The organism is Breznakibacter xylanolyticus (genome assembly GCF_003254275.1).
In the GTDB taxonomy this organism is placed as follows: domain Bacteria; phylum Bacteroidota; class Bacteroidia; order Bacteroidales; family Marinilabiliaceae; genus Breznakibacter; species Breznakibacter xylanolyticus.
In genome coordinates this window covers 1-57,671 of record NZ_QKZK01000019.1, presented here as the reverse complement: position 1 = coordinate 57,671, position 57,671 = coordinate 1, and the positions used below count along the sequence as shown (strand labels likewise).

Sequence of the window (57,671 nt, the reverse complement as noted above, 5' to 3'; positions counted from 1 at the left end):
CGCGAGCAGTTTCTTTAATTCATAATGGTATGATGAGATGATGACGGAGAATGACCCCATTTTTCGTCATCATCTGTTTTTTGTTTTATTTTGATGCTTGTTATGTCGGTGTGGTCCGTCTCGCTGTGATAAAGGGATTTGGTTGTACCGTCATTATTTATGTTGAAGTGCTGAATGTTTAGTAAGTCTTACATCTTGATACTTACATCTTGATTCTTATCATTATGAAATGTAATTGTAATAAGTTGATCTTTGGGGTGATTATTGGCCTTGTGCTGCCGGTCATTACGTCGTATTTAATATACAAGCAGCAGTATCACGGTCAGTATCCCTTTAAGGAATTCCTGCAAGGATTGATTGTATTGAAAAGCTTGGGCAAGCTCATTAGCATTAGTATGTTGCCGAGTTTAATCGTGTTCATTCTGTTGGTGACTTATGAGAAGTTGCAAATTGCACGCGGCATTGTGGCTTCCACGCTTTTTTGGGTGCTGGTGGTGCTGGTGGTGAAGTTTGCGTTTTGAATTTGATACGAATCTGGTTTTAACACCGAGTAGGTTTTAACGCTGAGGCAAATGGCGCTGAGTTGATTTGTGGCACCTTGTGTTAAAATGGAAAAATAGATAACTCAACAGAATTATAAAGTAGGCACTACGGCACAGTGTTTACCTAATCAGTAACAAAGCAAATGAAATACTATCTGATAGCGGGCGAACCTTCGGGCGATTTGCACGGCTCCAATTTAATGAAGGCTTTGAAAGCCGAAGACACCGCGGCTGAATTTCGTTTTTGGGGTGGCGATTTGATGCAGCAGCAGGGGGGAACCCTGGTGAAACATTATCGCGACCTCGCCTTTATGGGGGTGTTTGAAGTATTGGCCAATTTGCGCACCATTCAGCGCAATTTCAAGTTGTGTGAGCATGATTTGTTGGCTTGGCAGCCCGATGTGGTTATTTTGGTCGATTATCCCGGTTTTAACCTTCGCATGGCCGAGTTTGCGCACAACCATGGCATGAAGGTGTTTTATTACATCACCCCAAAAATCTGGGCCTGGAACCGCAGTCGGGTCAAAAAAGTAAAGGCTTTTGTCGATAAGTTATTCACCATTTTGCCTTTCGAGACTGACTTTTATAAGGGGTATGGCATGACGGTCGATTACACCGGCAATCCGGTGTTGGATGCCATCGACAACCGTCATCACAAAGAGGAATCGTTTGAGGCTTTCACCGCCCGTACCGGCCTCGACGGGCGTCCCATTGTGGGGTTGTTGGCCGGAAGCCGTCGGCAGGAGTTAAAGTTGTTGCTCACCACCATGCTCAAGATGGTGCCGCTGTTTCCGCAGTATCAGTTTGTGATTGCCGGTGCCCCGTCGTTTACGCAGACTGATTATGAGCCCTACATTGCCGGGTTAGATGTGAAGGTGCTTTTTGGTGAGACCTATCAAATTGTGCAGCATGCCCGGGCGTCGATGGTGGCCTCGGGCACGGCCACGCTCGAGACGGCCTTGTTGGGATGCCCTCAGGTGGTTTGTTATCGCATGGGGGGCGGGTTTTTGGTGGATTGGCTCAGGCCGTTGGTGCTGAAAATTCCTTACGTATCGTTGGTGAATTTGGTGTTGAACCGTGCCGCGGTGGTCGAACTGATTCAAAAGCAGTTGAACGAATCGACCCTGGCGCTGGAGCTGCATCGTTTGCTCAACGATGACGCTTATCATCAGCAGCAGGTTGAGAGTTGTGGCGAGTTGCAGCGTTTGATGGGCGGCCCGGGGTCGAGCGACCGCACGGCCCGGTTGATGGTGAAATATTTGAACTCATGGACGGAATCGGAAGGCCGAAAGTGAGTTGATTATGAATCCCCAAAGTCCGAATAAAACTGACCAAACGAAATTTTGAACAATCATGTTAGCACTCTTTAAAAAGGAAATATCGATGTTTTTCAGTTCACTCACCGGATATCTGGTGGTGAGCGTGTTTTTGTTGATGACGGGACTTTTTTTATGGGTTTTGCCGGGCGATTTAAATGTGTTGTTTGGCGGCTATGCCACGCTCGACTCTCTGTTTTATCTGGCGCCGTGGATTTATCTGTTTCTGGTGCCGGCCGTCACCATGCGTTTATTTGCCGAGGAGCGGAAAGGCGGCACTCTGGAGTTGCTGCTCACACGTCCCGTGAGCGAACTACAGATTGTGATGGCCAAATATTTGGCCGGGGTGGCATTGGTGAGCATCAGCTTGTTGCCCACCTTGCTGTATTTTTGGTCGGTTTATCAATTGGGGAACCCGGTGGGCAGCATCGATATGGGTGCCACCTGGGGGTCGTACATCGGGCTGTTTTTTTTGGCGGCGGTGTATGTGAGCATCGGGGTGTTTGCCTCGGCGTTGACCGATAACCAAATTGTGGCCTTTGTGGTGTCGGTGGTGCTATGTTTCGTGTTTTATTACGGTTTCGAAGCCCTGTCGGAGATGCCGGTGCTCAAATCCATTGGCGAATCGTTGACTTTTTGGGGCATCAACGACCATTATAAATCGGTGAGCCGCGGGGTGGTCGATTCGCGCGATGTGATTTATTTTTTGAGTGTCATCGTGCTTTTCGTGTGGGGCACCCGCGTGGTCATCGGTAGTCGCAAATGGAAGTGACTTACTGAAGAGATAAAAAGATGATGAGACTAAAGAGAGATAGATGAGACTGAAGATACAAAAGCAGAGAGATCTAAACATCTTTTCTCATCTCATCATCTGTCTCCTTGTCTTACGTCTTCTTCTCTTAACTTAATGACATTGATACTTCCATCTGCAAACAAGATTGATTGTTTATGAAAAAAATTAAAAAAGATATTCTTGGTTTGGTGTTGATTTTAGGCGCTGTGGTGTTGGTCAATCATTTGGCTTCAACGTGGTTTTACCGCATCGACCTCACAGCCGAGAAACGCTACACCTTGTCGGACAATACCCGGCAATTTCTGCAAAGCATGGACGCCTCAATGACGGTCGATGTGTTTCTCGAAGGCGATTTGAACCCGGGGTTTCGCAAGCTGGCCGCTTCGGTGCGCGAGATGCTCGACGAGATGAAAGTGTTTGCCGGCCTTCGGGTGCGATACGCCTTCATCAACCCCAACGAGGGGAGCAACGACGAAAAAAAGAAACTCTTTGAGCGTCTTCAGGCCTTTGGATGCCAGCCCGTGCCCGTGTACGAGGCGGCTGAAGATGGGCGCAACACCACCGTCACCATGTTCCCTTATGCCATCATTCATCACAACAAAGATGCTGTGGCGGTGGATCTGCTGAGCAACATTCCCGGTTTGTCGGGGGCCGAAAACCTCAACAAGTCGCAGGAGGAACTCGAGTATAAACTCACCGATGCCATGCGCAAACTGCTTCAGAGCGAAAAGCCCCGCATCGCCTTTCTCGAGGGGCACGGCGAGCTCGATGAGCTGGATGTGATGGACGTGACCCGCCAGTTGTCTGAGTTTTATCAGGTCGACCGTGGCCGAATTGGCGACGACCCGGCCATTCTCGACCCCTATAAAGTCATTATTGTGGCAAAGCCTCAGCAGCCTTTCCCCGAAAAAGACAAGTATGCGCTCGATCAATACCTGATGCGCGGCGGGCGGGTGTTGTGGATGGTCGATGCTGTCAATGTCACCCTCGACAGCCTCACGCGCATCACCCAAACGGTGGGCATTTACAGCGACGTGAACCTGAACGACATGTTGTTTAAATACGGCATCCGCATCAATCACGACCTCATTGAGGACATCCAGTCGGCCATGATTCCCATCAACGCCTCGGTACCCGGCACGCAGCCCAAGTTTGTGCCCGTGCCCTGGCTCTTCAATCCGTTGTTGCAGCCCGTGAATGCGCATCCCGTGAGCCGAAACATCAATGCCGTCAAAGGCGAGTTTGTGAGCACCATCGACACCGTGGGCGAGGATTTGAAGGTGAAACGGCACCTGCTGTTGCACACCTCGCGGTTTACCAAGGTGACCCCCGTGCCCGTGTTTGTGTCGCTGGCCATGGTCAACGAGCAGCCCGTGCGCGAGCAGTTTCAGCGGTCGTTGGTGCCGGTGGCTTATGCGCAGGAGGGTGTGTTCCCCTCGTTGTATGCCCATCGACCCGTGCCCGCCGGCCTGCGCCAATCCAACATCACGCGGCTCGACCAAAGTGTGCCCACGCGCATGGTGGTGGTGGCCGATGGCGATGTGGCCAAAAATGCCGTGCGCTACCGTTACACCAATCCGCAAATTGTGCCACTGGGGTTTGATGAACTCTCGGGGCAGACCTTCGGTAACAAGCAATTTGTGGTGAATGCCGTCAATTACCTGGCCGACGATGATGGCTGGATGGCCTTGCGGTCGCGTAGTTATGCCCTGCGGTTGCTCGATAAGGAGCGGCTGGGGCGTGAGGCCACCTTTTGGAAGATGTTAAACGTGGCCTTACCCGTGGTGCTGGTGGTGTTGGCAGGGGTGGGCTTTGTGTGGCTGCGCAGACGAAAGTATGGGAGATGATGTGGAGGAGGAGAAGGTGATGGTGGTTGTGGAGACGCCCAATTTGGGCGTCTTTACCCGGCGTCTTAACCCGTTGTTTTTTGTTTGATCCTTGCGACTCAGTCGCGAGGTCCAAATTAAGTTCAATTCACGCTTGCGACGCTGTCGCGAGATCCAAACCAATTCGGTTAACACCATCTACTCAGTAGTTATCAACACCCCTGTTCATAACCTCTGATAACTCTTTGTAAAATAATGGTCACGAGGGGTGAAATTTTTCTAATTTTGGCTTCCAAATTAAAATGTACGAGAAATGAAATTTGTTGTATCCAGTTCCGAGCTGTTGTCGCACCTGCAAGCCATAAGCCGGGTCATCAGCAATAAAAGCAATATTCCTATCCTTGATCACTTTTTGTTCGACCTCCAGGATAGCAAACTTACGCTCACGGCTTCCGATCAGGAAGTGACCATGGTAACTTCGCTCGACCTGTCGTCGGCCGACGGCAACGGGGTGATTGCCATGCCATCAAAAATTTTGTTAGAAGCGCTCAAAAAGTTCTCGGAGCAACCCTTGAACTTCGACATCGACATGACCACTTTTGCCGTCAACATTGTGACCGAAAAAGGAAAGTTCAGCGTGGTGGGGCAGGATGGCGCCGATTTCCCTCAGCCCCCTGCTTTGGAAGGCAATGATGTGCAGTCGCTGCAAGTGCCCGTGGAATTGCTCAATACCGGGATTGTCAAAACCATTTTTGCCACGGCCAACGACGATTTGCGCCCGGTGATGAATGGCATTTTAATGGAAATTAATGATGCCGGATTGACGTTTGTGGCTTCCGATTCTCATAAATTGGTGCGTTACCGTCGCAAGGATGTCAGTGCCGGTTTTGAGGGGGCCTTTATTTTGCCTCAAAAACCTGCCGGACTCCTCAAAAACGTTCTCGCTCGCGAAGAGGGGGATGTGTTTATTCAGTTCGATAAGAAGAATGCATATTTTACGCTGCCCAATTATAAGCTCATTTGCCGCCTGGTTGAGGGCAATTATCCCAGCTACAATGCGGTCATCCCTCAGGATAGTCCTTATCAGGTGACGGTCGATCGGGTTGAGTTTTACAATACCCTGGGGCGTGTGTCGCTTTTCTCGAGCCAGTCGACCAACCTGGTGAAATTGATGTTGGCGCCCGACGAGATGACTGTGTCGGCTCAGGATCTCGATTTCTCCATTTCGGCTTACGAAAAAGTGGGTTGTCAATACGAAGGCAAAGAAATGGAAATTGGTTTCCGCTCAAACTTCCTGGCCGAAATCATCGACAACCTCTCAACCACCGATGTGGTGTTTCAGTTGTCCGATCCCTCGCGTGCCGGTTTGTTCGTGCCCCTCGAAAGCCGCGAAAACGAAGAGGTTTTGATGTTGCTCATGCCCATGATGATTAACGTGTAACTTGTCATTGTTTCTATATTTTGCAAAAAGTCCGGTGGTTGCCATCGGGCTTTTTTTTGTGCCGATGTCATCATTTCATCAATTCTGTCTCGTGAAGGAATATCGTCGCACGAAATTTTGTAACTTGGGTTCCTCTTTGGTTAATAGTATGAGAAAAAATCTACACTTTCGATTGATTATTAGTTGGATGCTCTTGATGTTGTCGAGTGGCGGGGGGATGGGGGCTCAATCATTGCCTCATGCCGATATGCCCCTGACCATCGATCAGGGGTTATCAAGCAATAAAATTACCACGTTGTTTCAGGACAGTCGGGGCTATTTATGGATTGGAACGGAAGATGGCCTGAACCGTTATGACGGTTACCAGATGGAGGTGTTTCGGCACAATCCCATCGATTCGTTGTCCATTACCGATAATTTCATTACGGCCATTCAGGAAGCCGACAATGGCGATTTGTGGGTGGGAACGCGCAATGGCGGGCTGAATCTTTGGCATCGTCGCGATCATTGCTTTTCGCTTTGGCGTCCTCTCTTGTTTACGCCCGATGTGAGTGCGGCTGATTTGACCGAAATCAGCGGACTGCTGCGTCTGGGCGGCACTGAATTGTGGGTCAAAACTCCCTCGCATCTTCTTCGTGTCGAAACCGTGAGTCAAAAGGTGGCTGCTTTCGGGCATTATAATAATGTGTTTAATAATTCGCGGGCTGTGCGATATCCGTTGTTGGCGGGGAGAGATTCTGCCTCCATTTGGGTGGGCACCAAGGATGGTCTCAATCGCTTTGAGATTGCCGGGCGTACTTTTAAGCGTTTTGCCAACGTGGTGGGCAACCGTCAGGATGGGGGGAGCACGGTGAACGATTTGATGTGGATCGATAATGATCGGATGATGGTGGGAACCTCTTCCGGGGCGATGTTGTTTCATTGCCATACCGGTGTCTCGCAACGGGTGCCGGCCTTTTTACCCGATCGTCATTCTGAACGGGTAAACGCGTTTTTGCAAACCTCCGATAAGCAAATCTGGCTGGCCACCGGAAAGGGCGTGGCATTGCTCGATAGCGATTTGAAAAGTTACCGCCCGGCCATCCGGCTTTATTACAATGGCGATGAGGTGAATGACGAAGTCACCTCGTTGTTAGAAGACCGCTACGGCATCATTTGGGTTGGCACCCGAAAAAACGGCGTGTTTAAGTTCGATCGTAAGCCGCGAAAGTTCAGCTCCCTCACGCCGCGCGACCCGATTATTACCCACCTGGAGTCCTACAATTTCACCTCTATTATGGTGGATGAGAAGGACAAAATGTGGTTAGGCACCGATGGTAAAGGTTTGTATGTGATTGATAAAATCACTGAAAAGGTGACCCATTATGCCTTAGATCCCGAACGCTTTAAGTCAGGCCGCGACGTGGTTTTTGCTATTTTTCGCGATAGCAGGGGGTATGTGTGGATTGGGGTGTCGGGGGGAATTTACCGTTACGATCCTTATTTGGACGACATTGAGGAGTTTGATTATGCCGGTGATATGAAGTATGCCCGGTTGTTGCGCGACAATCAGGTGCGAGCCATTGTGGAAGATGAAATAGGGAACATCTGGTTTGGAACCCGTTTTGGGCTCTATCGTTACTCGGGAACAACGCTCGAGAGCTTTTTTACCGAGCCGGGACAGGCGGCTTCGTTGATCGACGATGAGATTAACGCGTTGATGATTGACCGCGAAGGGTGGCTGTGGATTGGCACCCGAAAGGGCGTGTCGGTGTATAAAACGTCTAAGGATCAGTTTTGGGCACTTCGCAATTCTGATGTCGGCGAGAAGATTCTCAGCAACGACTACGTGTTGTCGCTGGCCGAAGGCGAGGGCGGTGAGATATGGATTGGGACACGCAGCGGACTGACTTGTTATCGGAAAGCGACCGGTGAGACTTCTATTTATTCGGTGGCCAACGGGTTGCTGAATGATGTGATTAATAGTGTGGTTGAGGATCGGAAAAAACGGGTGTGGGTGGGAACCAATCAGGGTATTTCCATGATCACGCCCCAGGGCCATGTCTCCAATTTTTTTGTAACCGACGGGCTTTCCGGCCCTTCGTTCAATGCCGGGTCGGTGTTTAAGGATCAGTCGGGGCGCCTCTATTTCGGGGGAAGCGAGGGGTTGACTTATTTTGCGCCTGAGTCCATTCGTGTCAATCAGTTTGTGCCGGTGGTGTCCGTGTCATCGGTAAAGCTCATCCATCAAGGCGTGGTGAAACGGCAATGGCCGGGCGAAGCGGGTATCATCGACCTCAAGTACCAAAAAGGCGCGACTTTGCGCATCGATTACAGTACCCTCGATTTTTCTATCCCCCATAAAAACCATTATAAGGTTTATTTGGAGGGATACGATGAAACCTGGCAGCCTGTGACTGAGCAGAATTATGTGGCTTATTCGAATTTGCCGGCCGGCGACTACAAACTCAAAATTTTGGGATCGAACAGTGATGCCGTGTGGAACGAGCAGCCCACCGAGTTGTACATCATCGTGAATCCCCCTTTGTGGCAAACCGGGTACGCCATCGCGTTTTACGTTGTGTTGCTGGCGTTTTTGCTTTACAGCATCATTCAGTTCAACGTGCGTTATTATCGCAAGGCTTATCACGACATGCGGGTGAAGAACGTTGACAGCCAGAAGATAGAGGCGCAAAAGGAGGTGTTGTCGAGAATTAATCGAAGCCTGACCGATAGTATCAATTACGCCAAACGCATTCAGGAAGCCATGTTGCCATCGGATGATATTATCAAGCAATTGGTGCCCGAATCGTTTGTGTATTTCCGCCCCAAGGATATTGTGAGTGGCGACTTTTACTATTTTTTCCGTCGCGGGAATCTCTTGTTTGTGGGGGCGGTCGATTGTACCGGTCATGGTGTTCCGGGTGCCTTTATGTCGATCATCGGTTACGATTTGCTCAAAAATGTCATTGAGGTGCAGGGCTTGGATGATCCGGGCGAAATACTCATGTCGGTCAATACCATGTTGCGCGATACATTTAAAAAGGAGACCTACTTATACGACCCCCGTCATGGCGAGGTGAATGATGGCATGGACATGGGGTTGTGCGTGATCGATTACGACCAAAAAGTGGTGCGTTTTGCCGGAGCCAACCACTCGTTATATGTGGTGAGCGATAACGAAATTGCCACCTACGACGGGGCTCGTTCGGCCATCGGCAGCGAGTGCCGGGGCGATTGTTTCATCCCCAAAGAAATTGAACTGGCCGAGAACGACATCTTATATATGTTCTCCGATGGCTATGCCGATCAGTTTGGCGGGCCTGAAGGCAAGAAATTTAAGTATCGTCGTTTCCGACACTTGTTGCTCAACATTCACAAGCTGCCCTTTGAGGATCAAAAGGCCATTTTGCACCAAAAAATGGAGGAATGGATGATGGGCGCGACCTACGAGCAGGTGGATGACATTTTACTGATGGGATTAAAACCCATGGCCGGTCGCGAAGATTGATGGCAGAGTTTGTGTCTGTATCAGATGAATAATGTGGTTTTCTTAGACCTCCCCTTTGGGGAGGCCGGGAGGGGCTTTACCGTTTTCTCGCAAAAAAATCCTTGATCAATTGTGTCGCTTCTGTTTGTAGTGGCCCCTGGCACACTTCGGTGCGGGGATGCAGCAGCGACGGGCTGTGGCGCATACATCCGCGTTTCTCGTCGGTGGCCGCATACACAATGCGCGAAATTTGCGACCAGGCCAAAGCGCCGGCACACATGGGGCAGGGTTCCAGGGTGACGTAAAGCGTGCAGTCGTTCAGGTATTTTCCGCCCAGGGTTTGGGTGGCGGCGGTAATGGCCAGCATCTCGGCATGAGCTGTCACATCGTTGAGCGTTTCGGTGAGATTGTGCGCCTTGGCAATCACTTGTTTGCCGGCCACAATGACGGCTCCAACGGGAATTTCATCCTTTTGATAGGCATATTGCGCCTCTTTAAAGGCCATTTGCATGAAATATTGGTCTGAAAAATCAATTTTCCCTATCATGGTCGCTTGGTTTAATCATTCACAGGCATGCCGCAATTCATCTTTTCTTACTAATTTCGGCCACACAAAATTAACGCATTCCGGGAATATCAGGCGCCGGCGTTCCTGCTTTTATTCTTCCCATATTATCGGGGCGGGAATGGTTTGTTATTCATTGAAATGTGATAATTTTGACGCACTTTTTTCCGTTAATAAAAAAATCACAAAAAGATATGTATAGGACACACACCTGTGGCGATCTCCGGATCGAAGATGTAAACAAGCAAGTGACACTCAGCGGCTGGGTACAGCGCATCCGCAATTTGGGGGGCATGACCTTTGTCGATTTGCGTGACCGGTACGGGATCACCCAGTTGGTTTTCAACATGGAAACCAATGAGCCCCTGTGCGGACAGGCGCGCGAACTTGGACGTGAATACGTGCTGCAGGTGACTGGCGTGGTGGCCGAGCGGAGCAACAAAAACAGCAAAATCGCCACAGGCGATATTGAATTGTTGGTTGAAAAGCTTGTGGTGCTCAATGTGTCCGATTTGCCTCCTTTTACCATCGAAGACGATACCGATGGGGGGGAGGAGTTACGCATGAAATATCGTTACCTCGACTTGCGTCGCCGCACTGTGCGCGACAACCTGATGTTGCGTCACAAAATGGCCATGGAGGTGCGCAAATATATGGATGAGCAAGGGTTTATTGAAGTGGAAACGCCCGTGCTCATTAAATCCACGCCCGAGGGGGCACGCGATTTTGTGGTGCCTTCGCGCATGAACGATGGCCAGTTTTACGCCCTCCCACAGTCGCCTCAGGTCTACAAGCAGTTGCTGATGGTGGCCGGGTTTGATAAATATTTCCAAATCGTGAAGTGTTTTCGCGACGAGGACTTGCGTGCCGATCGTCAGCCCGAGTTTTCACAAATCGACTGTGAGATGTCGTTTGTGGAGCAGGAGGACATCCTACGCACTTTTGAGGGCATGACCAAGCACCTGTTTCGCACCATTAAAGGTGTGGAGCTGAAGGAGGACTTTTTGCGTCTGCCTTATGCCGATGCCATGAAATATTATGGCAGCGACAAACCCGATTTGCGTTTCGGGATGAAGTTTGTTGAACTCAATGATGTGGTGAAAGGCAAGGGCTTTAAAGTGTTTGACGATGCGGCCTACGTGGGTGGTATCTGTGCCGAAAATTGTGCCGAATACACCCGTAAGGAATTGGATCAGTTGACCGATTTTGTGAAGCGTCCCCAAATTGGTGCCACCGGATTGGTGTACGTGCGTTACAATGCTGACGGAACCTTGAAGTCGTCCATCGACAAGTTTTTTGACGAATTGCAGCTCAAAACCATGGCCGAGTGTTTTGGTGCCAAGCCGGGCGATTTGATTTTGATATTGGCCGGGCCTCAAAAGAAAACCCTGTCGGCGTTGTGCGAATTGCGCCTCGAGATGGGCTCGCGCCTGGGGTTGCGCAACAAAGAGGTGTTTGCCCCGCTTTGGGTGGTCGATTTTCCCCTGTTGGAGTGGGACGACGACTCGCAGCGTTTTTACGCCATGCACCACCCCTTTACATCGCCCAAAAAAGAGGATTTTGAACTCATCAAGACCAATCCCGGTGCCGTGCGTGCCAATGCCTACGACTTGGTCATCAACGGGGTGGAGATTGGCGGGGGATCCATCCGCATTCACAACGATGAGTTGCAGCAAAAGATGTTCGAAATTTTGGGATTCACCCACGAAGAGGCCGAGCACCAGTTTGGCTTCCTGATGAATGCCTTTAAATATGGTGCGCCTCCGCACGGTGGGGTGGCTTTTGGTTTCGATCGTTGGGTGTCGCTCTTCACGGGCAGCGACTCCATCCGCGACGTCATCGCCTTCCCCAAGAACAATGCCGGACGTGACATGATGATTGACACGCCATCGGAAATCAGCGTGGCACAGTTGGCCGAGCTGGGCATTCAGGTGGTGAAGAAATAAGGCGGTTCAATGCCGCTTCCGTACCGAGGGCTAACAGGCGATGATGCCGGTTAGCCTCTCTTTTGTTTTGGGGATCCCCCCTTTTTTTGATGTATTTGATTTTTTTATTGTAGAAATATTTATCGAACATGGCTTTACAGTGTGGAATTGTAGGACTGCCAAACGTGGGCAAGTCAACGTTGTTTAATTGTTTGTCGAACGCCCGGGCGCAATCGGCCAATTTTCCTTTTTGTACCATCGAACCCAACGTGGGGGTGATTACCGTTCCCGATGACCGCCTCATCGAGCTGGAGCGTTTGGTGAAACCTCAGCGCGTGCAGCCCACCACTGTCGAGATTGTCGATATTGCCGGCCTGGTGAAGGGAGCCAGCAAGGGCGAAGGCTTGGGCAATAAGTTCCTGGCCAACATTCGCGAAACGGATGCCATCATTCATGTGTTGCGCTGCTTCGACGACGACAACATCACACACGTGGATGGTTCGGTGAACCCCATTCGCGATAAGGAAGTGATTGACGTGGAGCTTCAAATCAAGGATTTGGAGACAGTGGATGCTCGCATTGCCCGCACCGAAAAACAGGCCAAAACAGGCAAAGATGCCGATGCGAAAAGACTGTACGATTTGTTGCTGCGTTATAAGGCAGCGCTCGAAAGCGGCATGTCGGCGCGTACGGTTGAGGTGGCCGAGTCGGAGGAGAAGATTTCACGCGAGCTGTTTCTGCTCACCAATAAGCCGATGATGTACGTGTGCAATGTTGATGAGAAATCGGTGGCAACCGGCAATAAATATGTCGATATGGTACGCGAGGCCGTGAAGGACGAGAACGCCGAGGTGCTGGTGATTGCCGCCAAAACCGAGTCGGAGATTGCCGAGCTGGAAACCTACGAGGAGCGCCAGATGTTTCTGGAAGATTTGGGACTGAAGGAGTCGGGCGTGGCTCAGCTCATTCGCGCCGCCTACAAGTTGCTCAACCTCGAGACCTATTTCACGGCCGGCGTGAAAGAGGTGCGTGCCTGGACTTATCCCAAGGGAGCCATGGCGCCACAGGCTGCCGGTGTGATTCACACCGACTTTGAAAAGGGCTTTATCCGTGCCGAGGTCATCAGTTACAACGACTTTGTGAAGTATGGCTCCGAACAGGCTTGTAAAGAGGCCGGTCGCATGCGCGTGGAAGGAAAAGAATATGTGGTGAGCGATGGCGACATCATGCACTTCCGCTTTAATGTCTAACCCCATGGGGTAAAATGTCATCGCCCGTTGTGATTTTTGTGTCACAACGGGCGATTTTGTTTTGACAGGCAGTGGCATCGACCTGCCCATAAGGGGAAAAATGGTTGAAAATTGGGTAATTATCGTTAATCGGGGGTTAAAAACTGTTAAGTGTATTTGTGGGCATATTGTCAACTCGTACTTTTGCAAAAAATACAAATGGGACTCAATTTTTTTAAGAAACAAGCGACTATGGAACGGGAAAATGTTCAGGATATCACAGTGAAATTGAAGCGTAAAATCTTCATGTATTTCGTTATTGAAGTGTTTTTGGTGATTTTGTTGTTGGGATTTACTTTTTTCCTGATTTCATTCGTTTTTAATTGAGCCATTGCCTTCATCGTTTGACGTGGTGACGAGCGTCAGTTTTTTTTCGGCAATGATTTTTCCGTCCAGCAGGGTTGTCAGGTGCCACGTGCCTGCCATTTGTTCGTAGGGTTCCCATACCGTATCTCCCAAAAAGAATTCAAAGTCGTTTGAGTCCACAAAGCAGGTTCCTTCAAAGGGGGGCATGCTTTTTCCATTTTCGTCGGTCATGGGCGGATGATCCATGATAAATTCCAGCACTTTTCCTTTGGCACCTTTAATTTTCAGCACGTACCCGAATTCCGTTTCCGGAACAATGGGGATGCGCGTGGTGATGTCCATCAGCTTGGGGATGGCCTTGCTCTGCCGGTTCCATTTGTCGTAAACCCCGTAGCTGTATATTTCGCAGGTGATTTTTCGTTTGCTCATGATTTAAAACGATGTTGTGGCGGTTATGAAAGGTTTTGGGGTGGGGAAGATTGTTTTTGGTGATTTTCAATCAGCGATGACCGTGTGCTCGCACACCTGAATTCACCATCGCGCCGTAGGTGCGCAACATCGGTAGAACGATTTCTGCTGCGAGCCTAGTCCCGCCCCTATGGGGGCGGAAGACACCCCGCGTCCATCCGTTATCATTCTCGTTTAAATGGAGTACCGCAATTGATCCAGTAAAATGGGGAGGTCGTCCGTCGGAATGCCGTTGAGGGCGAGTTGCTTAATGTCTTCCTCAAAAATCTTCAGAAACGCCTCGATGGTGTGCCCGTTGAGGATGCTTTGGCGGTAGCAGGCCAGGGCTTCCTTTTTATCGCCCCTGCACAAGTGCACGTGCCCCAGGTTGATCCAGTCGTGGGCATTTTTTTCGGTGTCGATGAGTTTTTTGCAGTATTTCTCGGCCTGATCGAGTTTGCCCGTCACCAGTGAGCACCAGGCAATGGGACGCCACACCCGGGTGTTGGCCGGGGCGAGGTACTCGACTTTAAAATAGTGTCGAAGCGCCTCTTCGTGATTGCCCAGTTCGAGCAGGCAGTGCCCAATGGCCGCTTGCGTGGGGAGGCTGTCGGGGGTGAGCTGGGCTGCCCTTTGGTAATAGTCGAGGGCTTTGGCCGGTTGTTGCAGATGCTTGTAGCAGAGGGCGATTTTTTTGAGCGTCCAGGCTTTGTCGGGTTGCAGCAGATCGGCTTTGAGGAAATGTTGCAGGGCTTGAGGATACTGTTTGAGCTGCAGGCGGGCATAAGCCATTTTTTGCGTGTAGCCCACGTGGTCGGGGGTGGCGTCGCTCAGCAGGATGAATATTTCGAGGGCTTCAGGGTAATAACCCTTGTTAAAGAGGAACTCACCCATTTGCTCCAGGGGGGCCAGGTCGTGAAACAGGTGTTTGAAAAAGTCGTTTTTGTAGTAATCCATCTTGCCGGCAAACACATCTTCGAACTGATGGCGGTTGGGATAGATGCGGAAAAATCGGTACAAATCCTGAATGTACTGGTTGGAAACGGCCAGGTCGCGTTTGGCGGGGTTGATGAGCAGCTCGTCCTGGTGAATTTCGTCCATCTGCTTGAGTTCGTTGCCAAAGAACTGCCCCATCATGTCGCGCTGGGCGGTGGGCATGAGGGGGATGCCCAGCATGAGCGAGTATTTGTCGCTGTTGCACAAGGCGCCCGCGTGGGCAATGTGATCGAGCAGGCCCGAGTGGCGCAGCGCCGGGCCGCTGTCGTTGAGCGCTTCGGTCACCACCGGATGGGTGGGCACAAAGGGGATGAACCAGTTCGACACGCGGTTGAAAAACGGGAAATGCTTGAGCATTTGAAAGGTGGTGAGAAACACGTCGGCGCCTTCCATTTGCCATTTGGTGATCTCCTCCAGCTTTTCGAGCAAACCGGGCGAGCCGGCAAACACCTCTTCCCACTCGGGATTCTTGTCGTCGCCCGAGTCGGGAGCCAGGTTGTCGAGATCCAGTTTCTCCTTGAGGATGGGGTGCACCTTGATGACTTCGGGCAGGATTTCGTCGCGCAGCTTGGTCGATATTTTTTCGGTTTCGCGGGTGCGAATGAGCTGGATGAACAGGGTTTGAATGTGGCTGCTGAGCACAGTATCGTGACTGATGGCATGCAGCCGGTCGGTGATTTCGGGGAAGAGCCACAGGCGCCGGTCGTACTTTTGCAGCACCGGAATGACGGCGGTAAGGGCTCGCATCTGCACCTGGTGGCGGGGGTGGTGCGTGAGGTCGAGCAGCAGCAGCATCAGGGGCAAATCCCATTTGCGCATCAACAACAGAAACAGGGCGCTCACCACCAGGGCCTGTGAGTGCCAGGGCACCTCCTCGTTGTCGAACAGGCGGCGCAGGGCGTCGGATTGGCTGTCGCCCTCAATCCAGGCCGAAACAAACAGGCTCTCTTCGGTTCGGGTAAATTCCTGCGTGAGCACAATCTCAGGCATGGCCGACGATTTGAGCTTGGCCGTTTCGTATTCGTGCAGCAGTGCCTCCATTTGCTCGTCGATGGTGGGTTGCGGTTGGTTGACACGTTGGCGCATCAGCTCGTAAGCCATGTCGGGCAAGTGAATGAAACCCAGCCGTTCCATCACCGCATCGGTGAGCTGATAGATGCTGATGAGCAGGTGGTTGTAAATCTTTTGTCGTTCGGGGTCGTTGATGCCCTCGGTGGTATATTTCAGAATGCTTTTGTAGGATAGCTCCAGGTTGTAACGGGCATCGATGAGGTCGCCCCGTTGGGTGGCTCGCACCAGCGGCTCTAAAAAGTCGAGGGCGTCTTTAATGCGTTTCCCGGCCAGGTGTTGGTGCAGTGTGGGTTGGGCCTGTCGAATTTGTGTGGTGTTCATGGGCTTTTGTTTCGTGTGATGCAAATATCGTTAAGTTTTTGGACTGCACGGTGACTGTTAACAAGGCAATGGCGCCGTTTTTTTGTTTTTGATGCCCGGGACACCTTCCCCCTTGTCGGTTTTTGGTGGGGCATCCTCCCTAAAAGCGAGGTCGTTGTCAGTTTTTGGCCCGATGTCCTATCTGAAAGATGCCACGTTGTCAGTTTTGGGTAGGACGTTGTCAGTTCTGGGTAGGATGTCCTATCAAAAAGATGCCACGTTGTCAGTTTTGGGTAGGACGTTGTCAGTTTTTGGTAGGATGTTGTCAGTTTTGGGTAGGATGTCCTATCAAAAAGATGCGACGTTGTCAGTTTTGGGTGGGATGTTGTCGGTTTTTGGTAGGACGTTGTCAGTTTTGGGTAGGATGTCCTATCAAAAAGATGCGATGATGACATTTTTAAATCCGATATCCTGTCTAAAAAATGCGGTGTCCTCAGTTTTTAATCCGATGTCCTGTTTAAAAGATGCGATGATGACATTTTTTAATCCGATATCCTGTCTGAAAAATGCGGTGTCCTCAGTTTTTAATCCGACGTCCTGTTTAAAAAATGCGATGGTGACGTTTTTTAATCCGATGTCCTCTCAAAAAAGTGCGGCGTTGTCAGTTTTTAGTTCGATGTCCTGCTAAAAAGATGCGACGTGGCGGGTGGGGGAGAATACTTCGGCAGGTCATTTAACTCTGTGTTACTACTATATAACTCTTTGAGTTATCTGCTTTGTTATTTAAACGCAAGGCGTTACAAAATAACTCAGCGCCTTCGCGCCTTTGCGTTTATTCTGACTCTGTGTCACCAACGAAGAACTGACACTGAGTTACAGTGAGATAAGATGAGAGCCGGTGAGGAGAAGAAACCTCAGCGTAACTCAGCCCCTTCGCGTCTATTCTTATTCATCTCTTTCATCTTCACCGCTTATTTCTTCGACTCAAACTTGAGAATCACATCGGCGCCGGTCGATTTTTCGTCGCCCTGCACCAGTCGCAGCGACAGCCGACGACCTATTTCGTACTCCAGGGTGATGATGTCGGGCGTGGCCGTTTGCTGGTCGGTGCTGCCAAAGTCCTTGCGGTAGGTTACAAACAGGTTGTTGGTAATGTATTTGCCCACCATAAAGGTGGTGTTTTGCCAGTTGTCGCCCGCGTCAATCTCTATCATGTCGAGCTGCAGGGTGTGGCCCAACGTCTTGCTCAGTTGCGAGGCCACCAGGCTGCCCAGGGCGCGGGTCGAGAGGTCGCCCGTGGTGGTGGTTTCGCGGTTGCCATAGGCCAGCTCGTCAAAGGGGCGTCCAAACAGCAGGTAGGCCACCGCATCCGACTCGGGAATGGCACTCCCGTCGATGGTAAAGGCCAGCTGGGGTTCTTGCGCGCTCCCCTCGATGCTGAAGTTGAGCTGTCGCTTCTTTTTTTCGCTGTCGCGAAAAATGTAATGTGCCGTGAGCCCGATGCCGGGGTTCATCTCCTTGCCGCCCGAAAAGGTGAGCTCGCCCTCATCCACCACAAAGCGCTTGCCGTACAGCGTGTAAAAACCCCGATGCACGCCCAAGGTGCCAAACAGTTCAAAGTCGGGCCCGTTCTTCACCACGTCCAGGTTGCCGTACAGCTCCATCTGCATCTCGTCGGAGCGTATCCAGGTGTTGCGCGGAATGTTCACGCGCAAGCTGCCGGTGAGACGTTCCATCAGGGGACTCACCATTATGCTGTCGGTCTCCATCGTGAGTGTGTCGGTCATCACCACCTGTCGCGACGTGTCTTTGAGGGCGGTTACCAGCAGGGGCTCGTCAACGCGCTGGTGTTCCTGTGCCAGCCCCAATATGGCATCTAAATTAAAGCTCGACTGGGGAATTGTGATGTCGCCCCCAAAGGTGGACTGTTGATGGTTGGTTTTTACAAACAAATCGGCATCCATCAACAGGTCAAAATCGCGGTGCCTGAGCGCCTGAAAGTTGTCGGCCCGTAGCCGTAAGTCGGCCACGGCGGGCTGTGGCGACAGCCAGGTGGAGTCGATGTGCAGCGTTCCCTGTGCCAGCAAATAGCCGCGTCCGTTGCGGGTGTAGAGCGAGTCGAGAGTGATGGTTTTGTCGTTCACCTGCATCACCAGTAAGGCATCGTTGAGGCGGATGCCCCATTGTGGGATGGCAAACTCGCCGTTGTGCAGTCGGATGTTTCCGTTCACCACGGGATCGGTGAGGAGGCCGTGGGCGTTCATGTCGATGGTGGCGGCGGCATTGGGGGGCATGGGCCGATAAAAGGGGCTCAGCCGCAAGCCCTCGGCGCGGATGCCGGCCGTGAAGGTTTGGGGCATGACGATGCCGCTGCTGTCCAGCGCCACGGTCATGGGCAGCGTGGCGGTGAGGGTGAGCGAGTCGTTGAGGGGGGTGTAGATGGCCGTGCGCACGTTTGCCTCGTGGTTGCGATACCCGGCATTGGTGGTCAGGCGCGACACGCTGAGCCCGTTGACCTTTAGCGAATCCAGTTGTGTGTGCACCGTCATCTCGGGCATGGCGGGTGTGCCGTTTACGTTGGCCGTGAAGCGGGCGGTTCCCTGCATGTTCACGGGGGCGATGCCCAAATGGTGTAGCAGCGGCAAGGCCAGGTTCGACACGTCAATGTCTGCCCCCATGCTGTCGCGGGCGTAATGGCCTTGCAGGGTCATGGCGAAAGCCGGGGCGTGGTCGTCAACTATGCGGATGGTGTTGGTGGTGATGGCGCCGTGGCCTATGTCGATGGTGGCCGGGCCGTTGGCCATATGCAGATGGGTTTGGGGGGTTTGCAGGCTCAGCGTTTCTACGGTGGTGGTCGTGAGGCTGTCGGGCGTGGCGTGGGCAACTGCTCTGAGGGACATCGCCCCGGGAAACCAGGCCGCGAGGTCGCCTTCAATGCGTTGATGTTGCAGGTGGGCTGCCAGGGTGAGCGAATCGACGTGCAGACTTCCCGCGCGGCTGTTGGTGACCCTCAGTTGCGCCCGGGCGGAGAGGGTGGTGTCGTGCATCCGGCCTTCGGCCGTCAGGGCAATGCTTTGTGCCTGCAAGGTGGTGTCGAGGCGCACGTCATCCAGTTGGGTACTCAGCGTGGCGGCCAGTGAGTCGAGGGAGCCGTTAGCCGATAGGGCAAAGGTCATTCGGCGCCAGGTTGCCGGCTGACTAAAATAGCTATCAAAGGCCCGGGTGTCGTCAATCGTTCCGGTGACCCGGGCCTGCAGTTGTCGCGAAGCGTTAAAGGTGCCTTTGCCCGCCAGGTGTGCCGATGGGTTTTCGAAGATGAGGGTGTCCACGGCCATGTCGGTGCCTCGTATCGATCCTGTCACCATCAGACTGTCGATGGGGATGCGCATGGCGTGTGAGTGATAGATGCGGGCGCTCATCGTGAGCCGGCGCGCATCTTGCATCACCCGGCTGCCTGTCACCTGCAGGGTGGCGTTGACCACAGTGCTGTCGGCCATGGCGGGGATGATGCGATGCAGTTGCAGGTGTTGGATGGCCACGTTGGCCACGGCCTGGCGGTCGGGGTGGTGCAGGTCGATGCGGGCGTTGCCGGTGGTTTGTCCCAGCGGGCTGTCGATGTGCCATTCTCCCCCCGTGTCGCCGTTGCGATAGTGGGCGGTCACTCGGGCGTTGCGCAGCCACAGGTGTTGCCACCGGGTGCCGCCGGCATCCAGTTCCAGGAGCAAGGCCGGAGCCGTGGCGGTGAGCCCGTTGCCGCGCGCGCGGAGGGTGGCCGTCACACTCAGGGGCAGGGGCGACATCTCCAGCCATTCCGACGGAACGAGCTTTTGGGCGTCGATGGTGGCGTTGATGCGCAGCGGTTCGGGATTGTTATTGTTGATGAATGCCAGGATGCCCTCCGCCTCTCCGTTGATGCCAATCGATTGGGCTTGATATGATGCCACGATGTCCATCATGGTGTGTTGTTGGCTCTGTTCGATGTGCAGCTTTAGCGACGGACGTACTTTGAGGGGCAGGGGCGGTACCCACGGGGTCAGCTCGCCCGGGTGCATGTCGGGCCAGTTCACATGGGCTTCAAAAGCCTGCACGGATGTGAATCGCCCGTTGGCCTCGATGCGGTTGCCCGGGGTGACAAGGTGGAGGCGCTTCAACACCAGGGTGCTGCTGTCTTGTTCGGCTTCGAGGGATAGATGGTCGAGACGAAAGTCGGGGGCATGGGTGGTCAGTTGCATCTCTTGAAGGTGCAGCCGGGCTTTTCCGGTGGCATAGCTCCCCTGCAAGTTTAGATTGAGGTGACTGACCCGGCGGGGAATGATGCTGTCGATGGCGCGGAGGGTCAGGTTGGCCTCGCGAATGGCAAACTGCCCAACGTTGATGGTGAAGGCAAATGGTGTTGCCGGGGCTTCATCGATGGTGTCGGCCGTCGGGCGCATCAGGTGTTGATAGTTCCAGGTGCTGTCGGGGCTTTGCGTGAGCCACAGCCCCGGCGTTGTCAGGATGCACGAGTCAATGTCGATGCGATGGCTCAGCAGTCCCGTCAGGGAGTAATGGAGGGCCAGGGCGGGCAGCCTCAGCAGGGAATCGTCTCCCTGCGTGAGGGTGAGGTGGCGGATGGTGACATGCGTGAGCAGGTTGCCTTCGATGCGCCCAATCTCCAGGCGACCGTTGATGTGCTGATTCACCAAGGCTTCGATGCGCCGCGTGAGCCTGTCCTGAAACCATTGGGTCTGCACCACCCATAGCAATCCCGCAACCATCATAATGATGGTCGACAGGATGATGAGCAGATATTTTTTCCAGCGTTTCATTGTTTAGCCCCCTCATCCCCCAAAGGGGGACTTTGGATGATTTCGTCTTCAATTACTTATTCAGTCGCATTTTTGTACTCTTGTACTCTCGCACTCCTCCACTCCTCCACTCCTCCACTCTTTCACTCTTCCACTTCTCCACTCCTCCACTCTTTCCCTTCCTCAAAACGGATGCCCAATGTTGAAGTGTATTTGCCATGACTTGGCACTGTCGTACACCGGCTTTGCAGCATCAATGCCAATGGGGCCGATGGGGGTGGCAAAGCGCAGTCCGCCCCCCGCAGCCCAGTGCAGGTCGGTAAGCGAGAGGTGACCCGAGGGTTCCCATACGTTGCCCCAATCGACAAAACCCACCACGCTCAGCGGGCCCATGAGTTTCTGTCTTGCTTCCATGCTTCCCTCTGTGAGGGTGTGCCCCCCCGAGGGAATGCCATCGGCATCCACCGGCCCCAGTTGTTGTCGGGCCCATCCGCGCACCGAGCGGCTTCCCCCGGCAAAAAAACGGTCATCAACGGGTGCCGCCACTGACTGGTTCAGCAGGTCAATGGTGCCTGCCTTGATGCGGGTGGCCACCACCAGTGAAGGGGTTACTTGCTGGTAGTTCTTCACCTCTAACTGGTGTTTGAAAAAACGGGTGCGGTCGCCCGAAAAGACGGTGATGTATTGCGTGTTGCCCGTCACAATCCATCCCCTCGTGGGGTCGAATCGCGGCAGGGCATTGTCGTACACAAGGCCGGTTTCGATGCCGGTGCGGGCATATTGCTTGGTCAGGTTTTGGCTGATGCGGGCCACGGTGCTCGTGTCGAGCAGCACCTGGTTAATCGAAAGATTGGCCTGACCGGTGAGGTGGGTGCTCAGGCGTTGGATCCACGAGAGTGTGCTTCCGTAGGTGATGAGCTTGTAGCCGGGTTCTTTTTGATTGCGGATGTAGGGGGTGAGCGAGACGCTGCTCTTGGGACCCCACACGGCCGGTTGGGTGATGGTGGTTTTTATCAGGTATGGCTCAATGGCCGAGTGACTGGCATAAAAGGTGGTGCGCCTGACGCCCCCGGGGAAATTGAGTTTTTGAAGTTCCACAAAGGCTCTGAAACGGTCTTCTTTGCCATAACCCACCCCAAACCGGGTGGTGATGCCCGGCGCTTCGGTCAGTTTGATGGCCACGTGCACGGTGTCGGTGGGCGGTTGGGTGAGTTGTGCCTTCACCGAGGCCACGCGAAACGTGCCCAGGTCATAAATCTGTTGTTGGGTTTTGCTGAGCTTCAGGGGACTGTAAGGTTGCCCCTCGCGGTAGGCCAGTTGCTTGCGGGTGATGCGTTCGGGGGTGCGCGCCACGGGCGTGAGGGTGGTTTTCCCAAATACACACATGGGGCCTTTGTCGGTCATCCATTGCACATCCACCAGCATGAAGGTGGTATCGGCCAAAATGTGGTGCTGCACGGTGGCATAAGCATACCCCTTTTCGGTGAGTGACCGGGTGAGCAGGTCGCCGTCGGCCTTCATCCATTCATCGCGGAAGCGCTTGCCCGGGGTGGCCAGCAGTCGTTTGGTGGCTTTCTTTTTGGTGAGAAATTCGGCCATGTTGCCCGAAAAAACATTGCCGATGACCATGGGGGCACCTTCTGTAAGGGGGATGGTCAGGGTGATTTTGTCTCTTTTAATATGGATGTCGGGCTCTTGAAACGTGGTTTTGAGGAACCCTTCCGTTTGGTAAAAACGGGTCAGGTTGTCGATGCCTTGTTGATAGGCATTCTCGGCAAATAACTCGCTTTGTCGTTTCAGGAGCTTTTTTTCCACCCAGGTGGCTCCTTTTAAATTCAGTTGTTGTTTGAGTTCTTTGTCCGAAAAAGTTTTATTCCCTTTGAAGTGTATCTTGCGAATCTCAAGGTTTTCCTGTCCCTGCATGCCTTGCATCCACCCAAGGAGCATTAGGAAAAGGAGTGTGCGGGCGATGTGAGGATGGCGTTTCATAAACCGAGGGAGTGATAGGTGCCTTAGCATGTAAGTTAGTGGCAAATGCGAAGTTAGTCAATACGCCGAGATGTTGCCGAAGTTGTTAAAAACAAAAAAGCGAAACCGTTACCGATTTCGCTTTTTGTTGGTGACTCAGCTGGGGCTCGAACCCAGGACCCCATCCTTAAAAGGGATGTGCTCTACCAGCTGAGCTACTGAGTCATCCGTTGTTTCTCAATTGCGAGTGCAAAGATAGAGGCTATTTTTGATTCTGCAATAGTAGCGCCAAAAAAAATCTGATAAAAAATCAGCATCGGCGCGCTTTGTAGCGGTAATTGGTTTGTTTTCATTGCCTTGGTTTGGTTGTTAAAAAATGTCATTCCTGTCAGGATGTTGTATCTTTAATCGTGTGTTGACTCTAATCGTTTCAATTTTTTTGTGACGAAGTGGATAAATTTGAAAGCGAGGAATACGAAAGTGCAAAAGTCCGATAGTGGAAGTAACTCATTAACGAAATATCCCAAAGTCCCCCTTGGGGGGATGAGGGGGCTTATTTATTAACACATGAAAACCAAGGAACGACAACCTGCCGTGGCGGGTATGTTTTACGATAGCGACCCGAACCAGTTGGCACATCGCGTCGATGAGTTGTTGGCCGGGGCGCATGAGGCGGTGCCATCGCATCAGGTGGCTGCGCTGATTGTGCCGCATGCCGGATATGTTTATTCGGGAGCCGTGGCGGCGGCGGCTTATGCTTTTTTGCCCCGCGACGGGCAGTGGGAGCGCATCTTTATCATCGGGTCGAGCCATCGGGAACTGTTTGAGGGGGCTTCGGTGGATGCGGTTGACAGTTACCGAACACCATTGGGAACTGTGCCGGTTGATAAGGAAACCGTCAATGCACTGATGGAACAGTCGGAGTGGTTTCGCTATCATCCCATGGCACACGAGCACGAGCATACCCTTGAGGTGCAGTTGCCTTTTTTGCAGCGGCATCTCTATCAAATGCCACCCATTGTGCCCGTGGTGGTGGGAACCCATCGTGCCGAGGTGTGCACCGAAATGGGACGGATCCTATCCCGCTGGTTCAACTCTCGTTCGTTGTTTATCATCAGCACCGATTTTTCGCATTACCCTTCGCACGATGATGCTTGTTACATTGATCAGCTCACGGCCAATGCCATCCTGAAAAACGACCCGAGGGTGCTCACCGACCAATTGAAAAAAAACAAAGCAGCCAACATCAGCGGTTTGGATACTTCGCTTTGCGGGTGGTCGTCGGTGCTTACCTTGTTGAATATCACCACCACTTTTCCGGTGGACTACCGTCATCTGAAGTATCAAAACTCAGGCGACATGGACTTCGGCGACATCGAACGCGTGGTGGGCTATCAAGCCATTGGGGTGTTTCGTAAAAACAAGGACAATCATTTAGAGTTTACCAATGCTGATCAATCGGAGTTGTTGGCTCGTGCTCGCGCGGCATTCGAAAGCGCCGTGACCGGCCATGGGCATCCTGCACCGCCTGCCGAACCCCATTCGGCAGCCAACGAGGCGAAAGCGGGGGCTTTTGTGTCGCTTTATAAGGATGGAAAATTGCGGGGCTGCATTGGGCAGTTTCCATCCACCATGCCCTTGTGGCGGGTCATTGAAGATGCCGCCCGGTCGGCTGCCCTGCGCGACTCGCGCTTCACGCCTGTTACCCCTGATGAGTTACCGGGTATGTCCGTCGAGTTGTCCATCATCACCCCATTGCGCCGCATCGACAGCGAGAAGGAAATTGTGTTGGGCAAGCATGGCATATACATTCGCAAAGGCATGTACTCGGGAACTTTCTTGCCCCAGGTGGCCGATCACACGGGGTGGAGTGTGACTGAATTTCTGGGGCATTGCGCCCGCGACAAGGCCGGCATTGGCTGGGATGGTTGGCGCGATGCCGATTTGTTTGTTTACGAAGCCATTGTGGTTGAGGAAACAAAGTGATGAAACACCCATGCCCGCCCGTGTGACTCACTGATGGATGATGATGTGCGTTTGGGGTCGCAAGTTTTATACATCGCAACGATGCAGCATGTGCAGCTCCGTCTCCATCGCGATTGTGTTGAGGGTTTTGAAATTTATTTTTTGTGTTTTGATGTTTTAATGCACCCCTGCTTTCTTCCGTTACCTCCCCTTTGGGGAGGCCGGGAGGGGCTTTAATCTCAGTTGGTTCCATGAAAGCCCAATTCTACACATCATTGCAAAATCAGTCTGTAAAGTGCGAGTTGTGTCCGCACGGGTGCATCTTAAAAACGGGTCAGATTGGCATCTGTCGCACCCGCATCAATCATGACGGTGAGTTGCACACCCTGGCATACGGTGCCGTATGCGCGGCACATGTCGACCCCATCGAGAAGAAGCCGTTGTTTCATTTCATGCCGGGCAGCCGTTCTTTTTCTGTGGCCACGGCGGGCTGCAATTTGCGCTGCCGTAATTGCCAAAATGTACACATCTCGCAGCATCGTCCAGATGAGATTACCTCGGAGCCCATGTCGCCTCATCAAATTGTGGATGCGGCAGTGTTGCACGGTTGTCGATCCATCTCTTATACTTACACCGATCCGGTGGTGTATTACGAGTATGCTTACGAAACGGCCTGTTTGGCTCGTGTTCGCGGGGTGAAGAACATTGTGGTGTCGGCCGGGTATATCAACGAGGAGCCGCTACGCAAATTCTGTCGGGTGTTGGATGCCGCCAATATCGACCTGAAGTCTTTTGACGATGGGATGTATCGTTTCTTGTGCGGTGCCTCGCTGGCTCCTGTGTTGCGCACGTTGCAAATCCTGCACGAGGAGGGCGTGTGGCTCGAGGTGACTCGTCTGCTGGTGACCGGCATGACCGATGGTGCCGACGACATTGCGGCCATGTGCCATTGGATGGTGAGCCATGGCATGGCCGATGTGCCCTTGCATCTGAGTCGTTTCTTTCCTCATCACCAATTGGCACATTTGCCGCCCACGTCGGTGTCGGCCATGGAACAGGCCATGGGGGTGGCTCAGGATGCCGGATTGAAATATGTTTATGCCGGAAACATCTCTATGGGTGATCGTGAAAACACATTTTGTCCGGTTTGTCACTCATTGTTGATTGAACGGAATGGATTTTGGGTGGGCACCAATAAAGTGGCCAATGGGCGCTGTCCTGCTTGCGGGCAAAGCGTGCACGGGGTGTGGGAGTGAGGGGGATGATGGCTTTGAAGCCGTTTTTTTTATTGCCATGGTTCATCCGTCGCAAGACATCTGTGAATCTGCTCGGTTTTCTCGCCATTTTTTCCTAAAATTGGCACCCATTAGCAAATTTGAAATATGACTCCACTCACGCCCACCAACGGATCCGAGCCCCAGAAATATGTAGATGTTGAGAATTTATTTGCCGATAAAAACCCGAGTCTCCATCGCTGGATGCCCCGATTTGTTTTCTCAATCATCAAACGGATCATTCATCAGGAGACCATCAATCGCATTTTGCGTGACCATGCCGATAAGCCGGGCATTGAGTTTGCCCGTGCCGGAGTTCGCGAATGTTTTGGTGAATTGAGCCATGTGGGGTTGGATAAAATTCCGCAACAAGGGCGTTATTTATTCGTGGCCAACCACCCTTTGGGAGGGCTCGATGGCATTGCTTTGATTTCGGCCGTGGGAGAACGTTTCCCCGAGATGAAATTCCCGGTCAACGACCTTCTGATGCATGTGCGCCCCCTCAACGATATCTTCATTCCCATCAACAAACACGGGAGTCACAGCAAGCATGCCGCCCGCCTGATGGACGACGCCTTCAGTGGTGCCAACCAGATGCTTTATTTTCCTGCCGGCATGGTGTCGCGCAAAATCAACGGTCGCATCACCGATTTACCATGGAAAAATACCTTTGTGAAACGTGCCATCGCCTCACAGCGCGATGTGGTGCCGGTATATGTTTTGGGTCGCAATAGTCGTTTCTTTTACAATTTGGCGCTGTTTCGAAAAAAACTGGGAATACGGGCTAATTTGGAAATGTTGTTATTGCCTCACGAATTGTTTCGAACCAAAACCAAGAAAATTGTTATTAAATTTGGCACACCCATTCCCTGGCAGCAGTTGCGCGACGAGCGCACGCCCAACGATTGGGTGGCCGAGATTCGCCGTCGGTGTTACGATATGGCGTGAGTGACACATATTATTTCAAAACTGAGCAAGATGAGTGCAATGGAAGATATCATACCGGCCATTCCCCGCGAGATCATCGAGGGCGAACTGACCCGTGAGCGTTTTGTGCGCAAAACCAATAAGGGCAATAACTTGATATACGATTTTGATGCCCACGAATCGCCCATCCTCATGCAGGAAGTGGGGCGTTTGCGCGAGCTGAGTTTTCGACTGGCTGGAGGTGGAACCGGTAAGTCGGTCGATATCGACGAGTACGACACCAACCCCACGCCCTATCGCCAGCTCATCGTGTGGGATCCCGAGGAGCGTGAAATGTTGGGGGGGTATCGTTACATCATGGGCGATGCCGTGTTGCGCGACCCTGCAGGAACTCATTGCCTGGCTACCAGTCACATGTTTCATTTCTCCGATGCGTTTATTCAGGATTACCTGGGGCGAACCATCGAGTTGGGCCGTTCGTTTGTGCAGCCTCAATATCAGTCTTCAAAAGCAGGTGCCAAGAGTCTTTATGCGCTCGATAACTTGTGGGACGGGCTCGGTGGTTTGGTGGTCAAAAATCCCCAGATGGAGTATTTCTTTGGTAAGGTGACCATGTACACGCATTATAACCAAGAGGCTCGCGATCTGATTTTGGGCTTCATGCGCAAGTATTTTGGCGATAAAGATCAGTTGGTGTATCCCTTTCATCCCGTGGAGTTGAAACTGAGCCAGACGCAACTCGATGAGGTGTTTGTGGGACAGTCGTTCATGGACGATTACAAAGTGCTCAATAAAAAAGTGCGTGATTTGGGCGAAAACATCCCGCCGCTCATCAATGCCTACATGAACCTGTCACCTTCGATGCGCACCTTTGGCACAGCCATCAACGATGGGTTTGGTGATGTGGAGGAGACCGGCATTATTATTCGCATTCGCGATTTGTACAAGGCCAAGGTCGAGCGTCATTTCGATACCTACAATCCCAACGATCAGCCCGATCAGCGCTGAATCGTTTTTGCGATAAATGATATCAAACACAAAAAGCTGCTTCATAAGCAGCTTTTTGTGTTTGATAGATGTCGATGTGTGTTAATAGGCTCGTTGGTTGATGCCTTCCATAAAGTTGATGAACGACGTGTTCACCACCTTGTTGCCGCCCGGGGTGGGGTAGTTGCCGGTAAAGTACCAGTCGCCCGTGTCGTTGGGGCAGGCTTCGTGCAGGTTCTCTACGGTTTGGAAGATGATTTCTACTTCCGCATCGATGTCCTTTGGGCGCAGCATTTGTGCAATTTTTCCTGAAATTTCCTCGTCGGTGAAAGGACGGTAAATCTCTTTCACGTAATTCACAATTTCCTCTTTGGGCAGATATTGCTGTTCCTTGCATTTTTGGTACACGTCCTGAATGACGTTTTCCATGCCCCTTTCTTTGAGCAACTCAATGGCGGCTGTAAAGGCGCAAAAATCCTTTAGTTTGGCCATGTCGATGCCGTAGCAGTCGGGGTAACGGATTTGTGGCGCTGAGGAAACAATGATGATCTTTTTGGGATGCAGGCGATCCAGAATTTTCAGGATGCTGCGCTTGAGGGTGGTGCCGCGCACGATGGAGTCATCGATGATCACCAGCGTGTCCTCTTGATTCTTGACAATACCGTAGGTTACATCGTACACGTGAGCCACCAGGTCGTCGCGGCTTTGGTCGCTGGTGATGAAGGTTCGCATCTTCACATCCTTGATGGCGATTTTTTCAACGCGCGGCTCCAGCTCCAGGATGCGTTCCACCTCTTCGTCGGTAATGTTGCAGCCCAGAGCTTTGATTTTTTCGATTTTGATTTTGTTGAGATGCTTGCGAATGCCATTCACGAGTCCGAAAAATGCTGTCTCGGCCGTGTTGGGGATGTAGCTGAAGACGGTGTTTGCGATGTCGTAGTTAATGCGCTCCAAAATGATGGGCGTGAGCAGGCGTCCCAGGGCTTTGCGTTCCTGGTAAATGTTGCGGTCGCTGCCTCGCGAGAAGTAAATGCGTTCAAAAGAGCACGAGTGGCGCTGTTGAGGAACCTGCACCAGTTCTTCGGTCACGCGTCCATCTTTTTTGATGATCAGGGCGTGGCCGGGTTTGAGGTCTTGCACCTGTACTGATCGTACGTTGATGGCTGTTTGGATGACCGGCCGTTCGGAGGCCACCACCACAATTTCGTCGTCGTGGTAGTAGTAGGCCGGGCGGATTCCCCAGGGGTCGCGCATCACAAAGGCATCGCCATGGCCAATGAGGCCGGCAATGGCGTACCCGCCATCCCATCGACGGCTCGATCGCTCCAATATTTTGCGCACGTCAAGGTCGCGCTCTATGAGCGAGGAAATATCGCGGTTCGAATAACCTTCGTTTTTAAACTGGCGGAATTTGTTTTGGTTCTCTTCGTCTAAGAAGTGCCCCACGTTTTCAAGGATGGTCACCGTGTCGGTGTAATCCTTTGGGTGCTGCCCCAGTTCAACCAGGGCGTTAAAAATCTCATCTACGTTAGTCAGGTTAAAGTTGCCTGCCAATACCAGGTTACGCGATTTCCAGTTGTTTTCGCGCATCACAGGGTGTACGTATTCGATGCTGCTGTTGCCAAAGGTCCCGTAGCGCAGGTGACCCAGGTAGAGTTCGCCGGCAAAGGGGAGGTTTTCTTTGGCCCATTGCGGGTTGTTGAGTCGTTCGGGATGATTTTCGGCCACCTGTTCGATGGGGGCATGCACATGCTTAAACACATCCTTGATGGGGTTGGTTTTGTTGGAGCGGACGCGGTGAAAATATTGTTTCCCGGCTGCCTGGTCAATCTTTAAGTTAACGGCTCCGGCGCCATCCTGTCCCCGGTTGTGTTGTTTTTCCATTAAAAGGTACAGCTTGTTGAGGCCGTACATCCAGGTTCCGTATTTTTCCTGATAATACTCCAGGGGTTTCAATAAACGGATTAACACTATCCCACACTCGTGCTTTACTTGGTCGCTCATGATTGATGGTCGAAAAATAATTTGCGGCAAAATTACCGTTATTTTTTCAAATTGTAACTCGAAGGGGGTTGAAGGTGATAAATAAAAAATCCCACGCGGGGTGGGATGTCGTTTTATTATTGCTGCAGATCGGTGTGGCGAATGGTGTTATCGCGTACGGGGTAGCAGTTGGGAAACACCTTTCGCATTTGCTGAAAAGTGTGTAGCAGCTCGCTTTTGTTGCGGTAGTCGCCGGCTCTCACCCGCCAAAAGGGAGCGTTGTAGGTGAGATACGCCTTGGTGTCGGGGAAGGCCGACATGAGGCGACTCTTGGTGTCTTCGGCTTCTTTGCGTGCCGAGGCGCCACTGCCCGAGAAGAGTTGAATGCGATAACCATCGATGCCGGGGCTGCTTTGGTTTTGTTCGATGTGCAGCTTCACCAGGTCGGCAATGCCATTTTCCTGCACCAGGCGTACATTGCCCTCCGAGGGTGTGTTGGCCGACAGGCGTTGAAAAATATCAGGTGCGGTTTGTGCCTGAATCCCGCATGTGATGGCTATTGTAAGAAGGAGTGTTAATAACAATGTTTTCATGGTGGAGCGATTGATCGTTAGCCGGAACAGAAAAACACAAAGCAACAGCCTGGGCTGCCACTTTGTGTTGTCACCGGGGTTGCCGGCAAAGATAACGAATATCTTTTATTCGCGTGTGGGAACGACCAGCACGGGTATTTCGGAATAGTTGATAACGTCGTTGGCAAACGGACGGATGATTTCGGCCAGCGGGTTGTTGTCGTTGTGAATGTTGATGGCAATCAAATCCGCGTTGACCGACTGGGCGTAATCGAGCAGAATTTTGGGTTTGTCCTTGCCGCTGAGAATGGTGCTTTCGGTTTCCAGGCCGGCTTTGGTTTCAATGAAGTTTTGAACCTGGCGGATGGCCACCCGGATGCCGACGAGCAGATATTTGAAGCTCGACTGTTTGAGGCCGGCAATGAATACCTTGGCGCCAAAGAGCTTGGCCACGCCGGTGACAATGGGCACTTTCAGGCGGGAATCTTTTTTCACCGTCAGGGGGATGACGATGCGTTGAAACTCTTTCCACACCGTTTGTTTGCGTACCAGCATCACGGGGCAGGGGGCGTTGGATACCAATCGGTAGGCGTTGCTGCCAATCCATTTGTCCTCAAAGCCCGAAATGCCATGCGAGCCCACGATGATGATCGACGAATCGTCGTACTTGGCTTGGTTGCAAATTTCCCGAGTCACGTTGCCTTCGCGCACTTTGTAGTCGAAGTTGCCCCCGTGTACTGTGTATTTTGGCGTGAAGTCGTGAGTGAGTTTTTCCATCCAGTGTTCGGCCATGCCGTCAATGCGTAGCTCGGCATTGTGAGTCGGATCGAAAAAGGGAGCGTAATTTTTGCCGGTCACCACGTGCATGATGCGGAGATTGGCTTTGAGGCGGTTAGCCATTTCTACCCCGAATTCAAGCGCTTTGAGCGAGGCTTCGGAGAAATCGATGGGAACAAGGACGCGTTTCATATAATATGGTCTCTTTTAAAGGTTGTGCATTGTTATGATTGGTTAAGGGGCGCCAACGGAGTGTTTTTACAAGGGGTTTGTTTTCAGCCGTTGAACATGGTTTAAATGTACGAATTAAAATGATTGTGCAATATCTCTTGTTTTGTTTTTTATGATGCCGGTTGCACCGGCTTCGCAGCTGAGGTTTTGAGCGGTGTTTCGTTTTTTTATTCGGTTGATTTGCTTTAGTTTTGCACAAAATTTTTGGGGCTTGGTGACCCCGTTAATGATGTCATTGGCATCAATACAACATTAAATAAACAGAGAGATGGAGCAAGGACGTGACGAAGGAAAGAAACTGTACATCGAAACTTATGGCTGCCAAATGAACGTGGCCGACAGCGAAGTGGTTGCTTCGGTGATGGAAATGGATGGTTACCGGGTGGTGGAGAGCCACGAGGGCGCCGACGCTATTTTTATCAACACCTGCTCCATTCGCGACAACGCCGAGCAGCGCGTGCTGGGGCGTCTGGCCGAACTCACCTCTCTGAAAAAGAAAAACCCGCGTCTCCTCATCGGCATCATCGGGTGTATGGCCGAACGGGTGCAGGAAACGCTTTTTGCTCAGGGTGCCGACATTGTGGTGGGGCCTGATGCTTATCTCGATTTGCCCAATCTGGTGGGCATGGCCGAAAGCGGCCAAAAAGCCATCAACGTCACCCTGTCGAAAACCGAGACCTACGGGGGCGTGTTGCCTTCGCGACTGGGTACCAACCGCATTTCGGGCTTCGTCTCCATCATGCGGGGATGTAACAATTTCTGTTCGTACTGCATCGTGCCCTATACCCGTGGACGGGAACGCAGCCGCGAAGCCTCCAGTATTTGTGCCGAGATTGCCGACCTGCAGCAACGCGGCTTTAAGGAGGTGACCTTGCTGGGGCAAAACGTCAACTCGTATCACTGGCAGCCCGAAGGCGACGGTCAGGACGTGACCTTCCCCGGTCTGCTTGAGATGGTGGCCCGCGAGTTTCCTGCCCTGCGCATCCGCTTCACCACTTCGCACCCCAAGGACATGAACGATGAGGTGCTGCACGTGATGGCACGCTACCACAACATCTGTAAGTTCATACACCTGCCCCTGCAGTCGGGCAGCACGCGCATTCTCGACCTGATGAACCGCAAATATACCCGCGAAGATTACATCGAACGCATCGAAGCCATTCGTCGCATCCTGCCCGGGTGCGGCCTCTCGACCGACGTGTTTTGCGGCTTCCATTCCGAAACGGAGGATGATCATCAGCAAACCCTTTCGCTCATGGCATGGGCCGGGTACGACAGCGCTTTTATGTTTAAATATTCAGAACGTCCGGGGACTTATGCCAGCAAGCATTTGGCCGACGACGTGCCCGAGGACGTCAAAGGACGCCGCCTGCAGGAGATTGTCGATTTGCAGATGAAGCTTTCGCTGGCCTCTAACAAGGCCGACATTGGCAAAACCTTTGAAGTGCTGGTGGAGGGCGTTTCAAAAAAATCGAAAACCGAACTCTTTGGTCGAACCTCGCAAAACAAGGTGGTGGTGTTTCCCAAAGAGAGCTACAAACCCGGCGACCTGGTGACCGTGACCGTGCACGATGCCACGGCGGCCACCCTGCTGGGGCGTGCTGTGGTGCAGGTCAACACCCTGGGGGCAACGCCCGGGGGTCATTAAAAAGTCATTAAAGTTCGTACAAACGTTTTCATACTGCTTTGTTTGCGCTAAATTTGCGCCGTTTAAAAATTTGTAATGTAATGGTTAAAGATCTTGATTTCAGTCTTATTCGTCCTTACGAAGATCATGAAGTGCACGCTGTGGTGGAGCGCCTGAAAAACGAAAAGACGTTTCTGGAACTGGTCAGCTTTCTCTATCCCGCCTATTCCATCGATTTATTTTTGGAAAAACTCACCAGCATCCGCACCGTGCGTGAGTTTCAGTCGGAGATTGTGTATCCCTATATGATGAAGGTGCTTGAGCACACCACCGAGGGCATCACCCTGGAGGGCACCGAAAAGCTCGACCCCAAACAGGGATACCTATTCATCAGCAACCATCGTGACATCATCCTCGACTCGGGCATTCTCAACATCATGTTTGTCGACAAGGGCCTCGAGACCACCGAAATTGCCATTGGCGACAACCTGCTCATTTTTCTCTGGATTACTGACCTGGTGAAGCTCAACCGCTCGTTTGTGGTGCGCCGCAACCTGCCGGGTCGGCAAATGATTGAGAGCTCCATGTTGCTGTCGCAATACATTCGTCACACCATCACCCAAAAGGGGCGTGGCATTTGGATTGCCCAGCGCGAAGGACGCTCCAAAGATGGCGACGACCGCACTCAGGCCAGCCTGCTTAAGATGCTCAACATGAGTGGCAGCGGCGATTTTGCGGCCGACTTTCGCGAACTCAAAATCGTGCCCCTGTCGGTGTCGTACGAGCTCGATCCCTGCGATCACCTCAAAGCATACCAGTTTCAGCTTAAGCGCGACAAGCCCGACTACCAAAAGTCGAAGGGCGAGGACTTGCACCACATGGGTGCCGGACTGCGCGGACGCAAGGGACGGGTGCACTTCACCATTGGCACGCCCATCGACGCCGAGATTGATGCCATTGCCGCCATTGAGGGACGCAACGAACAGCTGCAGGCGCTGGCCGAAACCATCGACCGCCAAATTCACGCCAACTACAAGTTGTGGCCGGGTAACTTTGTGGCCTGCGACTTGCTGGAGCCCGACAAAAATGAGTTTGCCGATCAATACACCGCCGCCGAAAAGGAGAAGTTTGTCAATTATCTTAACGAACACATCTCGCGGGTAAAAAACCCCGACCACGATTTCATGTTTCGTGTGATGCTGGAGATGTATGCCAACCCGGTGCGCAATTTTTATAAAAAATCATAAGTCCCCTCAGGCCTCCTCAAACAGGGGAGGAGACGAAATAAACCACACCGCCCCGCACGATTCGATCGTGCGGGGCGGCGTGGTTTTACCCGGTTTTTGCGCGGGGCGTTAGTTGTTGCTCACCTGCTGCTTGGCGGCCTCTTTGGCGGCCTTGCTCTCTTTGATGCCGGCACGGCGGGCCTGCAGCACGGCAAAGTCCTTGCGTACCGTGTTGATGCTTGCCAGCAACTGCACAAAGTAGCCGTTGTTGGGCACGTTGGCCATGGTTTCCACAAAGCGGCACAGGGAGGTGTAGCGAGCCACGAGATCCTGATGCAACAGCTTGTTGTCGGTGGCTACCTGCAGCGCGGCGCTGCCGTTTTGGCTGGCCACGACGGCTTTGAAGGCGTTGTTGGCCACTTGCAGACGATCGACAAAGCGTTTCACGCCCAGGGTGTCGATGTACTTGCTGTACAGGGGGCCTTGCAGGTCGGCGATGAGCAGTTCCAGGGCAGCAGTCTCTTTGCTATCGTTGAGGCGGGGCGTGCCCTTGTAGCGGTTCATTAATAAGCCCAGCTGGTAGGCGGCTTCAAATTCGGCTTGGTCGTCGGAATGCTCAAAAGCCTTGATTTGATGATTTACCGTTGAGAAGGCACGGTCGCGGGTGCGGTCGGCATCGCGCGCCTCTTGGGTTTGATTGTCTACCTGCTCGCTTTGACGGCCGGCCATGAAGGCGGCACGAGCCTCGGCCAGCTGCTCGGTGTAGAGTTGCAGCGTGCTGGCATTTTCTGACATGGCCGGGGGCAGACTGCCCAGGGCGGTGAGGGTTTGGGCGGCCAGGTCGGCCAGATCGTCGTAGGGGAGACGCCCAATGTTGACAGATTCCAATTGTTGTTGCATTAAGAATGGGTTTTTAATTGTTAAGATTTCAAAAACAAAGTTGAAATTAATATTTTTTTGTCATTCACAACGCCTACGATGTTTTTTTATTCATCGCTGATGGAAGCCTTCCGTAGGGATGCGTTTTTGATGTGGTTGATTCAATCAACAGCCCATTACACGCGTGCAAAGCCCTGTTTACCCGATCAACGGGGTTTTACACGCGTGCAAAGCCCCGTTTACCCGATCAATGGCCTTTTGCACGCATGCAAAACCCTGTTGATTCAATCAATGGCCTTTTGCAGGCGTGCAAAACCCTGTTGATCCGATCAACGGCCTTTTGCAGGCGTGCAAAACCCTGTTGATTCGATCAACGGGGATAATGGTGTAGAGACAGGGCATGCCCTGTCTCTACCAAAACGAAAAACCCCGCCCCCCCATGCGAACACGGGGAAACGGGGGAATCAAAAAACAAATAAACCGATAAACGTTTACACCGAGGCTTCCACGTTCCACACGAAGGCGCGGATGCCCACTTCTTTGTTGATTTCGTCCAGTTTTTTGATGCGGTGCAGCAGTTCGGGCACCACCTCGTCGGGCACAATGGTGAGCAGGGCCGAGTTCATTTCGGGCCAGGTATGGGTGCCCATGCGGGGTTCGCCATCCACCGATCCGCGACCGGTAACGTCGTTCCACCACGTAAAGCCACGGATGCCCAGCGTGTCGAGCATGTATTCAACCCGTTCGGTGTTGGCCTGGTTAAAGGCAATGAAGACTGATTTCATATTCTGTTGTTTTATTTTTTGGGTGGATGGGTGGGGCGTTGCGTAGAGACAGGGCATGCCCTGTCTCTACCGTCCGAATCCGCCACGCGTGTGATCAATCGTGCATAAATTGAAATTGTTTGCGCACCCGGTTTTTTTTGTCGCGTTCACCATGTTTGGCAAAGATGCTGTACATCACCGGCACAATCACCATGGTGATGACGGTAGAGATGGTGAGACCGCCAATGACCGAGATGCCCATGGGGCGCCACATTTCGGAGCCGTCGCCGGTGCTCAGAGCCATGGGCAGCATCCCCAGAATGGTGGTGAGGGCCGTCATGAGCACCGGGCGCAGACGCGAGCGTCCCGACAGGGCAATGGCTTCGGAGAGTTCGTAGCCGCGGTCGCGCATCAGGTTGATGTAATCGACCAGCACGATGCCGTTTTTCACCACAATGCCCACCAGCAGCACGGCGCCCAGGGCTGCAATCACGCTCAGCGAGGCGCCCGTGACCACCAGTGCCAGTATCACGCCGGTGAAGGCAAAGGGGATGGAGAACATGATGACAAAGGGCATCACAAACGATTCGAACTGCGAGGCCATCACCAAAAATACCAGCACCAAACTCAGGAGCAACAGCAGCCCCAGGTCGGCAAACGATTCCATTTGGTCTTCGTAGGCGCCGCCCACGTTCACCAGCACCTCTTGGGGGAAGTTGATTTGTGCCAGTTCTTTTTTGATGGCCGAGGCCATGTCGCCCAGCGACACGTCGACCGGTTTCACCGAAATGGTGACCACGCGTTCCTTGCGTTTGCGTTCAATGTTTGGGGGGCCCCAATACTCCTGCACGCGGGCAATCTCAACCAGTTTCACCTGTTTGCCGGCGGGGCTGGTGATGGTGAGGTTCTCAAGGTCGGTGATAGAGCTGCGGTATTGTTCTTTGAGGCGCACAATGATGTCGTACTCCTCGCCCTCTTCGCGAAACTGCGAGGCGGTCATGCCATCGACGCGATAGCTGATGGCTTTCGACACCGAGGCACTGCTGAGGCCGTGTTGCGCCAGCTTTTGCTTGTCGAGCACAATTTGCAGCTCGGGCTTGTCGTTTTTGCGGCTTATTTGCACGTCGCGGGCGCCGGGGATCTTGCTCACGCGGGTTTTCACCTCCTCGGCCAGGCGGTTGGTGGTGTTAAAGTCGTAGCCAAAAATCTCCACATCGACCGTGTTGCTGCTGCCGCCAAAGCCGGCACTGGCCGTGCTGATGTTGTAGTTAATCACCTCGGGAATCTCGCCCAGGTATCCGCGCATCGCCTCGGCCATTTCCCACACGGTGCGGGTGCGTTCCTTGGTAGGCACCAGGCGCATTTGCAGGTTGACGATGTGCGAGCCGCTGGTGTTGAAGAGCGACGACATGGATCCCTCGTCGTCGGACCCCGATGAGGTGGACATGAGTTTCACCTCGGGGAAGTGCTCGCCCACGAGGGCTTCGAGGCGGCGAGCCACCTTCATGGTCTCTTCCACCCGCAGGCCGGTTTGCAGTTCCACCATGGCCGTCATGCGGCTCTCGTCTGACTCGGGCATGAAGTCGGTGCCCACAAATTTCATCAAGCCGAAGGCGCCAATAAAGAGGGCAAACGACACGGCCGACACCTTCTTTTTGTTGCGCAGGCTCCAGCGAATGAGGCGTTCGTAAAAATCATCGAGCTTGTCGAGCCATTTCTCAACCGTGTTTTGGTAGCTCCATCGGCCGGGTTTCTCGACCCGCGGGCGCAGGCGCATCAGGCGCGAGGCCAGCATGGGGGTGAGGGTGATGGCCGCGATGGTTGAGGTCACCACGGTGATGGTCACAATCCAGCCCAACTGTTTAAACAGCACGCCGGTCATGCCGCCCACCATGGTCAGGGGCATAAACACGGCCACAATCACGGCGGTGGTCACAATCACCGACAGCCACACCTCGTTGGTGGCGTAAATGGCGGCTTCGCGCGGACTGGCGCCCCGTTCGATGTGCTTGGTGATGTTTTCGAGCACCACAATGGCATCGTCCACCACCATGCCAATGGCAATGGAAATGGAGGTGAGGGAGATGATGTTGAGCGATCCGCCCGTCATATAGAGGTAGATGAACGACACGATGAGCGAGATGGGGATGGTGAGCACAATGATGATGGTGGCTCGCCATCGACCCAAAAACGAGAACACCACCAGCACCACAAACAGCAGGGCGTAGAGGATGGTCTCCGACAGGTTGCTGATGGAGTCGCTGATGAAGGTCGAGGTGTCGATGATTTCTTCAATCTCGATGTCGGGGGGCAGCGTTTGCACCAGGTCGGCCATGGCCGTTTTCACCTGGCGGGCAATTTTCACGGTGTTGGCGCCGCTCTGCTTCATCACAAACATGCGCATGCCGCGTTGGCCGTCAATGCGCTCGTCGAGCGACACGTCCTTGAGGGTGTCTTTCACCTGGGCCACGTCGCGCAGGTAAATGGTTTTGCCTTCGTGATAGCCCACCACCAGGTTGTTGATTTCGGCACTGCCGGCAAATTCGCCCTGCACGCGCAGCTGGTAGTCCATCATGCCCATTTTGACGTTGCCCGATGGCATGTTGAGGTTTTCGGCACCGACCACGGCGCCCACCTGCTCGAGGGTGAGGCGGTAGGCGTCGAGCAGCTTGGGATCGACCTCTACGTACACCTTGCGCGAGGGGGCGCCCATCATGCTGATGGAGCCAATGCCGTTGATGCGGTTGAGGGGGTTGATGATTTTTTCTTCAATAATTTTGTTGAGCCCCGGGTAACTCTCATTGGCTTTGATGGCATAAAAGAGGATGGGCATCATGCTGGTGTTGAACTTGAAGATGGTGGGGCGATCGCACGCCTCGGGCAGGTAGTCGATGATGCGGTCGATGGCGTCGCGCATATCGTTGGAGGCCTCGTCGAGGTTGGCGTTCCACTCAAACTCCAGGCGCACCATCGACATGTTGTCGTACGACACGGAGGAAATTTCCTTGAGGTTGTCCACCGAGTTGAGCGCGTCTTCGATGCGCTTGGTCACGTTGGTTTCAATGTCGGAGGCATTGGCGCCCGGGTAGGTGGTGATGACCGAGATGTAGGGGGGCTCCATCTCGGGATAGAGATCCACCGGCAACTTGGTCAGCGAATAAAGCCCCATCACAATGATGCCCACGAATATCATCAGCGTGGTGATGGGGTTGTTGACTGAACTTTTGTATATCGACATGGTGTTTTTTATTTATTGTTTTTGGAATGGGGGGGTGGTAGAGACGCGATTAATCGCGTCTCTACCATCACGGCATTCGGATCACGGCATCACATTCACGGGCATGCCATCCAGCAGGCGGGCCTGACCGGCCACAATAATTTGGTCGCCGGCCTGAATGTTGTTGGTGATGATTTCGACCTCGTCGTTGATGCGCTGACCCATTTTGAGGCTTACGCGGCGGGCTTTGCCATTGTCGGCCACAAACAGGTATCGCTCGTCGGATCCCTGCATTTTGAGGATGGCCTGGGCGGGTACCAGCAGGGCTTCTACCTTGTCGAGCTCAAAGCTCACGCGGGCAAACATGCCGGGGCGCAGGGCCTCGTCGGCGTTGGGCAGCTCTACCTCCACGGGGAAGGTGCGGGTGGCGGCGTCGATGGTGGGGTAGATGCGCGACACGGTGCCTGTGAAGGTGCGGCCGGGGTAAATGTCGCATACCAGGCTCACGGGCATGCCTTTTTTAATTTGGGGGAAGAACTGTTCCGACACGTTGGCCAGCGTCTTGAGGCGGTTCATCTGCACCAGCGACACAATGGCCGCCTTGCCTGCTGCCGTGGGTGATCCCGAGTACATTTCGCCGTTTTCATAATATTTGCCACTCACCACGCCGCTAAAGGGGGCTTTCAGGCGGGTGTTTTCGGTGAGGAAGGCCACGTTTGAGCGGGTGATGTCGTAATTGGCCTTCACCTGGTCGTATTGCTGCCGGGCCACGCCGCCCACCTTGTTGAGGGTGTCGAAGCGCTGGTAGTCGGTTTCGGCATTGCGCAGTTGCACCTGTGCCTGGTGCAGCTGGGTTTGATCCATAATGGCCAGCAGTTGCCCCTGTGCCACGCGGTCGCCCACTTCCACGGTAATCTGTTCGATGCGGCCGGGCGAGGCAGGTGCCATGTGCACCTCTTCGTAAGCGATGAGCGACGAAGCGTATTCCACCACCCGGTTGATGCTTTTGAGGGTGAGGGGTTGCACCTTCACGTTTTCGGCCTTTGGGGGAGTGGCTGAGGAGGTGTTTTCGGTCGATGACGCGCCGCAGCTGCTCAGGGTCATCAGGGCAGCGGCCAGCGTGAGCGTTGCCGCCATGGGTTTTCTCATGTGTGATGTCATGGGTTGGATGTATTTGCCTCCTCCGTCTCCCGAAGGGGAGCATTGTGGGAGTGAGGTGTTTTTTTTACAAATTATTGATAGATGCTGTTTTGTTATGACCATTCGGATAAAAGACAAGAAGATGATCAGACGTCAGACGGATAGATGAGACTGACGAGACATTCTGAGAATCTTTCTTCATCTCATCCTCTGGCTTCTTCTTCTCTTGTTTGAATGTCTTTTATTGCTCCGTGGTAAAATAGAGTTTTTCCAGGTCGTTACCAGCCTGCAACAGTTGTAACACGGCCATCACATAGCTGTTTTGGGCGTTTACGTGGTTGTTAGCGGCCGTGGTCAGGTCGATGCCCGACACCAGTCCCTGCTGAAATTTGAGGTTGATGTTGTTGAACACGCGTTGCGACACCTCCAGATTTTGCTGTTGGGTGAGGTACTGGTCGGTGGCATTGCGCAGGTTGAAGCGCGCCTGTTTTTCCTGAATGCGCAGTTGGTCGGTGAGCAGCTCTTTTTGGTTGAGGGTGGTTTCGTACTGTATGCGCGCCTGTTTCACCCGCGCGCAACGCAGCCCGCTCGAAAAGATGGGCACCGTGAGGTTGAGACCCACCATTTGGCTGGGGCTAAAGTCGATGGCCGGTTTCTTCAGCTTTTCGGTGTAGCTGTAGTAGGCGGCCAGCGTGGGCAGAGCCGCTGCCTGTTGCAGGCGTATTTGCTGCTGCGCCAGAGTTTCCTGTTCGGTCATCAGGCGGTAGTCGATGTTTTTTTCTACCTCGAACAACCGTTCGGTGGCCGCTTCCACGTTGGTGTGGGCAATGATGGCCTCCAGATTGTCGGTGAGCTCCAGCTCGGTGGTGGCCGACACGCCCATTTGCAGGCGCAGCATGTTATGTGCCAGCTCAATTTGTCGTTCGGCCGAGCGCACGGCATTGGCCATGCTGTTGACTTGCACGGTGAGCTGATCCAGGTCGGTTTGCTCAATCACGCCCACCTGCGCCGACAGTTTGGTGGTTTCGTAAATCGATTGCAGGTTGGCCAGGTTTTGGGCGGCAAAGTCGCGCGACTGCACGGCCACCAGTGCCAGGTAGTAGGCGTTGGCCACGTCGATGCGCAGCTCCAGGTCGCTCTTGGTTTTGCCGGTTTGAGCCATCGATCGGGCTATTTTGGCCATCCGCAGCCCCACGTAGTAGTTGCCGCTAAACACCAGTTGGGTCACCCGAAAGGCCAGGTTGGTGGTGGGATTGAATTCGATGGTGTTGCCAAATGCCTCTACCGAAGCGCCCAAAAAGTTGGTATAGTCGGCCGTGGCTTCGGCCGTGGCTTCGGCCTGTGGCAGACCATTGGCAATGGCTTCCCATTGTTTGGCCTTGGCCTCCTGCACGGCCAGAGAGGCGTTGCGGCTTTGACGGTTGTTTTCAACGGCATGGTCGGCCGCCTGCTGCACGCTCACGGTGAGCTTTTGGGCTGCGGCACTCAGGGGGAGCGCTGTTAAGGCCATGCACAGCAGCATGATTTGTTGGGTTCTCTTCATCGTTGTTGATGGTATTATAATGTATTAGCGTAATTCGTTGGATTTGTATTGCACCTGCAATTCGTCAATCATCTGCATGCCTTTCATGGTCGAGATGCCTCGCACAAAGTTCACCAGGATGTTCTCGAACACCTCGGTTCTGTCGAACTTCTCAGGGGGGAATACTTCGTCGTTGCCTAAGATGTTCATCTGTTCAAACAAGATGCGGGTGACAATGTCGGGGTTGATGTCGCTGCGCAAGAAGCCCTGCTCAATGCCTTTGCGCAACTGGGCGTTCATGTGGTCACGTTTTTTCTCTTCCTGGCGTTTGGCGCACCCTTTCCACACGGGGTGGTGGTATTTTTGCAGGTCTTTAAAGAAGAGAGGATTGGTGGTTTTCATGATTTTGATCCCTTCCATCAGCATCTTGAAAAAGGTTTGAATCACATTTTCACTTTGCAATTCAATGGCTTGCTGTTTAATCAGGTGGCTTTCTTGTATAAAGTCGATGCAGCAGCTCACCAGGGTGTCTTTGTCCTTAAAGGTTTCGTAAACGGTGCGTTTGGAGATGCCCAGGTTTTTGGCAATCTCGTCCATGGTAATGGCACGGATGCCGTATTGAAGAAACTGCTTGGAGGCTTCTTCGATGATGCGTGTTTTCAGGTCCATAATCTGTTCATTGATGGACGCAAATGTAATCCGAAAACTTTTGGTACGCCAAAAGCTTTCGTGATTTAACTTTTTTTTTAAGATGCCGGAAATGTGGGCGAAGGAATCAAGCGAAGGAACTTTGCTATTCATCCCAATGGGGACGCATTGGCACTTTGGCGATGGAGGTTGATGGCGCTGACCTTTTTATTGATTCAAAAATTGATAAATTTGCCGGCTCTATTCAATACACGATTTGTCATGGCTCAAAAACCATCTATCCCAAAGGGAACACGCGATTTTTCGCCCGCCGAAATGGTGCGGCGCAACTATATTTTCGACACCGTTAAGGGGGTGTTTCAGCGTTACGGCTATCTGCCCATCGAAACGCCTGCCATGGAAAACCTCTCCACCCTGATGGGAAAATATGGCGAGGAGGGCGACAAACTGTTGTTTAAAATCCTCAACTCGGGCGACTATCTTAAGGATGCCGATGCAACCTTGCTGGCCGAAAAAAATTCCACCAAAGTCACGTCACAAATCAGCGAAAAGGGTCTTCGTTACGACCTCACCGTGCCTTTTGCCCGTTTTGTGGTGCAGTATCAAAACGACATCACCTTCCCCTTTAAGCGTTATCAAATTCAGCCCGTGTGGCGGGCCGACAGACCCCAAAAAGGGCGCTACCGAGAGTTCTTTCAGTGCGACGTGGATGTGGTGGGGAGCAACTCCCTGCTCAACGAGGTGGAGTTGATGCAGATTGTTGATGAGGTGTACCGACGTCTTAATATCAATGTGCTGCTCAAGCTCAACAACCGCAAGATATTGGCCGGCATTGCCGAAACCATCGGCCAGCCCGAGCGCATCATCGACATCACTGTGGCCATCGACAAACTCGATAAAATTGGCCTCGACAAGGTGAATCAGGAACTGGCCGAGAAAGGGCTCCCACAGGAGGCCATCGACCGGCTTCAGCCCATCATTCAACTCACCGGCACCAATGCCGAAAAGCTGAGTGTGATTCGCAGCGTCATTGGCAGCTCGGCCATTGGTGTCAAGGGCATCGAGGAGGTGGAGACCATCCTCAGCACCGTGGCGGCCATTGGCCTGTCGCTCGATGTGGAATTGGATCTCACCCTGGCACGCGGCCTCAACTATTACACCGGCGCCATCTTTGAAGTCAAGGCCAAGGATGTGGCCATTGGCAGCATCACCGGCGGCGGTCGCTACGACGACCTCACCGGCATCTTCGGTCTCAAAAACGTGTCGGGCGTGGGCATCTCCTTCGGTGCCGACCGCATTTATGACGTGATGACGCAACTCGACCTTTTTCCCGAGAATCATGCAGCAACCACGAAGGTGCTCTTCGTTAATTTTGGCGAAAAAGAAGCGTTGTACGCTTTAGGGTTGTTGGCTCAGGTGCGTCAGGCCGGCATCAACGCCGAGCTCTATCCCGACAACAGCGACAAAATGAAAAAACAGATGGGCTACGCCGATAAAAAGCAGATTCCCTTTGTGGCCATCATTGGCGATGAGGAGATGAACCAGCAAAAAATCATGCTCAAGGCCATGCAATCCGGTCAGCAGCAGTTGGTCGATTTGGCGCAGCTCATCGAAATAGTGGGAGCATAAACGATTCAGCAAAAAAAGTTTCATGGGCGTTCATCGAAGGGTGGGCGCCTTTTTTCGTTCTTCAAGCATCATCTGCAACATTTCACGCTCTGATGTGTTATAGCATCGATAAAAAAACAAAACATGACCATTATGACACACGCCGAAATTGTATTGGATGCCATGGCCAAAGCCGCTAAACCCATGAAAGCCGGAGAAATTGAAAAAGCCACCGGTCTCACCAAAACCGAGGTCGACAAAGCCATGAAGCAGCTTAAAGCCGATGAGCGCATCGAGTCGCCCGTGCGTTGCTGTTGGCAGCCCAAAAAGTAAGTGGCTGACAGGTGCCGTATTGACTTTTGTGTCGTTAGGGAGTATTTTTAGTGCTCGGTTTAACTTCAAAAAATCAATCATGGCACCTCAATCCAATGAGCCCGTTTGCTGTCCGCCCTTCCATCCCCAATTGTGGGACGATAAGATGGTTGAGTGGCATCAAAAACCTTTTGTGCGTCATCCGGTGAGAACCCTCTTTTATCTGCCACTCAATTTTGGAGGGGTCATCCGCAAAGTGCACAAAAAAATCCTTGCTTCGGGCACCGATATTCAGGATTGGCTCTGCCTTTCAGATCATGTCTCCCGATGGCGAATGGATATTTACCTGGCCGTGGGCAAAGAAGTGGCGGGTGTTGACAATATCACGCTGAGTGGCCAATATTACTGTAAAGTTTACGAAGGCCCTTTTAAAGATACCGGCAGATGGTGTCGCGATTATGAGGCCGCTGTGGTTGCCAAGGGATTAAAAGCAGGTAAGCTTTTGATGTGGTACACCACCTGCCCCAAGTGCGCCAAAAAATACGGCAAAAATTACGTGGTCATCCTCGCCCGCGTTGATTGAGTTACTGTTTTTTTGCCTGTTTTTAATAACTCAGTCATTTCAAATCGGTTAAAAATGCTACTTTTGTGCCGGTCACACTACCCGATACAAAATGGCGAAAAAAGTGAACGCCACCAAGGCATCATCATCTAAAACACCTGTCGATTACGTCAAACGTCGCTCAAAGCTGCGACGGGTTCATCGTGCTGAAGTTTTGTTTAACGAAAAGGAACAGGAAGCCCTGGATGCTTATTGTAAAAAACATGGGATTGACAATAAAGCGCGTTTCATTCGCGAAACGGTGATGCGCTGCGTTATGGAGCATTTTGTCAACGATTATCCCACCCTCTTCGACAAGGGCGACCTCGATAAACTGCGCATTTAACCCCTTTTCTTTATAGTTCCTGAGATATTTGGGAGAGCCATTTTTTGATGCGATAGTCGGTCATGTCCGGTTCGTTGTCTTCATCCAGCGCTAATCCCACAAATTGCCCCTCTCTCACAGCTTTTGATTCACTGAAGTTGTAGTCGTCTGTTGGCCAAAAGCCCACGATTTGACATCCCTTTTTCTCCAATAGGTCATAAATGATTCCAATGCCGTCGCAAAACGAGTCGGGGTAGTTCATTTGGTCGCCCAGCCCGAACAATGCGACAGTTTTACCCGTCAGGTCGCTTTGTTCCAGAATTTTTGAGAATTGATGAAAGTCGTCCTGAAACATGCCCACACCCCAGGTCGAAGTGCCGATAAGCAGGTTGTCGAAGGCCTCGATGGCCTCTCTGGTCATGGTTTTGGCCGATGTTGCTTTGGTACCGGGGAGGCGTTTGGCTATTTTCTCTGCCACAAAGCGGGTGTTGCCCATGCTTGAACCGTAAATTATGCCTGTCGATTTCATTGTCATTGCATTCATGTTAAAGCAATACAACATCGGGCGGCACCATAAAGTTCGACCCCAAAGAGGGATTACTCCTTTTTTCGAACAAGCGTGATACCATCGCGAATGGGGAGGATAACTTTTTCAACGCGCTGGTCGTCGCGCACCATGTCGTTAAATTCAAGAATGCCTTTGGTGTAACGGTCATTGGGATCGAGGGGTTGTACCACTTTTCCGTCCCACAGTACGTTGTCGGCCAGGATGACACCGCCCGGGCGCAGCTTGGCCATGATGAGCGGATAATAGTCCGGGTATTCGCGCTTGTCACCGTCCATGAACACCAGGTCGAAAGTCTCATTGAGGGTGGGCACGATGTCTATGGCGCTGCCTTGATGCAGTTGGATGCGCCCGTTGTTGCCGCTTTTATGGATGAACGACTCAATCATGGGGCACAGCTCGTCGTTGATTTCGATGGTGTGCAGAAGGCCGCTCTCGCGCATACCTTTGGCCATGCAAATGGCCGAATAGCCGGTGAAGGTTCCAATTTCGAGAATGCGTTTGGGGTTGAGCATCTTTACCAGCAGGTAAAGTAGTTGACCCTGCAGATGGCCACTGAGCATGCGCGATCGCAACACTTTAAGGTGTGTTTGCCGCGTTAGTTCGGTGAGAATGGCATCCTCGGGGTCGATGTGCGAAAGAATGTATTGTTCCAGATCTATATTGGGATTCATGGTGTGTAATGATTTAGCGATAGGTGAGGTACGATAGTTTTTCGGGCGCCAGAATGTCGTTGGCGATTTCCATTAAATCGGTGGCTGTGATGGCGTCAATTTTTTGGTAGATGGTTTCCAGCGCATCTACTTTGTCATAAAGCAAAAAACTCTTTCCCAGCGAGAGCATCAGGCTTTCTTTATTTTCGGTGGCAATGGTCATTTGACCTTTGAGCTGTCGTTGGGCTTTGTGTAGTTGTAGCGAGCCCATGGTCTGGTTACGCAGCAGGTTAAGTTCTTTGTTGATGATGCGCATGCTTCGGGCCAAATTCTCTTCATCGGTGCCAAAGTAAATGGTAAACACGCCCGTGTTGAAATAAGGAGAATAACTCGATTCGACGTTATAGGCGATGCCGTTTTTCTCGCGCAGCGACATATTCAGGCGTGAGTTGCTGCCGGGGCCGCCCAGTATGTTGTTGAGCAGATGCAGACCCAACCGTTTAGGGTGGTTTAGGTCGTAGGCCACGTTGCCAATGATCATGTGGCTTTGATAGGTGTCCATCTTGACCTCTTTTTGTTGGGGAACGTACGGGGTGACTTCCCGACGCATCTGTGAGCGCAGGTTCGGTTTCACCGAACCGAAATATCGTTCGCACAGGTTGCACAAGCGTTTAAATGCGATATTTCCCACGCTGCAAATGACCATTTGGTCGGTATGGTAGTTGTTGGCAATGAATCGCAGCACATCTTCGCGAGTAAAGGTTCGCAGTGTTTCGGCCGTGCCCAGTATGTTGCGCCCCATGGGGTCGTTAGGGTAGATGAGTTCTTCAAAGTCATCGAAAATCAGTTCCGATGGACTGTCTTTGTAGGAATTGATTTCATCGACAATGACTTCCTTCTCTTTTTCCAGTTCCTTGTTGGGAAAAATCGAGTTGAAGGTGATGTCGTGAATGAGTTCGAGGGCGCGATCGTAATCTTCTTTAAGAAACGAGGCATAGATGCAGGTCTCTTCCTTTGTGGTGTAGGCGTTGAGTTCGCCTCCCACATCATCAAGTCGGCTCAGGATATGGAAAGCTTTGCGTTTTTTGGTGCCCTTAAATATGACGTGTTCAATAAAGTGAGCCATCCCGTGTTCATTTGGCGCCTCGTCGCGTGAGCCGGTGTTGATGATGAGGGCACAATTCCCGACCGGAGAATGGTGATGGGTATGAATGATGCGAATGCCGTTGGAAAGCAGATGTGTTTCTATAACCATGATAAAATTTTGCGGAGCAAAGATACTAAACCTCAGTTGAATTAACCTGAGGGCATAAAAAAAGAACGTAAAATGTGGGCGAATGGTTTTGAAGTGATAAATCTTTCCGTATATTTGCAACCGCAAAAGCAGATGGTACCATAGCTCAGTTGGTAGAGCAAAGGACTGAAAATCCTTGTGTCCCCGGTTCGATTCCTGGTGGTACCACTTCTTAAAAAAAAGATTTTCTGCGATGGTGCCATAGCTCAGTTGGTAGAGCAAAGGACTGAAAATCCTTGTGTCCCCGGTTCGATTCCTGGTGGCACCACAAATGAAAGGGAAACGCGTAAGTGTTTCCCTTTTTTATTTGGTGCTCTTGGGGCATGGCCATCATGGTATTTTTAGCCTTCTGCTAATCGTTCATTGAGCCAGGCGGTCGCTGCAGCCGCATCGGTTTCTTCAGGAGCCCATGGGGCAAATTGTTTGTCAGTGGCAGGGTCATAAGGGCCATCTTTTATTTCGTACACCACCGTGCCGGGTTCAAGGGCTGTCGCCATGTGCCACTCATCGGGTGCAATTTCCACTGCGTGAATTCCACTTGCTGACGATAGCTCTATTCGATGGGTCTCAAGTCCCTCGTCGTCAAAAAACATCACCAGTAATCGCCCTTTCAGGATGATAAATACTTCGCGTTTTTGTTGGTCGATGTGCCGATGTGGGCGGACATATGTGCCCGGTTCAAAAGCGTTGAGCATCCTCTGTAGCGGGTCGGTTAATTTGGCATGGTAGTTGTTTCCCTGGCGCAAGCGGGGTGATGTTGCCGCTTTTTGGCTGAGGGAGCTGAGGGTTGCGTTGTCAATGATGATCATGTGTGGTGTGTAAAATGGATGGTCGGCAATTTTGTCAAAAATGAACGACATTTCCGTGACTTCCATGTTAAAAATAACGACTCTCGTCAAAAAAGCAAACCTTCCTTAATAGATGGCCGTTAAAGAAATTGTATTGCAATTTTACATTTTTTATATTTGAATAAAAATTAGCCATGAGTGCCGTTAAGATTTTGATTGTTGATGATATGCGAATTATCTCCGAGCTGATCGCCTCATTGCTCAATGAGTTGAATGAGCCGTTTCAGTATCTCTTTGCCATGAACGGGAAAGAAGCGTGCAAAATGGCTCATGCTGCGCGTCCCGATTTGGTGATCATGGATTGGGAGATGCCCGAAATGTCGGGTTACGAGGCTTTGCAGCGAATGAAAAAAAATGACGCACTGAAGGATATTCCGGTTATCATCTCTTCGGGTTTTACCGAGAGTGAAAATATCCGGTTGGCTTTGGAAGCCGGCGCCATCGATTATATACGTAAGCCCATTGATGGCATCGAGTTGATAGCCCGGGTGAGATCGGTGTTGGCGCTCACGAGTGCTTACAATAAATTACGAGAACAGACAGTGTTGTTGAATCATGAACGTCAAAGAACACATAATATCATAAAAGGCTATTTGCCCGAGAGTGTGGTGAAGGAGATTTTGAATGATGGTTTTGTCAAGCCCCGGCGTTATAAGGAAGTGTCGGTGTTATTTGCCGATTTGGTGGACTTTACCACCACCACCAATAGCATGTCACCCAAGTGTATGTTTAATGAGTTGAATTCATTGTTTCCGGCATTCGATGAAATTATGCACTATCACGGGTGTGAGAAAATCAAGACCATTGGCGATGCTTATTTAGCTTCGTGTGGATTTCCGGAGGCGGAACCGTTGCATGCCGTTAAATTAGCTCGTGCTGCGGTAGATATGATCAATTTTGTGAGTTTGCGAAATAAAAAACACCCTACCCGTTGGCGATTGCGCATCGGTATTCATTCGGGCGATATGTTTGCCGGACTCATCGGGCGTGAGAATTATCATTTCGACGTATTTGGTGACACTATTAATACGGCAGCCCGAATGCAGCAACATGCCGATCCTATGCAAATCAACCTATCGGAAAAGACCAATGAATTGGTGCGAGATTATTTTAAAACCATCGAACGGGTTCCGTTGAAAGTGAAGGGTAAAGGGGTGCAAAAGATGTTTTATTTATATCGCCCCATTGTTGATACTGAGTTTTATCATCAATCATTTGATGAGCATCCCTTGGTAAGCATTGTGATGCCTAATGGTCAATAATATTGATGCCCATTATCAAAACACCACAAAGGCTATCGTTTCCGGATAGCCTTTGTGGTGTTTGAATTATTTAATCAGCTTTTTGTATTTGATTCGATGGGGTGTGGTGTCGCCCAGTCGACGTTTTTTATTCTCTTCGTAATCAGAGTAGCTCCCTTCGAAGAAGTAGACTGTGGAATTGCCTTCGAAAGCCAAAATGTGTGTGGCTACCCGGTCGAGAAACCATCGGTCGTGTGAAATAATAACGGCACAACCGGCAAAATCGTCCAAGCCTTCTTCCAGCGCACGCAAGGTGTTCACGTCAATGTCGTTGGTTGGCTCATCGAGGAGCAGAACGTTGGCTTCCTCTTTGAGTGTTAGTGCCATGTGTAGTCGGTTGCGTTCCCCACCCGAGAGCATTTTGCATTTTTTTTCCTGGTCGGAACCGGTAAAATTGAATCGTCCCAGGTAGGCTCGTGCGTTGATGTCGCGATTGCCTAAGCGAATGAGCTCCTGTCCACCCGAAACCACTTGAAAGACTGTTTTTTCAGGGTCTATGCCTTCGTGTGATTGATCCACGTATGCCACTTTTACGGTTTCGCCCACTTCAAAGGTGCCGTCATCCACTTTTTCCAATCCCATAATCATGCGAAACAGGGTGGTTTTACCGGCACCGTTAGGGCCGATTACTCCTACGATGCCGTTTTTGGGAAGTACGAATTCCAAATTTTCAAATAGTAATCGGTCGCTGTATCCTTTGGCAACGCCGTGAGCCTCGATGACTTTATCTCCTAATCGGGGGCCATTGGGGATGAAGATTTCCAGTTTTTCTTCTTTTTCTTTCACGTCTTCGTGCATCAGGTTTTCGTAGGCCGACAAGCGAGCTTTCGATTTGGCCTGACGTGCTTTGGGAGCCATGCGAACCCATTCGAGCTCTCGTTCAAGGGTTTTGCGACGTTTGGAAACTTGTTTTTCTTCTTGTGCCAAACGGGTTGATTTTTGGTCGAGCCACGATGAATAGTTGCCTTTCCAAGGGATGCCTTCCCCTCTGTCGAGTTCCAGAATCCAACCGGCTACGTTGTCCAGGAAGTAGCGGTCGTGGGTGATGGCAATCACGGTGCCACTGTATTTTTGCAAGTGCATTTCAAGCCATTGCACCGATTCGGCATCGAGGTGGTTGGTGGGCTCGTCTAAAAGCAGAATGTCGGGCTGGCGAAGCAGTAGGCGGCAAAGTGCCACCCGGCGACGCTCACCTCCCGATAATTCGCCAATGAGCTGATCCTCTGGTGGACAGCGCAGTGCATCCATGGCAATCTCGAGTTTTGTGTCGAGGTTCCAAGCATCGTATTGGTCAATTTTTTCCTGCAGTTTGGCTTGCTCGTCCATCAGGGCATCCATTTTGTCGGGATCTTCCAATACATCCGGATCGCCAAACTTGAGGTTGACTTCTTCGTAGGCCTTAAGGGTGTCGACAATTTCCTGTACACCTTCTTCAACCACCTGGCGGACGGTCTTTGTGTTGTCGAGTTGCGGGTCTTGTTCTAGATAACCCACCGAATAGCCTGGCGAGAACACAACTTGCCCTTCGTAGTTCTTTTCGAGGCCGGCAATGATCTTTAAAAGGGTCGATTTTCCGGAGCCGTTGAGACCGATGATGCCGATTTTGGCTCCGTAAAAAAACGAGAGGTAAATGTTGTTGAGAACTTTGCGTTGTGGTGGGTACGTTTTGCTGACCCCTACCATGCTGAAAATGATTTTTTTATCGTCTGACATTGTTATTCTTGTTTGTGGTTGAGTCACAAAAATAGAAGCATTTTTTTAATATGAAGTGAGCCTGGATAAAATGAATTGGCTGAGGAGATATGAATTGTGACGAAAAAAAAGCACCTGACCAGATGGGGCAGGTGCTTGATTGGGCTGATATCGTTGATGTATTATTTGGCCATGCTCTTTAAGTCGCTTTCGAGCAGCCAATCCCGTTTTTTATTGGCGTCAATCATGTGCCAGTCGAAGTAGTAGAGTTTAGAGTCGCCCGCTCCAATCACAATTTTATAGCAACGGGCTTTGTATTGTGTGCCTTCGGGGCCAACCTTGTGGAAGAATACAGCATTGGGGTCTTTGCTGTCAATTACTTCCATGATTTCATCTCTGCTCACGATTTTTACCTCATTGGGGTACACTTTTTTAATTTTGGCAATTGTGTTGATGTCGGGTGAGAGTTCTTCTTTGACAACGTATAAGGTCTTGTTCTTCAAATCACCCGCATTTTTGTTGTAATAGGTTAATGGGTTGGCTTTGATGAGTTTGGGATTGTCAGTCATCAGGGTTACATGATCTTGTATGAAACGAATAAAAGCATCCATCTTGTAATAGTAGCTGTCGTCCTCAACCCGTTTGTATGAGAGGGGAATGGAACATAAATCAGGCATGTTGCTAACATTGGCCACATCTTTTCCCATCAAGAGGCTCAAAAAGGTGTATCGTGCCTTGGTTTTGTCAGCATCAAAGGTGGCAGTGGTGGTGAGTAAGAATGAGTAGCTTGGGTCGCGTCGTTTGCTTTCAAACTCTTTTTGGTCGATGAATTCAAACTCGGTGAGTTTCCAGACATTGGCCATCACTTCTTTAATTTTAAAGTTAAAATCGCTCATGGGGTTGATGTCCATCACCACGAGAGTACGGGTCGATTTGAAGTTTTGGTAATCCTGAGGTGTGGGAATGTGTTCCTGAGCCAATAAAGATGTGGCCATTGATAGGATGGCAGAGAGGGAAAGGAATAGTTTTTTCATTTTTACTTCTGTTTTATTTTAGTTTTTTGTTGCGTTCTGTATTGGGAGCCTATTTTGTATAAAAATGGGAATGACTCTTTTTTACTGAAGAAGGTGGTAAATGGTTCCAATAATTATAAATAACTTGTTCGAGAGCGTGACACGAATCAAGAACATCCCAAATTATAAAGAAAAGTTTGATTTTCCATAGTTGAAGATTTATTTTTGAAATTCATGGCTTGTAAGGAAAGATTTTTGCAAATTGCATAGACGATGAATAGCTTTTATCGGTAGTTGTTTGAGCACTCTGCCTAATGTGGTGATTGACATATTTTGTGCCAAACTTGAACCAACCAAATATTTACGCATGAAGTTGATGAGCCGTTTTATTTCGATATTCCTGTTTGAACAGGCCGAAAAACTTGATTTGGAAGATCGCAATCGCATTTTGATTGCCAATCTGATGAATACTTTTTATTTCTTGGTTGTCTTTTTAGAAGGCATCTATTCGTTGTTTGTCGAAGAGACAATTTATGCTGTCCCCTTGTTGTGTTTTAGTCTCTTTTATCTGGTTAATTTCATCTTTTTAGCTCGTTTTGTCCAGAAAGCCATTTATCAGGAGTTGTTAGCCTGGGTAACGATGGGGACGTTGATGTTTTTTATGACCATGGGCGGGATTTCACATTTGGGCATCGTTTGGTCATTTTTATATCCATTGTTTGTCATCTCCATTTTCGGACGACGCAAAGGTGTACTTTATTCGTTGTTATTGTTTGGAGGCATGTTAATTGCTTTTCTTCCCCTGTCTGAATTAATTCCTTTAGTTCAGGTTTATTCTTTGGAATGGCGAATTGTGATGGGTGCACTTTATTTGGCCATGACGTTGGTGGCGTATGTGGTTCATTTTATTTCAGGTGAATTGCTCATTAATAAGGAGAAAATAATGCTCGATTCGCGCAACCAAAGCCGCAGTCAGGAGGAACAAATATCTCAGTTGTCCCATCAAATCAGAACGCCGTTGAGCAATATCACCGGGATTATTGATATGCTCGAAAAAACCCGCTTGGATGACGATCAGCGTGATTATATCAATACCATCCATGCTTCGGCTAACAATTTGGTGAATGTGGTTAACAGTTTGGTGAATGCTCCCAAATCGGGCGTGAGCCAGGAGCCGGAGGAGGAAACCAGCTTTAATTTGTATGCGATCATTAATAATACCTTGCGTTTATTCCAAGATGGTCAAAAAGACAAGCGTTTTAGTTTATCGCTTTCTGCTGATATTCCGTCCAATTTATTGGGGAGCAGTATTAAAGTGAAGCAGATTCTGCTCAATATTTTTAATAGCATCATTAAACAAAACAAAGAGGAGGTGAAGCAGATCAATATTGAGGTGACTCAAAAAGAGATGCTTCCCGGCAAGGTGGTTTTGTTGTTTCGCATTTCTAGTAATCACCAGATGCCGCTCACGCGCGACATGGCACAGCGCGATTCGCTTTACAATCAGGATGTGGTGATGTTAAACACCGCCCGTTATGTGCAGGTGCTTGAACTGGGCATCACCCAACGCTTAATAGAAGGGGATGGTAACACGATGAGTATTTATACGCAAACCGGACAAACCATTGTGGAGTTCTCTATTACCCTTAAAGAAAGTCATAAAAGCCAGTCTGTACTCGATATCCAGGAGAAAGCAAAATCGGTTGAGCCGCTTTTTAAAGGCAATGTCGAGATGAAGGATGCCAGTATTTTATTGGTGGAGGATAATTTTAGTAATCAGCAAATTATTATCCTGTATATTAAAAATCATGTGAGTCGTATTGATGTGGCTTTCAATGGCAAGGAAGCGCTTGATAAGTTTGGGAAGGCTAAGTACGATTTGATTTTGATGGATGTGCAAATGCCTATCATGGATGGTTTTAAGGCCACTCAAAAGATTAGAGAAATTGAGCGTAGCAGTAATACCCATACGCCAATTATTGCAGTGACGGCCAATGCCTTTCCTGAGGATAGGGAGCGTTGTTTTGCGTCGGGGATGGACGATTATATTAGCAAACCGTTTCAGCCCGAAGATTTGATTGGCAAAATAAAGCAACATTTGAGTTGATTATTGTTGAGAGACAATTTATTTGTAGGTGCACAATTTTTTCTTGACCCCGAGAGTAAAATGGTCTAAATTAGACCCAATCTTGCCGCGACTTCCTTAATTATGATGATGGGAGCGAAGGCAGGTGAACACCTAAAACTACGCCTATGAACACAGTTTTAAACTCTCCGGTTGTGAAGATCGATTACGATTATTCACGCAAGCAGCTGGTGCAGACCTGGACCGGATTTGCATCATCGGGTCAATTTCGTGAAGCAATAGACGCCACGCTTCATTTTTCACAAAGCAATCCGGTTCGCACCATTATTTCAGACACGTTGAATCAAAGTGTGGTGGATCCGGCTGATACGCAGTATGCCGCTTCAGCCATGCCTAAGTTGTTTCAACAGGGATTGAAAGCCATGGCATTTGTGATGCCCAAAAATGTGATTACTCAATTATCCTTGAAGCAGTTTGCAGAGGGAAAACGATCAGATAACATCAAGTATTTCCCCTCAATTATTGAAGCGAGAAAGTGGCTCGAATCATTTAACTAATCCATTGAAAATGCCCCGGATGCTCATCAGCTCCGGGGTTGAGTTATTGTTGTTTGCTCTCGGTTTTAGATGTGAAGAGGGAGAGTAAATACCTGTGTTGCGGTTTGTTTTTTGATGTTTTAAATAATGTTATGACATGCTCAATTTTGATATTCCAGGGGTTTACGATGCTTTGGATCTGGTGATGCGGAACTATCCGGATAAATTCACGCCAGAGTCGAAGATTGAGATCGATACGTTACTCTCGCATTGTTTGGACGGACTGGGGGATGATTCAGAAAAGTTTCTTTCCACCCTTTATATTCGTTCGTTGAAGAGTTATATCGGCGATACCGGAGTAAATGAGCATATTTATTTGAAAAACTATGAGATTTCACAAATCCAATTATTTGATATTTTAAGTCGTAAGTTTCCGTTTGTTAAAGCGGCTCATGATGTGGTCAATGGCATCATTTTGAGTCGGATGTATGATAAGTCCGATGTGACCATTTTAGATATTGGGATCGGACAGGGGACTCAAATTTGTAAGTTGTTGAGTCGAATTCCGGATTCAGCCCATTATCAACACATTCGTGTGGTCGGGATTGAGCCGTTTGAAAGCGCTTTGCGGAGAGCGGAGTTTTCTATACGACAGGAATTGAGTCGTTTTTCGTTTTCCACAGAGTTTGTCGGTAAGCGAGCTTTTGTCGAGAAACTTTCGGTAGATGACCTGAGGGCATTGCTGGGGGAAGATCCTGGAGCTGTGATTGTAAATGCATCGCTTGCCTTGCACCACATTCAAAGTTTAGAAGAGCGCGATAGGGTCATTTCGTGTCTTCGAAGTTTATTGCCTGATGCCTTGTTGCTGACCGAGCCTAATGTGGATCATTTTGAACCTGATTTTTATCGGCGATTTCAAAATTGTTATCGCCACTTTTATCATGTTTTTCAGGTGATTGATCGTTTAGATGCCGGAGGTGTCGACAAGAACGGGTTGAAGTTATTTTTTGGAAGAGAAATTGAAGATATTATCGGTCGTCATAACGGCGATCGGTACGAAAAGCATGAGCCTGGGTATCGATGGGTTGAGAAGCTGAATCACCATGGTTTTATTATTGATCGGGATTGTTTTAATCCGTTGATGGAAGTTGGTTGTGGTGTGAAGTTGACTGTCGATAGAGAAGGATTTTTGGGTTTTGGTTATGAAACCGAAATCATTTTGGCTGTCATCTGTGCAACGACTAGTGGGTAATTGACATGAATAATGCCATTGGAAGTTTTTTCACTTCTGCAGTGCTCGACAGTACGTCACGTATCACGAATATCGATGGTGGGTACATTTGTCTCGATAAAAATGAATTGCCGTTTGATATTCCCGATGAGGTTAAGTCGCGTGTTGCTCTTGCCTTGTGTCAACGAGAATGGTGTAGATATCCTTCTGCCGGAGGGGAGGAGGTTGAACACCTTATCGGTGAATGGCTGGATATGCCGGGTGATTGTGTGGTGGCAGCTCCCGGTGCCGCTCAAATTATTGTTTCGTTGTTGAGTTATTTCGCATTGAGCGGACGACCAATTACCATTGCTCAGCCTTCGTATTCATTATTCAATTATTACTGTAAAACATACGGGATTAATTATCGTCGATGGATGTTGACGACTCAATTAGAATATGATTTGGATTCATTTCCGGATCAAAGTCCCGGTTCTGTGTATCCACCCCAGCAACCCCATCTATTTATATCAAGTCCCTGTTGATAAATTGCGGCAGTAGTTCTTTGAAATTCTTGACAGGTGTTGCCTGAATGTTATCCATGACAAATTTGAGCCACCGCAGAGGGTCGATGTCGTGTTTTTTGCAGGTTCCGAAAAAGCTGTAGAACATGGCAATGTTTTCGGCGGCATCATGAGAGCCGGCAAAGAGGTAGTTTTTCCGCCCCAAGGCCAGTGGGCGGATGGAGTTTTCGATCAGATTGCTGTCAATTTCCAGCATTCCGTTGGTGAGGTAGTTTTGCAGACTGATCCATCGGTTTCGGCAATATTCAAAGGCTTTTCCGATG

At 51.0% G+C, this 57,671-nt stretch carries 46 protein-coding genes and 3 tRNA genes (1 of these 49 running past the window's edge); 26 read left to right on the top strand and 23 right to left on the bottom strand.

The window, feature by feature from the left end; all coding sequences use genetic code 11:
* From LX69_RS11705 to LX69_RS11675, 7 genes are all read left to right on the top strand, one after another.
* Positions 1 to 18, top strand: partial view of a diaminopimelate dehydrogenase gene (locus LX69_RS11705; RefSeq protein ID WP_111446237.1) — the 3' portion only. Its footprint begins 972 nt before the window's first position; 18 of the gene's 990 nt are visible here — the last part of the coding sequence; its start codon lies beyond the left edge, outside the window; its stop codon occupies positions 16 to 18.
* Positions 19 to 224: 206 nt separating this feature from the next.
* The gene (locus LX69_RS11700) at positions 225 to 521 is read left to right on the top strand and encodes a hypothetical protein (RefSeq protein WP_111446236.1); all 297 of its coding nucleotides are present in this window, start codon (positions 225 to 227) and stop codon (positions 519 to 521) included.
* 164 nt (positions 522 to 685) lie between these two features.
* The gene (lpxB, locus tag LX69_RS11695; RefSeq protein WP_111446235.1) at positions 686 to 1,837 is read left to right on the top strand and encodes a lipid-A-disaccharide synthase; all 1,152 of its coding nucleotides are present in this window, start codon (positions 686 to 688) and stop codon (positions 1,835 to 1,837) included.
* A 58-nt stretch (positions 1,838 to 1,895) separates the two neighbouring features.
* Complete coding sequence (gene gldF, locus LX69_RS11690; protein ID WP_111446234.1) at positions 1,896 to 2,630, top strand: gliding motility-associated ABC transporter permease subunit GldF; 735 nt, start codon at positions 1,896 to 1,898, stop codon at positions 2,628 to 2,630.
* 176 nt (positions 2,631 to 2,806) lie between these two features.
* The gene (gene gldG / locus LX69_RS11685) at positions 2,807 to 4,498 is read left to right on the top strand and encodes a gliding motility-associated ABC transporter substrate-binding protein GldG (protein ID WP_111446233.1); all 1,692 of its coding nucleotides are present in this window, start codon (positions 2,807 to 2,809) and stop codon (positions 4,496 to 4,498) included.
* 292 nt (positions 4,499 to 4,790) lie between these two features.
* Entirely contained in the window at positions 4,791 to 5,918 is a 1,128-nt protein-coding gene (dnaN, locus tag LX69_RS11680; RefSeq protein WP_111446232.1) for a DNA polymerase III subunit beta, read from the top strand.
* Positions 5,919 to 6,066: 148 nt separating this feature from the next.
* Positions 6,067 to 9,408, top strand: a complete 3,342-nt coding sequence (locus LX69_RS11675) for a ligand-binding sensor domain-containing protein (protein ID WP_170124360.1) — start codon at positions 6,067 to 6,069, stop codon at positions 9,406 to 9,408.
* 76 nt (positions 9,409 to 9,484) lie between these two features.
* Here the strand turns inward: LX69_RS11675 and LX69_RS11670 are convergent, their stop codons facing one another.
* Positions 9,485 to 9,934 carry a nucleoside deaminase gene (locus tag LX69_RS11670; protein ID WP_111446230.1) on the bottom strand — a complete coding sequence of 150 codons (450 nt, stop codon included), beginning with the start codon at positions 9,932 to 9,934 and terminating at the stop codon, positions 9,485 to 9,487.
* 212 nt (positions 9,935 to 10,146) lie between these two features.
* Here LX69_RS11670 and aspS point away from each other — a divergent pair, with 212 nt between their 5' ends.
* Positions 10,147 to 11,898, top strand: a complete 1,752-nt coding sequence (gene aspS, locus LX69_RS11665) for an aspartate--tRNA ligase (protein WP_111446229.1) — start codon at positions 10,147 to 10,149, stop codon at positions 11,896 to 11,898.
* A 128-nt stretch (positions 11,899 to 12,026) separates the two neighbouring features.
* Positions 12,027 to 13,127: a redox-regulated ATPase YchF gene (gene ychF / locus LX69_RS11660; RefSeq protein WP_111446228.1), complete on the top strand. Its 1,101-nt coding sequence runs from the start codon at positions 12,027 to 12,029 to the stop codon at positions 13,125 to 13,127.
* A gap of 348 nt (positions 13,128 to 13,475) precedes the next feature.
* Here ychF and LX69_RS11655 read toward each other — a convergent pair whose 3' ends face one another.
* The 6 genes from LX69_RS11655 to LX69_RS17805 form a co-directional block, all read right to left on the bottom strand.
* Positions 13,476 to 13,901 carry a DUF3859 domain-containing protein gene (locus tag LX69_RS11655; RefSeq protein WP_111446227.1) on the bottom strand — a complete coding sequence of 142 codons (426 nt, stop codon included), beginning with the start codon at positions 13,899 to 13,901 and terminating at the stop codon, positions 13,476 to 13,478.
* Positions 13,902 to 14,114: 213 nt separating this feature from the next.
* A complete protein-coding gene (locus LX69_RS11650; RefSeq protein ID WP_111446226.1) occupies positions 14,115 to 16,307 on the bottom strand; it encodes a tetratricopeptide repeat protein in 2,193 nt (730 codons plus the stop codon).
* 950 nt (positions 16,308 to 17,257) lie between these two features.
* A complete protein-coding gene (locus LX69_RS11645; RefSeq protein WP_111446225.1) occupies positions 17,258 to 21,094 on the bottom strand; it encodes a translocation/assembly module TamB in 3,837 nt (1,278 codons plus the stop codon).
* A 162-nt stretch (positions 21,095 to 21,256) separates the two neighbouring features.
* A complete protein-coding gene (locus LX69_RS11640) occupies positions 21,257 to 23,062 on the bottom strand; it encodes a BamA/OMP85 family outer membrane protein (protein WP_170124359.1) in 1,806 nt (601 codons plus the stop codon).
* 128 nt (positions 23,063 to 23,190) lie between these two features.
* Positions 23,191 to 23,266: transfer RNA gene (locus tag LX69_RS11635), tRNA-Lys, on the bottom strand.
* Positions 23,257 to 23,394, bottom strand: a complete 138-nt coding sequence (locus LX69_RS17805) for a hypothetical protein (RefSeq protein ID WP_170124358.1) — start codon at positions 23,392 to 23,394, stop codon at positions 23,257 to 23,259. The genes LX69_RS11635 and LX69_RS17805 overlap by 10 nt, the downstream gene beginning before the upstream one ends.
* Before the next feature lie 214 nt (positions 23,395 to 23,608).
* Here LX69_RS17805 and amrB point away from each other — a divergent pair, with 214 nt between their 5' ends.
* From amrB to LX69_RS11610, 4 genes are all read left to right on the top strand, one after another.
* Positions 23,609 to 25,027, top strand: a complete 1,419-nt coding sequence (gene amrB / locus LX69_RS11630; protein WP_111446223.1) for an AmmeMemoRadiSam system protein B — start codon at positions 23,609 to 23,611, stop codon at positions 25,025 to 25,027.
* A gap of 230 nt (positions 25,028 to 25,257) precedes the next feature.
* The gene (gene amrS / locus LX69_RS11620) at positions 25,258 to 26,262 is read left to right on the top strand and encodes an AmmeMemoRadiSam system radical SAM enzyme (protein WP_111446221.1); all 1,005 of its coding nucleotides are present in this window, start codon (positions 25,258 to 25,260) and stop codon (positions 26,260 to 26,262) included.
* Positions 26,263 to 26,388: 126 nt separating this feature from the next.
* Positions 26,389 to 27,228 (top strand): 1-acyl-sn-glycerol-3-phosphate acyltransferase, encoded by an 840-nt coding sequence (locus LX69_RS11615; protein ID WP_111446220.1) that lies wholly within the window; start codon positions 26,389 to 26,391, stop codon positions 27,226 to 27,228.
* Between the two features lie 30 nt (positions 27,229 to 27,258).
* Positions 27,259 to 28,215, top strand: coding sequence for a GNAT family N-acetyltransferase (locus LX69_RS11610; protein WP_245935007.1), 957 nt, complete (start codon positions 27,259 to 27,261; stop codon positions 28,213 to 28,215).
* 81 nt (positions 28,216 to 28,296) lie between these two features.
* Here LX69_RS11610 and LX69_RS11605 read toward each other — a convergent pair whose 3' ends face one another.
* The 3 genes from LX69_RS11605 to LX69_RS11595 all read right to left on the bottom strand — a co-directional run bounded on the left by LX69_RS11605 (position 28,297) and on the right by LX69_RS11595 (position 31,718).
* Positions 28,297 to 30,198 carry an amidophosphoribosyltransferase gene (locus LX69_RS11605; protein WP_111446219.1) on the bottom strand — a complete coding sequence of 634 codons (1,902 nt, stop codon included), beginning with the start codon at positions 30,196 to 30,198 and terminating at the stop codon, positions 28,297 to 28,299.
* A gap of 116 nt (positions 30,199 to 30,314) precedes the next feature.
* Positions 30,315 to 30,770: an SPOR domain-containing protein gene (locus LX69_RS11600; protein ID WP_111446218.1), complete on the bottom strand. Its 456-nt coding sequence runs from the start codon at positions 30,768 to 30,770 to the stop codon at positions 30,315 to 30,317.
* A gap of 105 nt (positions 30,771 to 30,875) precedes the next feature.
* Entirely contained in the window at positions 30,876 to 31,718 is an 843-nt protein-coding gene (locus tag LX69_RS11595; protein ID WP_111446217.1) for a universal stress protein, read from the bottom strand.
* A 307-nt stretch (positions 31,719 to 32,025) separates the two neighbouring features.
* Here LX69_RS11595 and miaB point away from each other — a divergent pair, with 307 nt between their 5' ends.
* Positions 32,026 to 33,405, top strand: a complete 1,380-nt coding sequence (gene miaB, locus LX69_RS11590) for a tRNA (N6-isopentenyl adenosine(37)-C2)-methylthiotransferase MiaB (RefSeq protein WP_111446216.1) — start codon at positions 32,026 to 32,028, stop codon at positions 33,403 to 33,405.
* An 80-nt stretch (positions 33,406 to 33,485) separates the two neighbouring features.
* Positions 33,486 to 34,631 carry a 1-acyl-sn-glycerol-3-phosphate acyltransferase gene (locus LX69_RS11585; RefSeq protein ID WP_111446215.1) on the top strand — a complete coding sequence of 382 codons (1,146 nt, stop codon included), beginning with the start codon at positions 33,486 to 33,488 and terminating at the stop codon, positions 34,629 to 34,631.
* A 108-nt stretch (positions 34,632 to 34,739) separates the two neighbouring features.
* Here the strand turns inward: LX69_RS11585 and LX69_RS11580 are convergent, their stop codons facing one another.
* From LX69_RS11580 to LX69_RS11550, 6 genes are all read right to left on the bottom strand, one after another.
* The gene (locus LX69_RS11580) at positions 34,740 to 35,510 is read right to left on the bottom strand and encodes a DUF6261 family protein (protein ID WP_111446214.1); all 771 of its coding nucleotides are present in this window, start codon (positions 35,508 to 35,510) and stop codon (positions 34,740 to 34,742) included.
* 470 nt (positions 35,511 to 35,980) lie between these two features.
* Positions 35,981 to 36,274 carry a PG0541 family transporter-associated protein gene (locus LX69_RS11570; RefSeq protein WP_111446212.1) on the bottom strand — a complete coding sequence of 98 codons (294 nt, stop codon included), beginning with the start codon at positions 36,272 to 36,274 and terminating at the stop codon, positions 35,981 to 35,983.
* A 94-nt stretch (positions 36,275 to 36,368) separates the two neighbouring features.
* The gene (locus LX69_RS11565) at positions 36,369 to 39,491 is read right to left on the bottom strand and encodes an efflux RND transporter permease subunit (protein WP_111446211.1); all 3,123 of its coding nucleotides are present in this window, start codon (positions 39,489 to 39,491) and stop codon (positions 36,369 to 36,371) included.
* Positions 39,492 to 39,572: 81 nt separating this feature from the next.
* The gene (locus tag LX69_RS11560) at positions 39,573 to 40,619 is read right to left on the bottom strand and encodes an efflux RND transporter periplasmic adaptor subunit (RefSeq protein ID WP_170124357.1); all 1,047 of its coding nucleotides are present in this window, start codon (positions 40,617 to 40,619) and stop codon (positions 39,573 to 39,575) included.
* Positions 40,620 to 40,851: 232 nt separating this feature from the next.
* Positions 40,852 to 42,153 (bottom strand): TolC family protein, encoded by a 1,302-nt coding sequence (locus tag LX69_RS11555; protein ID WP_111446209.1) that lies wholly within the window; start codon positions 42,151 to 42,153, stop codon positions 40,852 to 40,854.
* Positions 42,154 to 42,177: 24 nt separating this feature from the next.
* Positions 42,178 to 42,801: a TetR/AcrR family transcriptional regulator gene (locus LX69_RS11550; protein WP_170124356.1), complete on the bottom strand. Its 624-nt coding sequence runs from the start codon at positions 42,799 to 42,801 to the stop codon at positions 42,178 to 42,180.
* A 240-nt stretch (positions 42,802 to 43,041) separates the two neighbouring features.
* Between LX69_RS11550 and hisS the strand changes: the two genes are divergently transcribed.
* From hisS to LX69_RS11530, 4 genes are all read left to right on the top strand, one after another.
* Complete coding sequence (hisS, locus tag LX69_RS11545; protein WP_111446207.1) at positions 43,042 to 44,409, top strand: histidine--tRNA ligase; 1,368 nt, start codon at positions 43,042 to 43,044, stop codon at positions 44,407 to 44,409.
* Between the two features lie 123 nt (positions 44,410 to 44,532).
* Positions 44,533 to 44,721 (top strand): transcriptional regulator, encoded by a 189-nt coding sequence (locus LX69_RS11540; RefSeq protein WP_245935006.1) that lies wholly within the window; start codon positions 44,533 to 44,535, stop codon positions 44,719 to 44,721.
* A 79-nt stretch (positions 44,722 to 44,800) separates the two neighbouring features.
* Positions 44,801 to 45,283 carry a hydrolase gene (locus LX69_RS11535; protein WP_111446206.1) on the top strand — a complete coding sequence of 161 codons (483 nt, stop codon included), beginning with the start codon at positions 44,801 to 44,803 and terminating at the stop codon, positions 45,281 to 45,283.
* A gap of 91 nt (positions 45,284 to 45,374) precedes the next feature.
* A complete protein-coding gene (locus LX69_RS11530; RefSeq protein ID WP_245935005.1) occupies positions 45,375 to 45,647 on the top strand; it encodes a hypothetical protein in 273 nt (90 codons plus the stop codon).
* A 10-nt stretch (positions 45,648 to 45,657) separates the two neighbouring features.
* Here the strand turns inward: LX69_RS11530 and LX69_RS11525 are convergent, their stop codons facing one another.
* The 3 genes from LX69_RS11525 to LX69_RS11515 form a co-directional block, all read right to left on the bottom strand.
* Positions 45,658 to 46,161 (bottom strand): flavodoxin, encoded by a 504-nt coding sequence (locus LX69_RS11525; protein ID WP_245935004.1) that lies wholly within the window; start codon positions 46,159 to 46,161, stop codon positions 45,658 to 45,660.
* A 62-nt stretch (positions 46,162 to 46,223) separates the two neighbouring features.
* Positions 46,224 to 46,865: an O-methyltransferase gene (locus tag LX69_RS11520; RefSeq protein ID WP_170124355.1), complete on the bottom strand. Its 642-nt coding sequence runs from the start codon at positions 46,863 to 46,865 to the stop codon at positions 46,224 to 46,226.
* Between the two features lie 13 nt (positions 46,866 to 46,878).
* A complete protein-coding gene (locus LX69_RS11515) occupies positions 46,879 to 48,099 on the bottom strand; it encodes a M16 family metallopeptidase (RefSeq protein ID WP_111446204.1) in 1,221 nt (406 codons plus the stop codon).
* 134 nt (positions 48,100 to 48,233) lie between these two features.
* Between LX69_RS11515 and LX69_RS11510 the strand changes: the two genes are divergently transcribed.
* A tRNA-Phe gene (locus LX69_RS11510) sits at positions 48,234 to 48,306 on the top strand.
* A 27-nt stretch (positions 48,307 to 48,333) separates the two neighbouring features.
* Positions 48,334 to 48,406 (top strand) — tRNA-Phe (locus LX69_RS11505).
* 73 nt (positions 48,407 to 48,479) lie between these two features.
* On the opposite strand, the gene LX69_RS11500 is transcribed toward LX69_RS11505, so the two are convergent.
* Positions 48,480 to 49,013, bottom strand: a complete 534-nt coding sequence (locus LX69_RS11500; RefSeq protein ID WP_111446203.1) for a WbuC family cupin fold metalloprotein — start codon at positions 49,011 to 49,013, stop codon at positions 48,480 to 48,482.
* Positions 49,014 to 49,120: 107 nt separating this feature from the next.
* Between LX69_RS11500 and LX69_RS11495 the strand changes: the two genes are divergently transcribed.
* Positions 49,121 to 50,248, top strand: coding sequence for an adenylate/guanylate cyclase domain-containing protein (locus LX69_RS11495; RefSeq protein ID WP_111446202.1), 1,128 nt, complete (start codon positions 49,121 to 49,123; stop codon positions 50,246 to 50,248).
* Positions 50,249 to 50,314: 66 nt separating this feature from the next.
* Here LX69_RS11495 and ettA read toward each other — a convergent pair whose 3' ends face one another.
* Both ettA and LX69_RS11485 read right to left on the bottom strand, forming a co-directional pair.
* On the bottom strand, positions 50,315 to 52,000 hold the full coding sequence (ettA, locus tag LX69_RS11490) for an energy-dependent translational throttle protein EttA (RefSeq protein ID WP_111446201.1): 1,686 nt from the start codon (positions 51,998 to 52,000) through the stop codon (positions 50,315 to 50,317).
* A gap of 161 nt (positions 52,001 to 52,161) precedes the next feature.
* Positions 52,162 to 53,013 carry a hypothetical protein gene (locus LX69_RS11485; protein WP_111446200.1) on the bottom strand — a complete coding sequence of 284 codons (852 nt, stop codon included), beginning with the start codon at positions 53,011 to 53,013 and terminating at the stop codon, positions 52,162 to 52,164.
* Between the two features lie 346 nt (positions 53,014 to 53,359).
* Between LX69_RS11485 and LX69_RS11480 the strand changes: the two genes are divergently transcribed.
* The 4 genes from LX69_RS11480 (at position 53,360) to LX69_RS11465 (ending at position 57,369) form a co-directional block, all read left to right on the top strand.
* Positions 53,360 to 55,099: an ATP-binding response regulator gene (locus tag LX69_RS11480; RefSeq protein ID WP_146260721.1), complete on the top strand. Its 1,740-nt coding sequence runs from the start codon at positions 53,360 to 53,362 to the stop codon at positions 55,097 to 55,099.
* A gap of 146 nt (positions 55,100 to 55,245) precedes the next feature.
* Positions 55,246 to 55,635, top strand: a complete 390-nt coding sequence (locus tag LX69_RS11475; RefSeq protein ID WP_111446198.1) for a hypothetical protein — start codon at positions 55,246 to 55,248, stop codon at positions 55,633 to 55,635.
* 136 nt (positions 55,636 to 55,771) lie between these two features.
* A complete protein-coding gene (locus LX69_RS11470) occupies positions 55,772 to 56,866 on the top strand; it encodes a GRAS family protein (RefSeq protein WP_111446197.1) in 1,095 nt (364 codons plus the stop codon).
* Between the two features lie 5 nt (positions 56,867 to 56,871).
* Positions 56,872 to 57,369 carry an aminotransferase class I/II-fold pyridoxal phosphate-dependent enzyme gene (locus LX69_RS11465; protein ID WP_111446196.1) on the top strand — a complete coding sequence of 166 codons (498 nt, stop codon included), beginning with the start codon at positions 56,872 to 56,874 and terminating at the stop codon, positions 57,367 to 57,369.
* On the opposite strand, the gene LX69_RS11460 is transcribed toward LX69_RS11465, so the two are convergent.
* The coding region (locus LX69_RS11460) for an IS66 family transposase (RefSeq protein WP_170124354.1) at positions 57,350 to 57,671 on the bottom strand (322 nt) is incomplete at its 5' end. The genes LX69_RS11465 and LX69_RS11460 overlap by 20 nt on opposite strands.

What these genes read in the sequence shown, in the direction of transcription:
- LX69_RS11565 (WP_111446211.1), bottom strand. Translation starts at nt 39,491, where the DNA reads ATGTCGATATACAAAAGTTCAGTCAACAACCCCATCACCACGCTGATG.
- LX69_RS11645 (WP_111446225.1), bottom strand. Translation starts at nt 21,094, where the DNA reads ATGAAACGCTGGAAAAAATATCTGCTCATCATCCTGTCGACCATCATT.
- LX69_RS11515 (WP_111446204.1), bottom strand. Translation starts at nt 48,099, where the DNA reads ATGGTTATAGAAACACATCTGCTTTCCAACGGCATTCGCATCATTCAT.
- miaB (WP_111446216.1), top strand. Translation starts at nt 32,026, where the DNA reads ATGGAGCAAGGACGTGACGAAGGAAAGAAACTGTACATCGAAACTTAT.
- LX69_RS11610 (WP_245935007.1), top strand. Translation starts at nt 27,259, where the DNA reads ATGAGTGCAATGGAAGATATCATACCGGCCATTCCCCGCGAGATCATC.
- hisS (WP_111446207.1), top strand. Translation starts at nt 43,042, where the DNA reads ATGGCTCAAAAACCATCTATCCCAAAGGGAACACGCGATTTTTCGCCC.
- amrS (WP_111446221.1), top strand. Translation starts at nt 25,258, where the DNA reads ATGAAAGCCCAATTCTACACATCATTGCAAAATCAGTCTGTAAAGTGC.
- LX69_RS11570 (WP_111446212.1), bottom strand. Translation starts at nt 36,274, where the DNA reads ATGAAATCAGTCTTCATTGCCTTTAACCAGGCCAACACCGAACGGGTT.
- ettA (WP_111446201.1), bottom strand. Translation starts at nt 52,000, where the DNA reads ATGTCAGACGATAAAAAAATCATTTTCAGCATGGTAGGGGTCAGCAAA.
- LX69_RS11470 (WP_111446197.1), top strand. Translation starts at nt 55,772, where the DNA reads ATGCTCAATTTTGATATTCCAGGGGTTTACGATGCTTTGGATCTGGTG.
- LX69_RS11585 (WP_111446215.1), top strand. Translation starts at nt 33,486, where the DNA reads ATGGTTAAAGATCTTGATTTCAGTCTTATTCGTCCTTACGAAGATCAT.
- LX69_RS11500 (WP_111446203.1), bottom strand. Translation starts at nt 49,013, where the DNA reads ATGGAAGTCACGGAAATGTCGTTCATTTTTGACAAAATTGCCGACCAT.
- LX69_RS11530 (WP_245935005.1), top strand. Translation starts at nt 45,375, where the DNA reads ATGGCGAAAAAAGTGAACGCCACCAAGGCATCATCATCTAAAACACCT.
- LX69_RS11520 (WP_170124355.1), bottom strand. Translation starts at nt 46,865, where the DNA reads ATGAATCCCAATATAGATCTGGAACAATACATTCTTTCGCACATCGAC.
- LX69_RS11535 (WP_111446206.1), top strand. Translation starts at nt 44,801, where the DNA reads ATGGCACCTCAATCCAATGAGCCCGTTTGCTGTCCGCCCTTCCATCCC.
- LX69_RS11605 (WP_111446219.1), bottom strand. Translation starts at nt 30,198, where the DNA reads ATGAGCGACCAAGTAAAGCACGAGTGTGGGATAGTGTTAATCCGTTTA.
- LX69_RS11480 (WP_146260721.1), top strand. Translation starts at nt 53,360, where the DNA reads ATGAAGTTGATGAGCCGTTTTATTTCGATATTCCTGTTTGAACAGGCC.
- LX69_RS11465 (WP_111446196.1), top strand. Translation starts at nt 56,872, where the DNA reads ATGAATAATGCCATTGGAAGTTTTTTCACTTCTGCAGTGCTCGACAGT.
- LX69_RS17805 (WP_170124358.1), bottom strand. Translation starts at nt 23,394, where the DNA reads ATGAAAACAAACCAATTACCGCTACAAAGCGCGCCGATGCTGATTTTT.
- LX69_RS11475 (WP_111446198.1), top strand. Translation starts at nt 55,246, where the DNA reads ATGAACACAGTTTTAAACTCTCCGGTTGTGAAGATCGATTACGATTAT.
- LX69_RS11670 (WP_111446230.1), bottom strand. Translation starts at nt 9,934, where the DNA reads ATGATAGGGAAAATTGATTTTTCAGACCAATATTTCATGCAAATGGCC.
- LX69_RS11675 (WP_170124360.1), top strand. Translation starts at nt 6,067, where the DNA reads ATGAGAAAAAATCTACACTTTCGATTGATTATTAGTTGGATGCTCTTG.
- LX69_RS11555 (WP_111446209.1), bottom strand. Translation starts at nt 42,153, where the DNA reads ATGAAGAGAACCCAACAAATCATGCTGCTGTGCATGGCCTTAACAGCG.
- LX69_RS11655 (WP_111446227.1), bottom strand. Translation starts at nt 13,901, where the DNA reads ATGAGCAAACGAAAAATCACCTGCGAAATATACAGCTACGGGGTTTAC.
- aspS (WP_111446229.1), top strand. Translation starts at nt 10,147, where the DNA reads ATGTATAGGACACACACCTGTGGCGATCTCCGGATCGAAGATGTAAAC.
- LX69_RS11615 (WP_111446220.1), top strand. Translation starts at nt 26,389, where the DNA reads ATGACTCCACTCACGCCCACCAACGGATCCGAGCCCCAGAAATATGTA.
- LX69_RS11495 (WP_111446202.1), top strand. Translation starts at nt 49,121, where the DNA reads ATGAGTGCCGTTAAGATTTTGATTGTTGATGATATGCGAATTATCTCC.
- LX69_RS11700 (WP_111446236.1), top strand. Translation starts at nt 225, where the DNA reads ATGAAATGTAATTGTAATAAGTTGATCTTTGGGGTGATTATTGGCCTT.
- LX69_RS11650 (WP_111446226.1), bottom strand. Translation starts at nt 16,307, where the DNA reads ATGAACACCACACAAATTCGACAGGCCCAACCCACACTGCACCAACAC.
- dnaN (WP_111446232.1), top strand. Translation starts at nt 4,791, where the DNA reads ATGAAATTTGTTGTATCCAGTTCCGAGCTGTTGTCGCACCTGCAAGCC.
- LX69_RS11540 (WP_245935006.1), top strand. Translation starts at nt 44,533, where the DNA reads ATGACCATTATGACACACGCCGAAATTGTATTGGATGCCATGGCCAAA.
- gldF (WP_111446234.1), top strand. Translation starts at nt 1,896, where the DNA reads ATGTTAGCACTCTTTAAAAAGGAAATATCGATGTTTTTCAGTTCACTC.
- ychF (WP_111446228.1), top strand. Translation starts at nt 12,027, where the DNA reads ATGGCTTTACAGTGTGGAATTGTAGGACTGCCAAACGTGGGCAAGTCA.
- gldG (WP_111446233.1), top strand. Translation starts at nt 2,807, where the DNA reads ATGAAAAAAATTAAAAAAGATATTCTTGGTTTGGTGTTGATTTTAGGC.
- LX69_RS11595 (WP_111446217.1), bottom strand. Translation starts at nt 31,718, where the DNA reads ATGAAACGCGTCCTTGTTCCCATCGATTTCTCCGAAGCCTCGCTCAAA.
- LX69_RS11600 (WP_111446218.1), bottom strand. Translation starts at nt 30,770, where the DNA reads ATGAAAACATTGTTATTAACACTCCTTCTTACAATAGCCATCACATGC.
- LX69_RS11525 (WP_245935004.1), bottom strand. Translation starts at nt 46,161, where the DNA reads ATGACAATGAAATCGACAGGCATAATTTACGGTTCAAGCATGGGCAAC.
- LX69_RS11485 (WP_111446200.1), bottom strand. Translation starts at nt 53,013, where the DNA reads ATGAAAAAACTATTCCTTTCCCTCTCTGCCATCCTATCAATGGCCACA.
- LX69_RS11640 (WP_170124359.1), bottom strand. Translation starts at nt 23,062, where the DNA reads ATGAAACGCCATCCTCACATCGCCCGCACACTCCTTTTCCTAATGCTC.
- LX69_RS11550 (WP_170124356.1), bottom strand. Translation starts at nt 42,801, where the DNA reads ATGGACCTGAAAACACGCATCATCGAAGAAGCCTCCAAGCAGTTTCTT.
- LX69_RS11580 (WP_111446214.1), bottom strand. Translation starts at nt 35,510, where the DNA reads ATGCAACAACAATTGGAATCTGTCAACATTGGGCGTCTCCCCTACGAC.
- amrB (WP_111446223.1), top strand. Translation starts at nt 23,609, where the DNA reads ATGAAAACCAAGGAACGACAACCTGCCGTGGCGGGTATGTTTTACGAT.
- LX69_RS11560 (WP_170124357.1), bottom strand. Translation starts at nt 40,619, where the DNA reads ATGAGAAAACCCATGGCGGCAACGCTCACGCTGGCCGCTGCCCTGATG.
- lpxB (WP_111446235.1), top strand. Translation starts at nt 686, where the DNA reads ATGAAATACTATCTGATAGCGGGCGAACCTTCGGGCGATTTGCACGGC.